This is a genomic window from Kitasatospora sp. NPDC005856 (assembly GCF_040629945.1).
Lineage (GTDB): Bacteria > Actinomycetota > Actinomycetes > Streptomycetales > Streptomycetaceae > Kitasatospora.
Genome location: NZ_JBEXWT010000065.1, coordinates 1 through 51,906 on the forward strand (window position 1 = coordinate 1; position 51,906 = coordinate 51,906).

41 protein-coding genes and 4 tRNA genes are annotated in these 51,906 nt (G+C 73.1%); 20 read left to right on the forward strand and 25 right to left on the reverse strand.

Features of this window, described 5'->3' with window-relative positions:
* Positions 1-174: 174 nt before the first annotated feature.
* The gene (gene pdhA, locus ABZ449_RS30205; RefSeq protein WP_360352528.1) at positions 175-1,314 is read right to left on the reverse strand and encodes a pyruvate dehydrogenase (acetyl-transferring) E1 component subunit alpha; all 1,140 of its coding nucleotides are present in this window, start codon (positions 1,312-1,314) and stop codon (positions 175-177) included.
* 164 nt (positions 1,315-1,478) lie between these two features.
* On the opposite strand from pdhA, the gene ABZ449_RS30210 reads away from it, so the two are divergent.
* Positions 1,479-1,925 (forward strand): Lrp/AsnC family transcriptional regulator, encoded by a 447-nt coding sequence (locus ABZ449_RS30210; protein WP_360352530.1) that lies wholly within the window; start codon positions 1,479-1,481, stop codon positions 1,923-1,925.
* Between the two features lie 123 nt (positions 1,926-2,048).
* On the opposite strand, the gene ABZ449_RS30215 is transcribed toward ABZ449_RS30210, so the two are convergent.
* A complete protein-coding gene (locus ABZ449_RS30215) occupies positions 2,049-2,633 on the reverse strand; it encodes a TetR/AcrR family transcriptional regulator (RefSeq protein WP_360352532.1) in 585 nt (194 codons plus the stop codon).
* A gap of 159 nt (positions 2,634-2,792) precedes the next feature.
* On the opposite strand from ABZ449_RS30215, the gene ABZ449_RS30220 reads away from it, so the two are divergent.
* From ABZ449_RS30220 to ABZ449_RS30230, 3 genes are all read left to right on the forward strand, one after another.
* The gene (locus ABZ449_RS30220) at positions 2,793-4,031 is read left to right on the forward strand and encodes a glycosyltransferase family 39 protein (RefSeq protein WP_360352534.1); all 1,239 of its coding nucleotides are present in this window, start codon (positions 2,793-2,795) and stop codon (positions 4,029-4,031) included.
* A 161-nt stretch (positions 4,032-4,192) separates the two neighbouring features.
* On the forward strand, positions 4,193-5,893 hold the full coding sequence (gene paaN / locus ABZ449_RS30225) for a phenylacetic acid degradation protein PaaN (protein WP_360352536.1): 1,701 nt from the start codon (positions 4,193-4,195) through the stop codon (positions 5,891-5,893).
* Positions 5,894-6,051: 158 nt separating this feature from the next.
* A complete protein-coding gene (locus ABZ449_RS30230; RefSeq protein WP_360352538.1) occupies positions 6,052-7,542 on the forward strand; it encodes an FAD-dependent oxidoreductase in 1,491 nt (496 codons plus the stop codon).
* A 115-nt stretch (positions 7,543-7,657) separates the two neighbouring features.
* Here the strand turns inward: ABZ449_RS30230 and ABZ449_RS30235 are convergent, their stop codons facing one another.
* Positions 7,658-8,224, reverse strand: coding sequence for a CGNR zinc finger domain-containing protein (locus tag ABZ449_RS30235; RefSeq protein WP_360352540.1), 567 nt, complete (start codon positions 8,222-8,224; stop codon positions 7,658-7,660).
* Positions 8,225-8,480: 256 nt separating this feature from the next.
* Between ABZ449_RS30235 and ABZ449_RS30240 the strand changes: the two genes are divergently transcribed.
* From ABZ449_RS30240 to ABZ449_RS30260, 5 genes are all read left to right on the forward strand, one after another.
* On the forward strand, positions 8,481-10,637 hold the full coding sequence (locus ABZ449_RS30240) for a protease pro-enzyme activation domain-containing protein (RefSeq protein ID WP_360352542.1): 2,157 nt from the start codon (positions 8,481-8,483) through the stop codon (positions 10,635-10,637).
* A gap of 348 nt (positions 10,638-10,985) precedes the next feature.
* Positions 10,986-11,993: an XRE family transcriptional regulator gene (locus ABZ449_RS30245; protein ID WP_360352544.1), complete on the forward strand. Its 1,008-nt coding sequence runs from the start codon at positions 10,986-10,988 to the stop codon at positions 11,991-11,993.
* A gap of 188 nt (positions 11,994-12,181) precedes the next feature.
* Positions 12,182-12,652, forward strand: a complete 471-nt coding sequence (locus tag ABZ449_RS30250) for a VOC family protein (RefSeq protein WP_360352546.1) — start codon at positions 12,182-12,184, stop codon at positions 12,650-12,652.
* A 21-nt stretch (positions 12,653-12,673) separates the two neighbouring features.
* Positions 12,674-13,582, forward strand: coding sequence for a pyridoxamine 5'-phosphate oxidase family protein (locus tag ABZ449_RS30255; RefSeq protein WP_360352548.1), 909 nt, complete (start codon positions 12,674-12,676; stop codon positions 13,580-13,582).
* 213 nt (positions 13,583-13,795) lie between these two features.
* Positions 13,796-15,118: a peptidoglycan-binding protein gene (locus ABZ449_RS30260; protein ID WP_360352550.1), complete on the forward strand. Its 1,323-nt coding sequence runs from the start codon at positions 13,796-13,798 to the stop codon at positions 15,116-15,118.
* 40 nt (positions 15,119-15,158) lie between these two features.
* Here ABZ449_RS30260 and ABZ449_RS30265 read toward each other — a convergent pair whose 3' ends face one another.
* From ABZ449_RS30265 to ABZ449_RS30285, 5 genes are all read right to left on the reverse strand, one after another.
* The gene (locus tag ABZ449_RS30265) at positions 15,159-15,911 is read right to left on the reverse strand and encodes a TrmH family RNA methyltransferase (protein WP_360352552.1); all 753 of its coding nucleotides are present in this window, start codon (positions 15,909-15,911) and stop codon (positions 15,159-15,161) included.
* 5 nt (positions 15,912-15,916) lie between these two features.
* The gene (locus ABZ449_RS30270; protein ID WP_360352554.1) at positions 15,917-18,073 is read right to left on the reverse strand and encodes an FUSC family protein; all 2,157 of its coding nucleotides are present in this window, start codon (positions 18,071-18,073) and stop codon (positions 15,917-15,919) included.
* Between the two features lie 9 nt (positions 18,074-18,082).
* Positions 18,083-19,249, reverse strand: a complete 1,167-nt coding sequence (locus ABZ449_RS30275) for an HTTM domain-containing protein (RefSeq protein WP_360352594.1) — start codon at positions 19,247-19,249, stop codon at positions 18,083-18,085.
* Positions 19,250-19,368: 119 nt separating this feature from the next.
* A complete protein-coding gene (locus tag ABZ449_RS30280) occupies positions 19,369-20,031 on the reverse strand; it encodes a DUF5819 family protein (RefSeq protein WP_360352556.1) in 663 nt (220 codons plus the stop codon).
* A gap of 99 nt (positions 20,032-20,130) precedes the next feature.
* Positions 20,131-21,351 (reverse strand): rhodanese-like domain-containing protein, encoded by a 1,221-nt coding sequence (locus ABZ449_RS30285; RefSeq protein ID WP_360352558.1) that lies wholly within the window; start codon positions 21,349-21,351, stop codon positions 20,131-20,133.
* Between the two features lie 274 nt (positions 21,352-21,625).
* On the opposite strand from ABZ449_RS30285, the gene ABZ449_RS30290 reads away from it, so the two are divergent.
* Positions 21,626-24,442, forward strand: coding sequence for a SpoIIE family protein phosphatase (locus tag ABZ449_RS30290; protein ID WP_360352560.1), 2,817 nt, complete (start codon positions 21,626-21,628; stop codon positions 24,440-24,442).
* A gap of 82 nt (positions 24,443-24,524) precedes the next feature.
* On the opposite strand, the gene ABZ449_RS30295 is transcribed toward ABZ449_RS30290, so the two are convergent.
* A complete protein-coding gene (locus tag ABZ449_RS30295; RefSeq protein ID WP_360352562.1) occupies positions 24,525-25,238 on the reverse strand; it encodes a hypothetical protein in 714 nt (237 codons plus the stop codon).
* A gap of 254 nt (positions 25,239-25,492) precedes the next feature.
* On the reverse strand, positions 25,493-27,259 hold the full coding sequence (locus tag ABZ449_RS30300; protein WP_360352595.1) for a phosphatidylglycerol lysyltransferase domain-containing protein: 1,767 nt from the start codon (positions 27,257-27,259) through the stop codon (positions 25,493-25,495).
* A gap of 397 nt (positions 27,260-27,656) precedes the next feature.
* Between ABZ449_RS30300 and ABZ449_RS30305 the strand changes: the two genes are divergently transcribed.
* Positions 27,657-28,310 (forward strand): response regulator transcription factor, encoded by a 654-nt coding sequence (locus ABZ449_RS30305; protein WP_360352597.1) that lies wholly within the window; start codon positions 27,657-27,659, stop codon positions 28,308-28,310.
* Complete coding sequence (locus ABZ449_RS30310) at positions 28,307-29,452, forward strand: histidine kinase (RefSeq protein WP_360352564.1); 1,146 nt, start codon at positions 28,307-28,309, stop codon at positions 29,450-29,452. The genes ABZ449_RS30305 and ABZ449_RS30310 overlap by 4 nt, the downstream gene beginning before the upstream one ends.
* An 89-nt stretch (positions 29,453-29,541) precedes the next feature.
* Here the strand turns inward: ABZ449_RS30310 and ABZ449_RS30315 are convergent.
* Positions 29,542-29,625: transfer RNA gene (locus ABZ449_RS30315), tRNA-Leu, on the reverse strand.
* A gap of 422 nt (positions 29,626-30,047) precedes the next feature.
* On the opposite strand from ABZ449_RS30315, the gene ABZ449_RS30320 reads away from it, so the two are divergent.
* The 6 genes from ABZ449_RS30320 (at position 30,048) to pknB (ending at position 38,536) form a co-directional block, all read left to right on the forward strand.
* Positions 30,048-30,914, forward strand: a complete 867-nt coding sequence (locus ABZ449_RS30320) for a DUF3662 and FHA domain-containing protein (protein ID WP_360352565.1) — start codon at positions 30,048-30,050, stop codon at positions 30,912-30,914.
* A gap of 46 nt (positions 30,915-30,960) precedes the next feature.
* Complete coding sequence (locus tag ABZ449_RS30325) at positions 30,961-31,515, forward strand: FHA domain-containing protein (RefSeq protein WP_360352567.1); 555 nt, start codon at positions 30,961-30,963, stop codon at positions 31,513-31,515.
* 53 nt (positions 31,516-31,568) lie between these two features.
* Positions 31,569-33,179, forward strand: coding sequence for a protein phosphatase 2C domain-containing protein (locus ABZ449_RS30330; RefSeq protein WP_360352569.1), 1,611 nt, complete (start codon positions 31,569-31,571; stop codon positions 33,177-33,179).
* A gap of 157 nt (positions 33,180-33,336) precedes the next feature.
* Positions 33,337-34,713: an FtsW/RodA/SpoVE family cell cycle protein gene (locus tag ABZ449_RS30335; RefSeq protein WP_360352599.1), complete on the forward strand. Its 1,377-nt coding sequence runs from the start codon at positions 33,337-33,339 to the stop codon at positions 34,711-34,713.
* Positions 34,710-36,167, forward strand: a complete 1,458-nt coding sequence (locus tag ABZ449_RS30340; protein ID WP_360352571.1) for a penicillin-binding transpeptidase domain-containing protein — start codon at positions 34,710-34,712, stop codon at positions 36,165-36,167. The genes ABZ449_RS30335 and ABZ449_RS30340 overlap by 4 nt, the downstream gene beginning before the upstream one ends.
* Positions 36,168-36,427: 260 nt before the next feature.
* Entirely contained in the window at positions 36,428-38,536 is a 2,109-nt protein-coding gene (gene pknB, locus ABZ449_RS30345; protein WP_360352573.1) for a Stk1 family PASTA domain-containing Ser/Thr kinase, read from the forward strand.
* Between the two features lie 154 nt (positions 38,537-38,690).
* Here the strand turns inward: pknB and ABZ449_RS30350 are convergent, their stop codons facing one another.
* From ABZ449_RS30350 to ABZ449_RS30370, 5 genes are all read right to left on the reverse strand, one after another.
* Positions 38,691-39,545 carry a class E sortase gene (locus ABZ449_RS30350; RefSeq protein WP_360352574.1) on the reverse strand — a complete coding sequence of 285 codons (855 nt, stop codon included), beginning with the start codon at positions 39,543-39,545 and terminating at the stop codon, positions 38,691-38,693.
* Positions 39,546-39,582: 37 nt separating this feature from the next.
* Positions 39,583-40,668: a class E sortase gene (locus ABZ449_RS30355; protein WP_360352576.1), complete on the reverse strand. Its 1,086-nt coding sequence runs from the start codon at positions 40,666-40,668 to the stop codon at positions 39,583-39,585.
* Between the two features lie 5 nt (positions 40,669-40,673).
* The gene (locus ABZ449_RS30360) at positions 40,674-41,336 is read right to left on the reverse strand and encodes an aminodeoxychorismate/anthranilate synthase component II (protein ID WP_360352578.1); all 663 of its coding nucleotides are present in this window, start codon (positions 41,334-41,336) and stop codon (positions 40,674-40,676) included.
* Between the two features lie 55 nt (positions 41,337-41,391).
* Positions 41,392-41,574 (reverse strand): hypothetical protein, encoded by a 183-nt coding sequence (locus ABZ449_RS30365; RefSeq protein ID WP_360352580.1) that lies wholly within the window; start codon positions 41,572-41,574, stop codon positions 41,392-41,394.
* 68 nt (positions 41,575-41,642) lie between these two features.
* Positions 41,643-42,401, reverse strand: a complete 759-nt coding sequence (locus ABZ449_RS30370) for a DUF881 domain-containing protein (RefSeq protein WP_360352601.1) — start codon at positions 42,399-42,401, stop codon at positions 41,643-41,645.
* 173 nt (positions 42,402-42,574) lie between these two features.
* Here ABZ449_RS30370 and crgA point away from each other — a divergent pair, with 173 nt between their 5' ends.
* Entirely contained in the window at positions 42,575-42,823 is a 249-nt protein-coding gene (gene crgA, locus ABZ449_RS30375; RefSeq protein WP_360352582.1) for a cell division protein CrgA, read from the forward strand.
* Positions 42,824-43,159: 336 nt separating this feature from the next.
* On the opposite strand, the gene ABZ449_RS30380 is transcribed toward crgA, so the two are convergent.
* A complete protein-coding gene (locus tag ABZ449_RS30380; RefSeq protein WP_360352584.1) occupies positions 43,160-44,053 on the reverse strand; it encodes a rhomboid family intramembrane serine protease in 894 nt (297 codons plus the stop codon).
* A gap of 287 nt (positions 44,054-44,340) precedes the next feature.
* On the opposite strand from ABZ449_RS30380, the gene ABZ449_RS30385 reads away from it, so the two are divergent.
* Positions 44,341-45,078: a DUF5324 family protein gene (locus ABZ449_RS30385; protein WP_360352586.1), complete on the forward strand. Its 738-nt coding sequence runs from the start codon at positions 44,341-44,343 to the stop codon at positions 45,076-45,078.
* 73 nt (positions 45,079-45,151) lie between these two features.
* Here the strand turns inward: ABZ449_RS30385 and ABZ449_RS30390 are convergent.
* The 8 genes from ABZ449_RS30390 to gyrA form a co-directional block, all read right to left on the reverse strand.
* Positions 45,152-45,224 (reverse strand) — tRNA-Ala (locus tag ABZ449_RS30390).
* A 184-nt stretch (positions 45,225-45,408) separates the two neighbouring features.
* Positions 45,409-45,537 carry a DLW-39 family protein gene (locus tag ABZ449_RS30395; protein ID WP_014137031.1) on the reverse strand — a complete coding sequence of 43 codons (129 nt, stop codon included), beginning with the start codon at positions 45,535-45,537 and terminating at the stop codon, positions 45,409-45,411.
* A 282-nt stretch (positions 45,538-45,819) separates the two neighbouring features.
* Positions 45,820-46,170: a DUF6191 domain-containing protein gene (locus tag ABZ449_RS30400; protein WP_360352588.1), complete on the reverse strand. Its 351-nt coding sequence runs from the start codon at positions 46,168-46,170 to the stop codon at positions 45,820-45,822.
* A gap of 149 nt (positions 46,171-46,319) precedes the next feature.
* Positions 46,320-46,393 (reverse strand) — tRNA-Ile (locus tag ABZ449_RS30405).
* A 105-nt stretch (positions 46,394-46,498) separates the two neighbouring features.
* Positions 46,499-46,572: transfer RNA gene (locus ABZ449_RS30410), tRNA-Ile, on the reverse strand.
* A 16-nt stretch (positions 46,573-46,588) separates the two neighbouring features.
* A complete protein-coding gene (locus ABZ449_RS30415; RefSeq protein ID WP_360352590.1) occupies positions 46,589-47,983 on the reverse strand; it encodes a cyclopropane-fatty-acyl-phospholipid synthase family protein in 1,395 nt (464 codons plus the stop codon).
* A 260-nt stretch (positions 47,984-48,243) separates the two neighbouring features.
* Entirely contained in the window at positions 48,244-48,987 is a 744-nt protein-coding gene (locus tag ABZ449_RS30420; RefSeq protein WP_360352592.1) for a DUF3566 domain-containing protein, read from the reverse strand.
* 151 nt (positions 48,988-49,138) lie between these two features.
* Positions 49,139-51,676, reverse strand: a complete 2,538-nt coding sequence (gene gyrA / locus ABZ449_RS30425; protein ID WP_360352603.1) for a DNA gyrase subunit A — start codon at positions 51,674-51,676, stop codon at positions 49,139-49,141.
* Positions 51,677-51,906: the final 230 nt, after the last annotated feature.

Consider the following 51,906-nt stretch of genomic DNA (forward strand, 5'->3'; position numbering starts at 1 on the left):
CACCGCCGAGCGCGCCGACGTCCTCGCCGAGCACGTGCACCGTCGGGTCCTCGCGCATCGCGTCCCGCAGCGCGGAGTTGAGCGCCTGCGCCATGCTGGCGGTGCGCACCGGAGTGCTGGAGGTGTGCCGCGCAGCGGCTCCGCCAAGGGTGGGGGTGGGTGACGGGTGGGACATCAGTGCTGCACCTCGGCCTCGGCGGCCAGCTCGGCGGACAACTGGGCGGCCTGCTCCCGCAGTTGGGGGGTCGGCTCGGCGTAGACGTGGGCGAACAGGGCCATCGGGTCGAGCTCGGGGTCGGCGTGGAACTGGGCCCGCATCCGGGCCGCCAGCGCCTCCGCCTCGTCGGCCGCCTCCCGCTCCAGCCGGTCGTCCAGCACCCCGAGCCCGCGCAGCGCGCGCTCCATCAGCAGGATCGGGTCGTGCTCGCGCCAGGCGGCGACCTCGGGCTCGGTGCGGTAGCGGGTGGCGTCGTCGGCGTTGGTGTGGGCGTCGATCCGGTAGGTCAGCGCCTCGACCAGCGTCGGGCCGCCGCCGGCCCGGGCCCGCTCGACCGCCTCGGTCAGCACCGCGTGCACGGCGGGCGCGTCGTTGCCGTCCACCAGCCGGCCCGCCATGCCGTAGCCGACGGCCTTGTGGGCCAGGCTCGGCGCGGCGGACTGGGCGCTGAGCGGGACGGAGATCGCGTAGCCGTTGTTCTGCACCAGGAAGACCACGGGGGCGCCCAGCACGGCCGCGAAGTTCAACGCCTCGTGGAAGTCGCCCTCGCTGGTGCCGCCGTCGCCGAGCATCGCCAGGGCGACCACCGGCTCGCCGCGCAGCCGGGCGGCGTGCGCCAGTCCGACGGCGTGCGGGGCCTGGGTGGCGAGCGGGGTGCAGAGCGGGGCGGTACGCGTCGCCCGCGGGTCGTAGCCGGTGTGGGCGCTGCCGCGCAGCAGGGTCAGCGCCTCCAGCGGGTCGACCCCGCGGGAGACCACCGCAAGGGTGTCGCGGTAGCTGGGGAAGAGCCAGTCCTGCTCGCCGAGCGCCAGCGCGGCGGCGACCTGGCAGGCCTCCTGGCCGGTGGACGCCGGGTAGACGGCGAGCCGGCCCTGTTTGGTCAGGGTGGTGGCCTGCTGGTTGTAGCGCCGGCCCACCACCAGGCGGCGGTAGAGCTCGCGCAGCAGGGCCGGATCGTGCTTCTCCAGCGCCGGAGTGCCGAGCGCCCGGACGGGGGACGGGTCCGGGAGGAGCGGCGCCGGGTCGGTGCGGGGGGCGGTGGCCCCGGGCAGCCAACCGGGCACGCTCGTGTGGTGTCTGTGGTCGAGAACGGTCATCTCGGGGCACCTCCAGGGGTGGCGGGGGCTCCCTACCGATTGTTCGGTCGTCTGTTCATCTTGACCAGAAGCGTGACAAGGTGGTGGACATTCGGCCTGTTCGGCGGTCGACTGGTGGCAGTGCGTCCAATCGGTGGGGGTGGGGGGTCATGTCGGCTGAACAGATGTCCAGACTCGACCGGGTCGACCGGGCGATCCTGCGACTGCTGCAGCAGGACGGTCGCGCCTCCATCCGCTCGGTGGCCGAGCGGGTGCACGTGTCCCGGGCCAACGCGTACGCCCGGATCTCCAGGATGGTCGAGGACGGCGTCATTCGCGGCTTCACCGCCAGGGTGGACCACGAACGGGCCGGTCAGGCCGCGTCCGCGTACGTCACCCTGAAGATCGTCCAGAACTCCTGGCGGACGGTGCGCGAGCAGCTGCTGGAGCTGCCCGGAGTGGCGCACATCGCGCTGGTCGGCGGGGACTTCGACGTCCTGCTGCTGGTGCACACCGCCGACAACCAGGCCCTGCGGGAGCTGGTGCTGGGCAGCATCCAGTCCATCCCCCAGGTGCTCGGCACCCGCACCATGCTGGTCTTCGAGGAGACCGACCAGGTGCCGCCGCTCTGACCAGCCGGTCGGCCGGTCAGCACAGACGGTCAGCACAGGACGGTCAGCACAGGCCGGTCGGTCAGTCGGGCAGAGCCGGCCGGTCGGTAGCCACAGGCCGGTCGGTCAGCGCGGGCCGGCCGCTCAGCGCGCCCGCAGCCCGTCGAAGGCCAGGTGGACCACCGCGTCCGCGACCCCGTCCGCGGCCTTGAGCCCCGGCCGGTACCACTCCACGATCGAGTTGATCATCCCGAACAGCAGCCGGGTGGCCAGCCGCGGCTCCACGTCCGCGCGCAGCGCGCCGTCCGCGACCGCCGCCCGCAGCAGCTCGGCCACCTGGTGGTCGAAGTCCCGCCGGCGCTCCAGCGCCCACAGCTCGGTGGCCGTGTTGCCCCGCACCCGCAGCAGCAGCGTCACGTACGGCAGCTCGTCCAGCAGCACCTCGGCGGTGCGCCGCACCACGTGCTCCAGCCGCTCCACCGCCGGGCCCTCGACCGCGGCCGGCTCGGCCAGGATCGCGAACAGCCCGTCCAGCGCCCGCCCGACCGCCAGTCGCAGCAGCTCCTCCTTGCCGCGCACGTGGTGGTAGATGGAGGACTTGGAGATCCCGGCCGCCCGGGACAGGTCCTCCATGGAGGTGCCGTCGTAGCCGCGCTCGTTGAACACGTCGACGGTCACCGCGAGCAGTGACTCCACGGTGTAGGCGGTGCGCGTGGTGTGATCGGCCATCCTCCGAGTATCCCCGGCCGCCTCCCGCGTTACGCGATCGGGTCCGACTGGTCCACACCAACCGGCAGGGGCAGGCCCTAGACTCTCCGGACGATCCGTCCACGTCCAGAGCACTGGGGTCCACGGCTGATGAACGCAATACCGGCAGTCGCCTCCGACATGCCAGAACAGCGCAGCGGGGAGCCGGCGGACACCGCACGCAGCTGGCAGGAGCGCGGCCGCGCCCTGGTGATCCGCTTCGGACCGGCCGTGTGGTGCTACGCGGTGCTGAAGCTGGTCGGTTTCACCGTCTTCATGAAGCTGCTCTCGTTCGCCGGGGACTACGCCAAGAAGCCGGCCCGCTTCGGCGGCGGCGCCAACCCCTGGGACGTGCTGGCCACCTGGGACGGCTGGTGGTACCAGCAGGTGGCGCAGTTCGGCTACCACCCGGCGCTCGTCCCGATCCCCAACGGCACGCTCGGCTACACCATCGAGCAGAACTCGGCCGCCTTCTTCCCGCTCTACCCGGGCCTGATGCGGATGGTCTCGGAGGTGACCGGCCTCGGCCTGTACGGCGCCGGGATGCTGGTCTCCGTGGTGTCCTCGCTGTTCGCCGCGGCCGGCATCTACGCCGTGGTGGAGAAGCTCACCGGCGACGCGCGCTCGGGCGTGATCGCGGCCGGCCTGTGGGCGATCGTCCCGGGTTCGGGCGCCGAGTGGGCCGTCTACTCGGACTCGCTGTTCGTCGCGCTGGCCGCCTGGGCCTGCTACTGCGTGATGACCAAGCAGTGGATCGCGGCCGGGGCGATCGCCCTGGTCGCCGGGCTCAACCGGCCCACCGCCGCGGCCCTGATCGGCGCCGTCGGCCTGGCCGCGATCGTCGAGCTGTACCGCCGGGAGAGCGGCGTCCTGCGCCCGCTGACCGCGATGGTGCTGGCCCCGGTCGGCCTGCTCGGCTACGTCGGCTGGGTGGGCTGGCGGACCGGCGAGTGGGGCGGCTACTTCCGGATCCAGCGCGACGCCTGGATGCACTACTTCGACTGGGGCCAGGGCACCTGGCACGCGATCCGCGGGGTGATGCTGGGCCGCAGCGACTACCCGTACGGCTTCCCGGCACCGGACCTCCTCGCCACCCTGATCGTGTTCAGCCTGCCGGTGCTGATCGTGCTGCTGTTCCGGCTGCGCCCGCCGCTGGTGCTGACCGCCTACACCCTGGCCACGATCGTCTCGGTGCTCGGCAGCCTCGGCATCTTCGGCAACGTCTCGCGCTACCTGATGCCCGTGTTCCCGCTGTTCATCGCGCTGGCGGTGGCGATGCGCAAGCTGAGCCTGCCGGTGCTGGCCACCGTCCTGGGCACCGGAGCCGTCGCCTCCGGCTGGTACGCCGGGTACCTCATCTTCGAGCTCGGCGTGCCGTAGACCGGAACCACCCGATGCCACCGGGGGGCGCGTCCACGACGGACGCGCCCCCCGTGCTTTTCCCCGGATTCCCCCACTGCACCCCCTTGAGCCGACCGATCGTTCGGTTACTCTGTGACGTGTCCCGTCCTGCTTTTCGAGGCCCTCCGAGGAGCGCACAGATGTCCGCAGCGGTCACCCACCCCCTCGTCAGCGAGCTGGTCGAGCGCCACCAGGCCACCCTGGACGCCGCGCTCGCCGCCGCCGCCGAGCGCGACTACTGGTCGCCCTACCCCGAGTTCCCGAAGGCGTACGGCGAGAGCGGCCCGGCGGACGGCAAGGCCGCCTTCGACGCCCTGCTCGGCAAGCCCTTCACCCTCGACGGCCACCCCACCGACGGCGACCAGGTCGGCGGCGAGGCCTCCCCGTACGGCGTCGAGCTGGGCATCACCTACCCGCACGCCGCCCCGGACGCGCTGATCGCCGCGCTCACCGCCGCCCGCCCCGGCTGGGCCGCCGCCACCCCGCTGGAGCGCGCCGCCGTCTGCCTGGAGATCCTGCACCGGATCAACGCCCGCTCCCACGAGTTCGCCCAGGCCGTCATGCACACCACCGGCCAGGCCTACGGCATGGCCTTCCAGGCCGGCGGCCCGCACGCCCAGGACCGCGGCCTGGAGGCCGTCGCCTACGCCTACGCCGAGCAGACCCGGCTGCCGCGGCAGGCCGGCTGGACCAAGCCGCAGGGCAAGCGCGACCCGCTGGTGATGACCAAGGAGTTCACCGTCGTCCCGCGCGGCCTCGCGCTGCTGATCGGCTGCAACACCTTCCCCACCTGGAACGGCTACCCGGGCCTGTTCGCCTCGCTGGCCACCGGCAACCCGGTGCTGGTCAAGCCGCACCCGCGGGCCGTGCTGCCGCTGGCGCTGACCGTGCGGATCGCCCGCGAGGTGCTCGCCGAGGCCGGCTTCGACCCCAACCTGGTCTGCCTGGCCGCCGAGCACGAGGGCGGCACCGTCGCCCAGGCGCTCGCCGTCCGCCCGGAGATCAAGCTGATCGACTACACCGGCTCCACCGCCTTCGGCGACTGGCTGGAGGAGCACGCCAAGCAGGCGCAGGTGTACACCGAGAAGGCCGGCGTCAACGCGGTGGTGATCGACTCCACCGACGACTACAAGGGCATGCTGGGCAACCTCGCCTTCGCGCTCTCGCTCTACAGCGGCCAGATGTGCACCACCCCGCAGAACGTGCTGATCCCGCGCGGCGGCATCACCACCGACCAGGGCGACAAGTCCTACGACCAGGTGGTCACCGACCTGGCCGGCGCCATCGAGGGCCTGCTGTCCGACGACACCCGCGCCGCGGCGATCCTCGGCGCCGTGGTCAACCCCGGAGTGCTGCAGCGCTCGGCCGCCGCGGCCGGCGGCGAGTACGGCGAACTCGCCCTCGCCCCGCGCACGGTGACCTCGCCGGACTTCCCCGGCGCGACCGTCCGAACCCCCGCACTGGTCAAGCTCGACGCCGACAAGCCGGACGACCGCGCCGTCTTCCGCAGCGAGTGCTTCGGCCCGGTCTCCTTCGCCGTCGCCGTCGAGTCCAGCGCCGCCGCGGTCGAGTTGCTGCGCACCACGGTCCGCGAGAAGGGCGCCATGACCGCCTCCGGCTACACCACCTCGCCCGAGGTGGAGGCACTGCTGGTCGAGGCCGCGCTGGACTCCGGCGTCTCGCTCTCGCTCAACCTCACCGGCGGGGTCTACCCCAACCAGACCGCCGCCTTCTCCGACCTCCACGGCACCGGCGCCAACCCGGCCGCCAACTCCGCCTACTGCGACGGCGCTTTCGTCGCCAACCGGTTCCGCACCGTGGAGATCCGCCGGCACGCCTGAGCCGTCCGATCCCCGCCCGGAGACGGGCCCGAGGCCCCGGCGGTCACCCACCGCCGGGGCCCGGCGGTTCACAGCCCCGACGGCGCCCGCGATGATGGAGGCTGGGAGAACGCCGGGAACGGCGTCCGACCGCCCTCCGAGGAACGGGAGCTGCATCCATGGCCGTGAAGCCGACGACCGAAACCGACGTCCTGATCGTCGGTGCCGGACCGACCGGACTGCTGCTGGCAGGCGACCTCGCCGCCGCCGGAGTCGGCGTCACCGTGCTGGAGAAGCGGGCCGCCGAGTCCAACCTCACCCGGGCCTTCGCCGTGCACGCCCGCAGCCTGGAACTGCTGGACGCCCGGGGCCTGGCCGAGGAGCTGATCGCCACCGGCCGTCCGCTCTCCGAGCTGAGGATGTTCGACCGCTTCGGCGTCGACCTCGCCTCGCTGCCCACCCGCTTCCCGTTCGTCCTGATCACCCCGCAGTACAACGTCGAGCGGCTGCTGCTGGAGCGCGCGGAGCAGGCCGGTGCGACCGTGCTGCGCGGCGCCGAGGTCACCGGGCTGCGGCAGGACGCCGAGGGCGTCACGCTGGAGACCCGGGACGGGCGGAGCCACCGCGCCGCGTACGCCGTCGCCACCGACGGCGCCCACTCCACCGTCCGCGACCTGCTGGGCATCCCGTTCCCCGGGGAGTCGGTGGTCGACTCGGTGGTGCTGGCCGACGTCCGGCTCGACCGCGAGCCCGCCCAGGCGATCACCGTCGGCGCCAACCAGGCCGGCTTCGCCTTCATCGCCCCGTTCGGCGACGGCTGGTTCCGGATCATCGCCTGGGATCGCGAGGAGCGGTACCCCGACGGCACCACCCCCACCACCGAGCAGCTCACCGCCCTCACCCGGGCCATCCTCGGCGAGGACTACGGCCTGCACGAGGTGCGCTGGAGCTCCACCTTCCACAGCGACGAGCGCCAGGCCCCCAACTACCGCTCCGGCCGGGTCTTCCTGGCCGGCGACGCCGCGCACTGCCACTCCCCGGCCGGCGGCCAGGGCATGAACACCGGCCTCCAGGACGCCGCCAACCTGTCCTGGAAGCTCGCCGCCGCGCTCCGGGGCCACGCCACCGACGCCCTGCTGGACACCTACCAGACCGAGCGGCACCCGGTCGGGAAGACGGTCCTGCGCACCTCCGGCGCGCTGATCCGGCTGGCGCTCGCCGAGTCCGCCCCCACCCGCGCCCTGCGCGGGGCGCTCACCGCGCTGGGCAGCCACCTCGACCCGGTCACCGAGCGCGGCGCCAGGCTGGTCTCCGGCATCGGCATCTCCTACCCCGCTCCCAAGGACGCCCACCCGCAGACCGGCAAGCGCGTCCCGGACCTGCGGCTGACCGCCCTGAGCAAGCCCGTCGAGGGCGCCCCGGCCGCTCCCGAGCGGCTCTACGAGGCGCTGCGCGCCGGGAAGTTCGTCCTGGTCAGCAATGACGAGCTGGCCGCCGCCGAGCCCTGGGCCGACCGCATGGTCTCCGCCGCCCCCGCCGACCCGCACGGCAAGCTGCGCGACACCGTCCTGCTGATCCGTCCGGACGGCTACGTCGCCTGGGCGGCCGTCGACCCCGGCCAGGGAGAGCTCCGCGCCGCCCTCGCCGACTGGCTCGGCACCCCGGCCTGACACCCCACCGGGCGGGCGCCCGACCCACCGCGCGCCCGCCCGCACACCCCGGCCCGCCGCTCCGTCACCGCCCAGCCCGCGCAGCGGCCCCTCCCACCGCCGGTCGGCCCGGGGCTCAGCCCCGGGCCTTCACATAGTGCCGCGCCGCCTTCGCCCGGTTCCCGCACACCGCCATCCGGCACCAGCGCCGGCGGCCGTTCTGCGAGGTGTCGAAGAAGTACAGGATGCACGCCTCGTGCGCGCACTGCTTGATCCGCTGGGCCCCCCGCTCCAGCAGGTCCAGGAAGTCGTCCGCCGCCAGCCAGGAGGCGAGCCACTCGGGCCGGTCCACCTCGACGTGCTCGGTCGGCCCCTGCCGGCCGAGCTCGCGGCGCAGCCGCCCGTGCCGCAGCACACCGTTCAGCCGGGCCACCGCCTCGGCGCCCAACTCGCCCTGCCCGCACAGTTCCCGGACGGCTCCGGCGATCACCTCACGGGTCTCCCGCAGGGCGGACAGCCCCGGCTCCGAGGCCCGGCAGCGGTCCGCGAGGCCGGCCGACGACAGCCATATCCCGTAGCCGTCCGGTTCGGCGAGCAGGTCGTTGACGGGCGTTCCGGCCCAGCGGGTGTTGAGCAGGTCGAGCGCGAGCGGCTCGCCGATCAGCGGTCGCGGGTCCCTCGGATCCGGCTGCACGTCAGTCATCGCCCTCCCTCTGCTCGGCCCGATTCTACGGCCGCCCCCTCAGCCCGAACCGGTCTGGACCGGTGCCGGAACCGCGGCCATTCACCGTATGGAACCACCGGGTTTCCCACTCTCCACACTTGACTGTTTTTTAGCAACGAATTGCCAGGCCATGAGCCACTTCGCACACGAGTTCTGTCATGTTCGAGCCAGCGTTCTCGACCCCCTGAACGCCTGGCCCCTTGCCGGCCCCCACAGCCGGCCAGAGGAGGATCCGTTGCGTCCCCGCTCCCTTGCCCTCGCCGCGGCGATAGCCGTGCTGCCGCTGACCGCCGTCTCGCTCGGTGTCTCCACCGCGCAGGCCGCCACGCCCAACGCCACGCCGCGCGTCGCCCTGCCGAACACCGTGAACCCCGCGGTGGCCCACTCGGAGAAGAAGGGTGACGTCCCGGCCGAGCAGCAGATCGCGGTGTCCGTCAGCCTGAAGCTGCGTGACTCCGACGCGCTGGACCGCTTCCTCGCCGCCGTCGCCACCCCGGGCACCCCGGAGTTCGGCACGTACCTGACGCCGGAGCAGTTCACCGCGCGGTTCGGCCCGACCCAGGCCGCCGTGGACCAGGTCAGGACGTACCTGACCCAGCAGGGCCTGACCGTCACCGAGGTGAGCGCCAACCGCCAGAGCGTCAGCGCCCACGGCACCGCCGCGCAGATCTCGCAGGCCTTCGGCACCCACGAGAGCGCGTACGTCGACCCGCAGATGCAGCGCTCGTTCTTCGCCAACGACGCCGCCGCCTCGATCCCGTCCGACCTGGCCGCCGTGGTCCAGGGCGTCAGCGGCCTGGACGACCACCCGGTCCGCAAGACCCACCTGGTCAAGCCGGGCTCGCTCAGCCCGAACGCCGCCACCGCGACCCCGAGCGGCACCTCCCCGGCCCAGTACACCGGCGCCTACAACCTGAACAGGACCGGCGCGGACGGCACCGGCGTCACCGTCGCCCTCTGGGAGTTCGACGGCTACAGCAAGACCAACCTGACCACCTACGACTCGCAGTACGGCCTGACCGGCCCGGCCGTCTCCACCGTCTCGGTGGACGGCGCCAACTACGACTCGAAGCCCGGCGAGGGCCAGGGCGAGGTCGAGCTGGACAGCGAGATCGTGCGCGGCGCGGCGCCCAAGGCCACCCAACTGATCTACGAGGCCCCCAACAGCGACCAGGGCGAGATCGACATGGCCAACAAGATCGTGGCCGACAACAAGGCCTCGGTCATCTCGATCTCCTGGGGCTCCTGCGAGCCGGACACCACCCCGGCCTCGATGACCGCGGTCGACAACGCCTTCAAGCAGGCCGCCGCCCAGGGCATCTCGATCTTCTCCGCCTCCGGTGACGACGGCTCCCGCGACTGCACCCGCTCCACCAGCGGCTCCACCGTCAAGGCGGTCGACTTCCCGGCCTCCAGCCCGCACCAGACCGGCGTCGGCGGCACCAACCTCAAGGTCTCCAGCAGCAACACCTACTCCTCGGAGAGCGCCTGGAGCACCGCCGGCGGCGGCGTCTCCACCGTCTTCGCCAAGCCGAGCTGGCAGACCGGCACCGGCGTCAGCGGCACCATGCGCACCGTCCCGGACGTCTCCTCCAACGCCGACCCGGCCAGCGGCTTCGCGATCTACACGGCCGGCGGCTGGCAGGTCTACGGCGGCACCAGCGCGGCCGCGCCGCTCTGGTCGGGCTACGCCGCCCAGTTCAACCAGAAGGCCAAGGCCGCCGGGCAGCCGGTCCTCGGCGAGGCGAGCCCGCGGCTGTACGCGGTCGCGAACAGCGGCAGCTACGGCAGCACCTTCCACGACGTGACCACCGGCTCCAACCAGGACTTCCCCGCGAAGGCCGGCTACGACCAGGTCACCGGCTGGGGCTCCCCGGTCGCCGACGCGCTGACCACCGCCCTGCTGGGCGGCGGCACCACCCCGCCGTCCGGCGGCTGCACCGCCGCCCAGCTCGTCACCAACGGCGGCTTCGAGACCGGCACCGCCTCCCCGTGGACCGCCTCCAGCGGCGTGGTCGACAACAGCTCCTCCCAGGCGGCCCACTCGGGCAGCTGGAAGGCCTGGATGAACGGCTACGGCTCGGCCCACACCGACACCGTGTCGCAGACCGTCTCGATCCCGGCCGGCTGCGCCTCCGCCAAGCTGACCTTCTGGCTGCACATCGACACCGCGGAGACCGGCACCACCGCGTACGACAAGCTGACCGTCCAGGCCAACAGCACCACGCTGGCGACCTACTCCAACGTGAACGCCGCCGCCGGGTACGTGCAGCGCACCCTGGACCTGACCTCCTTCGCCGGCCAGACCGTGACCATCAAGTTCACCGGCACCGAGGACTCGTCCCAGCAGACCAGCTTCGTGATCGACGACGTCGCCCTGAACGTCGGCTGATCACCGGCCCGGCCGGGCACCGGCCCGGCTGATCACCATCCGGACTGATCACCAGCCGGCCGCACCACCGAACCCCCGCCGGGGCGGAGCCGTCAGGGCCCGCCCCGGCGGTGTCCGTACGGGCCCGCCCACCACGGTGGGCGGGCCCGGAACCGCGACCGGTGTTTCCGGACTGTTTCAAGATCGATAACCCTTCGGTTCACCTGCCGTGACCACTGTCATACGCACGACTGATGACGTAGCCTCTCGACCGTGCATAGGGTTCCCCCAAGCTCGGTGAAGCCGCTGGCGGCGCGCCCCGGCGCCGACCCGGTCCCACCGAACTCACCTGGTGGGGAGGGTCACCGCATGGCCGCACAACAGCCTCAGGACGCCGCGCGTCTGCGGCTGGTCGGGTCGCACACGGAGCGCCCCGGACCGGCTCCCGCCACCGTCCCCGCCCCGTCGCCCGGCCGGCTCGCCCCCGTCGGCGGCTTCGCGGACACCCTGCACCTGGCCATCGAGGCCAGCGGCCTCAGCCTGGACCGCATCCGCGCCGCCCTCGCCGCCCGCGGGGTCAGGGTCAGCGTCACCACCCTGAGTTACTGGCGGCGCGGCCGCAGCCAGCCCGAGCGGGCCAGCTCGCTGCGCGCCGTCCACCTGCTGGAGGAGCTGCTCGGCCTGCCGCACAGCGCGCTCTCCTCGCTGCTCGGCCCGCCGCGCCCGCGCGGCCGCTGGGCCGCCGCGGCCACCACCAGCCACCTCGGGCTGGAGGACGTCTGGCCGGGCGAGCAGGAGATCGCCAACATCTTCGCCGAGCTGGACGCCCCGCCGGCCGGCGAGCTGGAGCGGCTGAGCATCCACGACTCCTACTACGTGGACGCCGAGCGGCGCGGCAACCTGCTGCGGATGCGCCAGGTGGTGCGCGCCACGGTCGGCGGCGTCGGCCGCTGCCTGGTGGTGCACATGGCCGACGAGGAGGCGGCCGGCTGCCCCGAGATCACCTCGGTGCGGCACGGCCGGCTGGGCCGGGTGCGCCGCCGCCCCGAGGCCGGGCTGATCGTCGGCGAGCTGATGCTGGACCGCCCGCTCGGCCTCGGCGACAGCACGGTCTTCGAGTACGAGGTGGAGATCCCGCCCGGCGGCCCGACCATGGAGTACAGCCGCCGCTTCGCCTCCCCGGTGCGCGAGTACGTGCTCCAGGTGCACTTCGACCCGGCGGCCGTCCCGGCGCACTGCGAGCGCTACGACCGCGAGCCGGGCGCCGACGTCGACCACCGCCGCGAGCAGCTGTGGATCGGCGCCTCGGCGAGCGCCCACGTCCTGGCCCCGGACCAGCAGCCGGGCCACATCGGCATCCGCTGGGAGTGGGCCTGACCCTTCCCCTGCCCAGCCCCGTCGGGACCATCAGGCCCCGGCGGGGCTCTCGCGTTCCCGCCCCCGGAAAAACCTAACCCCTCCCACGCCTTGAACCGGTTGACGGTGCATCACCTAACTTCTACTCTCGTGAGTACCGGTTAGGCAGCAGCCTCGTCGGACGCCGACCCCTCCGGGAGTGACCAGGCATGTCCACCACCACCCAGCTCCGCACCCTGCAGACCGGCCACGTGGGACTGAACGTCACCGACCTGGCCCGCTCGCTCGACTTCTACCGCACCGTCTTCGGCCTGGAGGTCACCGCCGAAGGCACCGACCCCGAGCGCCGCTACGCCCTGCTCGGCCGGGACGGCCGCCTGGTGGTGACGCTCTGGCAGCAGAGCGAGGGCACCTTCGCCACCACCGGCCCGGGCCTGCACCACCTCTCCTTCGAGGTCGAGAGCCTCGAGGAGGTCCGCGCCACCGAGCGGCTGCTGCGCGAGCTCGGCGCCGGGTTCGCCTACGACGGCGTCGTCCCGCACAGCGAGGGCTCGGCCTCCGGCGGCATCTTCTTCACCGACCCGGACGGCATCCGGCTGGAGGTCTACACCCGCGGCGGCGTGGACGGGACCGAGGCCGCCGCCCCTCACACCGACGCCCCGACCTGCGGCTTCTTCTAGAACACCGCCGGGGAGCCGACCATGACCACCAGCACGCCGTACCACCCCGGCGAACGGACCGCCCAGGCCCGGGCCGGCCGGACGGACCGCGCCGACCACGCCGGCCGGTCGATCCGCAGCACCGTCCCGGCGGTCGCCGCCCGCTTCCTGACCGAACGCCGGATGCTGGTCATCGGCGCCGAGGACCGGAACGGCCGGGTCTGGGCCACCCAGCTGGCCGGCCCGGCCGGCTTCCTCTCCGCCCCGGACGAACGCACCCTGGCCGTCGCCGCCCTCCCGGCCGGGGACGACCCGCTGGCCGGGGCACTGGAGCGCCCGGCCCGGGTCGGCACCATCGCCCTGGACCCGGCCGGCCGGCGCCGGATGCGGCTCAACGGCCGCTCCGTCCCGGACGGCCGCGGCGGGCTGCTGGTGCACGCCGAGGAGGTGGTCGCCAACTGCCCGAAGTACATCCAGCGCCGCACCCCGACGGACCGACCGGCCGCCGGCCCGCCCCGCGCGGTCGCCACCGGCCCGGTGCTGACCACCGCGCAGCGCCTGGCGGTGGCCACCGCGGACACCTTCTTCATCGCCACCACCGGCCCGGACGGCAGCGTGGACGCCTCCCACCGCGGCGGCTTCCCCGGCTTCCTGGAGCCGGTGGCGCCGGACCGGCTGCGCTGGCCGGAGTACGCGGGCAACAGCATGTTCCTGACGCTCGGGAACCTGGAGCTGGACCCGCGCGCCGGCCTGCTGCTGCCGGACTGGGAGACCGGCGGGGCGCTGCTGGTGACCGGCGAGGCCCGCACCGACTGGTCCGAGGAGGCCCGGCGGGGCGTCCCGGGTGCCGAACGGACCGTCGAACTGACCGTCACCGGCGTCGTCGAGCTGGTCGACGCCACCCCGCTCGGCTGGACCGACCCGGAGTACTCGCCCGCCCTTCCCCGCTGACGGCGCCCCGCGCCTCGTCCTTCCTACCCGCTCCCGCCCACCCGCGCCACGCCCGGAGTCCGAACGGGTCTCACTCGTTCGGACCATCCCACCGTGACGCATTCCGTCCGCTTTGGGACCTTGGTCCCGGTAACACGCGGAATCGGGCCGGGAAGGCCACTCCTGTCCCGCCGTCAGGCGGCGACCCGGAAGACCGCAGGAAAGAGGCGGAGCATGACCCTGACCGACCCCCTGTCCCCGCTCATCGAGTTCGACGACGTCGAACCGGCGGAGGACTGCATATGCGGGGGCTGCAGCGCCCGCCGACGCGCCCGGCGGCACGCCGCGCCGGTCCACGAGGGCGGCCACGCCGCCGCCCGCAGCGTCCGCCGCCGGGCCGCCGTCCTGATGGCCGCCGTGGGCACCGCGATAGGCGGCGGGACGGCCGCCGCCACCGCGGCCCCCGCCCCCACCCCGGGCGGCAACAGCTCCACCCGGTCGCAGACCCCCCAGGGCGAGGTCAGCGGCCTCCACGGCCGGAACTCCGGCGCCCGCTCCTTCGCCGCCCCGCAGACCGCCGCGGCGCCGGTCACCCGGGCCCAGATCATCCAGCGCGCCCAGACCTGGGTCGACCAGGGCGTGCCGTACAGCATGAGCCGCTACTGGTCGGACGGCTACCGCCAGGACTGCTCCGGCTTCGTCTCGATGGCCTGGGGCCTGGGCAGCAGCCAGACCACCTGGACCCTGCCCGACTTCGCGGAGCGGATCGCCAAGAACGACCTCCAGCCCGGCGACGTCCTGATCTACAACAACCCGGCCAACCCGCAGGCCGGGTCGCACGTGACGATCTTCGGCGGCTGGACCGACTCCTCCCGCACCAAGTACGTCGCCTACGAGCAGACCGGCCCTTCCACCCGGAAGCGCTCGACCCCGTACGCGTACTGGAACAACTCCGGCGGCTACGTCCCGTACCGCTACACCGGGCTCTCCGCCGGCAGCAACGACGGCGGCGGCACCTCCGCGACCGCCTTCCCCGGCACCACCAGGTTCGGCCCCGGGGCCGACAACGCGTACGTCACCAGGCTCGGCCAGATGCTGGTGCAGCGCGGCGGCGCCGCGTTCTACTCCGAGGGCCCCGGACCGCGCTGGGGCGAAGCCGACCGCAAGGCCACCCAGGCCTTCCAGCAGGCCCAGGGCTGGCGCGGCAGCGAGGCCGACGGCATCCCCGGCAAGGACACCTGGGACTACCTGGTCAACGGCAAGGGCCGCAACATCGACGGCGGCAACCGGCTGCCGCCCCCGCCGCCCGCCGGCGACGGCTCCGCCTTCCCCGGCGCGCGGTACTTCGGCCCCGGCCAGAACAACGACCACGTCCGCCGGCTCGGCGAACAGCTGGTCCGCAAGGGCTTCGGCGGCTCGTACGGCGTCGGCCCCGGCACCCGCTGGACGGAGAGCGACCGCCGGGCCGTCCAGGCCTTCCAGCAGGCCCAGGGCTGGCGCGGCAGCGAGGCCGACGGCTACCCGGGCCCCGACACCTGGCGCCGGCTCTTCTCCTGACGGCCCGCCCGAGGCGCGGCGCCCACCCGGGCACCGCGCCTCAGCGCTTCCCCGACATCCAGTGGAAGAGGCCCATCCCCACGCTGGTCGCCAGGTTGAAGCTGGACACCCCGGGCTGCATCGGCACCGCCACCAGGTGATCCGCGCGCGCCTTGAGCTCCGGCGACACCCCGTGCCGCTCGGTGCCGAAGACCAGCAGCGCCTCGTCCGGGAACGGCACGTCCCGGATGTCCGCCCCCTCCGGGTCCAGCACGTACAGGGGCCCGTCCGGCAGTTCCTCCGGGCCCAACCGCTCGACCGCGGTCGCGAAGTGCAGTCCCGCACTGCCCCGCAGCACGTTCGGGTGCCACGGGTCCAGGTCCCCGGTCGTCACCACCCCGGTGGCGCCGAACCCCGCCGCCAGCCGGATCACCGCCCCGACGTTCCCCAGGTTGCGCGGATTCTCCAGCACCACCACCGGCGCCCGCCGCGGCCGACGGGCCAGCACGGCCCGGTTCGCCGCCACCCCGGGCCGCCCCGCCAGCGCGGCCACCCCGGTCGGGTGCAACCGCGGCACCAGCCCGCGCAGCGCCTCCTCCGGCACCTCCACCGCGAGCCCCTCCAGCGCCGGCACGACATCCGGCGCCAACTCACCGGCCAAGGCCAGCAGGGCCCCCCGGTCGGCGGTCAGCACCCGCCGCACCTCACCGCCGAACCGCAGCGCGTGCTTCAGCGCGTGGAACCCGTCCAGCAGCACCGCCCCCGGCTCCCGCTCGGCCACCCGCCACGCCCGCACCAGCCCGTCCTCGTCCATGCCGTTCACTCTGCCACCCGCTCCGCGACCGGCCCCCCACCCTCCCGGGAGACCCCCTCCCCGGAGGACCCCCGCAAGGCCCGCTCCAGATCCCGCAGAGCCTGCCCCACCAACCGGGTCCCCGCCCGCACCACATCCCGCTGCACCCCCGCCGGCGCCCCCGCCAACCCCTCCTCCAACCACACCTGCGCGTCCCGCACCGCCCCGAACTCCACCGCCCGCCCCGTCAGCATCGCCGCCGCCGCGAGCGCCGTCGCCAGCCGCAGCTCCTCCGCGTACGCCTTCGTCCCCGGCACCGGTTCCGCGTCCCCCGCCGGCAGATGGGCCTCCAGCAGCACCGCCGCCCGCCCGAGGGCCCCCACCGCCGCCCGGGCCCGGTCGATCTGGCGCCGGCTCACCCCGGCCAGTCCGGACTCGTGCCGCCCCGGTTCGGCGTCGGCCCGCTGCATCGCCTGGAGCAGCTCGGAGCGCGCCTCCCGCGAGTCCAGCAGCGCGCTCCGCACCACCCGCCCGCGCGACGCCGCCGGCTCCTCGTAGCAGGCGATCACCGCCCCCGCGTACCGTCCGGCGGCCGCCAGCCACTCGGCGAGCCGTTCGCCGAGCCGGGCGGTCTGCCAGGTCGGGAACAGCGCGTACGTGACGAGCGCGATCGATCCGCCGAGCAGGGTGAGCCCGACCCGTTCGACGGCCGTCACCAGCGGGTTCCCCTCCTGCAGCCCCAGCAGGAACACCACGTACGTGGAGATCCCGACCGTGGTGAGCGCGTACCCGGTGCGGAACGCCAGGTACGACCCGCCGATGCAGACCACCGCCAGCGCGGCCAGCACCCACTCCCCGGGATGGACCAGCTGCACCACCAGCGTCGAGACGGCGACCCCGACCACCGTTCCGGCCAGCCGGGCGACGCCCCGGCTGTAGGTCTGGGCGAAGTCCGGCCGCATCACCATCGCGGCGGTCATCGGCGCCCAGTACCCGTGGTGGAACCCGGCGAGCCGGGCCAGCAGGTAGGCGACGGTGACCACGCCGGTCAGCCGGACGGCGTGCTGGAAGATCGCCGAGCGCGGCTGCAGCTGCCGCCGGACGGCCCGCGCCGCGACCGGCAGCATCCGGGCGATGGTCGGCTTGTGCAGCGCCCCGCCGGCCCCGATCACGGGCGTGGTGATGGTGTCCTCGTCGTTGCGGTCCAGGGTGTCCGCGGCCTTCCGCAGCAGCCCGCCGAGACGCCGGGCGGAGCGCCGGGCCGCCCCCTGGAGCCGCGGCCCCTCGTCCGAGCCGACCAGGGTGAGCGAGGGCGCGGAGCGGGGGAGCCGGACGGGGTCGCCGCTGCGGATCGCCCGGGCGAGGGCGTCCATGACCTCGGCGGCGGCGGCCAGCACCTCCCGGGCCCGGTCCCGTCCCGGCCCTTCCTCGGGGGCGCCCACCTTGGGGTCGGCGAGTGCGGCGAGGGTGGGCCGGATGCGTTCGGCGATGCCGCGCAGTCCGCGCAGCTCCGGCGGCCGGTGCCGGTCCTGCCAGGGGGTGAGGGCGGCGGCGTGGCGGGCCGTCATGAACGGTTCCGGGTCCACGTGCGCGGTCGGGTCCTGCCGCAACCGCCGGGCGTAGTCGGCGAGTTCGGCGTAGGTGTCGGCGAGGGCCTCGCGCTGGGCGCTCCAGCTGCCGATCGGCCAGACGGTGATGACGGTGGCCTGGACGACTCCGCCGAACGCGGCGACGAGCCCGTGGCCGAGCGCGGTGGCCGCGCTGACCGGGAGCTGGACGACGATCAGCATCACCGAGACGGTGTTGGTGGCGACCACCCCGGCGGTGGGCCCGATCGCCCAGGCCAGCCCGGCACCGAAGGCCCAGACCGCGAGCAGCACCGGGAACAGCCCGGTGACGCCGGCGGCCAGGTAGCCGAGGAAGGTGCTGATGCCGAGTCCGGCCCCGGCCGCGACGGCGAGGCTGGCCCGGGGCCGGAAGCTGCGCTGGAAGGTGGCCGAGCCGGCGATGAACGCGCCCATCGCGGCCGAGGTGGCGAGCGCGGCCCCGCCGAGCGCGAGGGTCGGGAAGAGCACCAGCGCCACCGCGACGGCCCCGCGCAGCGCCCGCTTGGGGTCGGTGAGCGCCCGGTCCAGGGTGAGCCCGGTCCGCGCGGTGTCACGAAGTGCGGCGAACCAGGACATAGCGACATCCTAGGGGCCCGGCCTCCGCCGGATCCGACTCAGCCGCGCCGCCGCCCACAGCAGTGCTCCGGTCGGCAGGAACACCGCGTCCGCCGCGATCATCGCGAGCGAGAAGACCGGCAGCCCGAGCACCACCGCGATCCCCACGTGCTCCAGCACCATGACGGCCAGCAGGCCGTTCTTGACCCGCCGGTTGAGCAGCGTGAACGGGAACGCCACCTGGAGGACCACGGTGCCGTACGAGATCAGGAAGACCGGCAGCAGCGCCGAGCCGACCAGCGCGGACAGCCCCGGCCAGGGGGTGAAGTAGTCCAGGTGCAGCGGGTAGTACAGCGCGGTGCCGTCCTGCCAGCGCGAGCCCTGCACCTTGTACCAGCCGGCCGTGGCGTAGATCAGCACCACCTCGACGGCGATCACCAGCATCGCGCAGTTGTGCACCATGTTCGCCAGCGCGTCGAGCACCGCCCGGGGCTCGCCGTCCGGCCGCAGCCGGCCGAGCGTCCACCAGGTTCCGGCCACCGCCCAGAGCCCCCAGAACAACGGCGACCAACCGAGGTACGGGAAGGCCCGGTCCGTCCAGGTCAGGCCGTCCCCGGCGAAGCCGCCGAACTGACAGGCCGCCAGGACGGCCCCGAGCACCGCCCAGAGCACCACCCCGGCCCGTCCCGGCCCCCGCCGGCGGGAGTCCAGCGACCAGACCTCGGCGCAGCGGGTGAAGACCAGGTAGACCGCCATCAGGTGGACGACGTTGTCGCCGCCGTCGCCGAGGAAGACGTCGCGGTTCTGCAGGGAGAGCACGGTGACCAGGAACAGCACCGTGCTCGCCCTGGTCCGCCAGCCCAGCAGCACGGCGAGGGCCGCCAGCACCGCCAGGTGGTAGACCAGCTCGAACCAGAGCCGTCCGCCGAACCAGGGCAGCACGGTGAACGCCCCGTTGTCGGTCAGCAGCCGCTCGGCCAGATCCGCCGACCAGGGGGAGCGGTCGCCGTACAGCACCCGCCGGTGGGGCCACTCGCGCAGCAGGTGGGCCAGCCAGACCAGCCCGAAGCCGATCCGCACCACCGCCGCCTGGTGGCGGCCGAGCGCCCGCCCGGTGAAGGCCTCCATCGCCCGCCCGAGCGGGACCCGCGGCGCCCGCGGCGCCCGCGGCGCCCGCGGCGCCGGCCCACCCTCCACCGGCCACCCGGCCCCGGCCTGCCGCGGCACACCGTCGGGCGGCACCGGCCCGTCCGACGGCGCCGACCCCTCCGACGGCACCGCCCCGTCCGGCCGACCGACCCGCACCGTCGCCTCGTTCATCCGAGCAGCCCCCGGTAGTCCTCGTCCGTCACCGGCCACCACGGCAGCTCCCGCACCCGGGGCGCCGGCGGCGCGGCCTCACCGCTCCAGGACGGCGGCGGGACGGTGGCCGCGGTCGACCGGAACTGGATCTCCACGACCCGTCCGCCGTCCGCCTCCCGGCCGATCCGCTGCAGGGCGATCCGCTTGAGGTACTGCTCGGCGAGCCTGCCGCGCGGGGAGGCCGGGGTCTCGTCCTGCGGGTTGTGCGAGCCGTCGTAGAAGTCCCAGGCCCGGCGCAGCAGGTTCTGCTCGACGTGGCTGGGCGCCGGGTTGCCCCGTATCGCGGCGATGTCCTGGGCGGTCAGTCCGATCCAGTCGTGGGTGCGGGTGGCCCCGTCGGGCGCGACGGTACGGACCCGCGCGTCCACGCTCACGTTCTGCTGGAGCGGGTTGGGCGCGAACAGCTTCCAGTTCTGCTCGAACTCCGGGTACACCACGCCGTCGAGCTCGTCCCGGTACTGCCGGGACACCGAGTTGGCGGGCGCGACGTGCAGGAACACCGCGGCGAGGAACAGCCCGGTGCCACCGGCCAGCACCGCCCCGGCGAAGCCGAGGACCAGCTGCGCGGGTCTGGACCAGGCCCGCCCGGCAGCCGGCCGGTCCGTCGTCTCGGTCATGGCCTCCCCCGACCCGGTCGGCGGGCGCCACCGACCCGGTGCCGGCGCGCTCGCGCGCGCCCATCCTGCCGCACGGCACGGGCGGCGGGTGCCGGACCGTCAGAGGACGAACGCCTCCTGGCCGGTGCTGCTCACCATCGGACGGCCCGCGCCCTGCCAGGCGTGCATCCCGCCGTCCACGTTCACCGCGTCCCGGCCCTGCTGCACCAGGTACTGGACGACCTGCGCGGAGCGGCCGCCGACCCGGCAGAGCACGTACAGCGTCTCCTCCGGCAGCTCGCCGAGGCGGGCGATCACCTCGCCGATCGGGATGTGCAGCGCGCCGTCCACGTGGCCGGCGTCCCACTCGTCCTGCTCGCGCACGTCCAGCAGGGCGGCGTCGGCGGGCACGGCGGCGGCTTCGGCGGAGGGGATCTGCGGGAACATCGTGTGGCTCTCCTGGGATTCGGTGGGGTGCGTGTCATTGTCGCCCACCGGCGCCGTGGCGTGGCCGCCGGAGGACGGGTCGTCGGCCGGTGCCGGGCCGCCGAGCAGCCGCTGCAGCTCGGCCTGCCGTTCGGCGGCCTTGGCCAGCAGCTCCTCGGCGAGCTGTTCCAGCAGCCGGTCCGGGTCCTGCGGGGCCAGGGCGAGCAGCTGGCCCATCGGGGTCTGCTCCAGCCGGACCTGCTCGGCGGCGGTCCCGGCGATCTTGGCGGTCAGCCAGTCCAGCCGGCGGCGCAGCCAGTCCGCGCGGTCGGGGGCGTCGACGGCGGGCGCGGCCTCCGGCGCGGTGGACCACTCGGCGGCCAGGGCCCCCAGAGCGGTCGCGTCCCCGTACGCGTAGGCCTCGTTGACCCGGGCCAGGAAGGCGGCCCGGCGCTGCTGCTCGGCCTGGTCGGTGGTCAGGTCGGGGTGGGCGCGGCGGACCAGCTCGCGGTAGATCCGCTGGGCCTCCTTGCCGGGCCGCACCCGCTCCGGCGCGGCGGGCGGCGGCGGGGCCGCGTCCCCGTCCTGGCCGGACTGCTCCCGCACCGAGTCGAACAGCGCGTCCAGGTCCGGCAGCTCCTCGACCTGCCGGCGCGCCTCGGCGGCCCGGCGCAGGTCCTCCGGCCGGCCGGTGCGGGCCGCGACGGCCTCGGCGACCAAGGCGTCCAGCTCGTCCAGGCGGGCGTACAACGGGCCGAGCAGCTGGTGGTGGATCAGCGCGAAGTTGTCGATCTCGACCCGCAGCGTCTGCACGTCCACGTCCATGCTGAGCCAGGCCAGCTCGGCGGCGGCGACCCGCTCCTCCAGTGCCTGCTGCTCCGGGTCCGTCCAGCGGGCGGGGCTCTGCGCGCTCACTTCTCGCCTCTGTCTCGTCCGGCCGGCTGCGTCCTGAGGACCACCCGTACGGGCGGTCCGGCCTGCCACCCTACCGCCGTGGTCGCGGGCCCCGTCCGGGTGAACCGGGGGTACGGACCGGCGTGCGGCGCGCGACACGCAACCGATCCTGAGGAATCTCCCCGTTTCGGTGTCGAGCCCGGCCCGGTCCGTGCTTCGCTGGTATCCGCACAGCGTGCCTCCGGAGCGACGGCCGCCCCCGGGCGCGGCGGCCAGGCGGGAGCAGAGCGAATCCATGGTGGCCGAGTCCAACTCCACACCGCGGCCGGCGGGCGACGGAACCGCGCCGGGTGACCACCCGACGGGTGTGGCCGCCCTCGTCCGGCTCGTCCCCGTCCTGGTCGACCGGTCCGGCCGGATCGCGCGGTGGGGCCGGGCCGCCGAGGAGCTGTTCGGCCACCGCGCCGACGTCGCCCACGACCGCCCGGCCTCCGGCCTGTTGCCCGCCCTGGAGTCCCGGGTGCACGAACGCTGCTCCGTCCGCCGGGCCTGCGACGCGTTCGACACCCTCGCCGAGCGGACCGCCGACGGCCGCCCCTGGACCGGCCGGCTGACCGTCACCGACCGCGAGGAGCACCAGCGCGACGTGCTCTGGTGGGCCTACCCGCTGCCCGGTCCGGCCGGCGGACTGCTGGCGCTGGCCGCCGACGCACGCCCGCTGCGCGCCACCGGGCCGCGGCTCGCGCTCGGCGAGCGGCTGCTCCCCTTCGCCGCCGCTCCCGGCGCCCGGGGCGGCTTCCACGCCCTCACCGCGGCGCTCACCCCGGCCGGCCGGCCGGTGCCCGAACCGCTGGCCCGGCTGCTTGCCGCCGGCCACCGCGACGCGCTGCTGGCCGCACTGGAGCGGGGCGGGCTGCCCGCCCTGCGGCTGGACCCGGCCACCGTGCTGCCGGTGCTGCCCGCCGACGCCCAGACCGGTACGGCGCACGCCGCCGCCGGGCTCGGCCGCCGCTACCCGACTCCCCAGCAGCGCGCCGCCCGGGTCGGCCCGCCGCCGCAGCCCGAGCACGGCGCGCCCGGCCGTCGGCCGCCCGGCCCGCTGCCCGTCCAGCGCGAGGCCGCCGAGCGTCCCGTCGCCCAGTCCGCCGTCCCCTCCGCCGTCCAGTCCGCCCTCGTCCCCGACGTCCGGCCGGTGGCCGCCGTCGGCGGCGCCGCGGCGGGCGGCGGCCCCTCCGTCCCGCCCCCCGCCTCCGGCCGGGAGACGCCCCCGTCCACCGCAGGAGCCTCCGCCATCGAGCACACCACCGTCGAGTCCGCCGTCGAGCCGTCCACCGACGGCCCCCCGCCGCAACGCACCGACCAGGACCCGCCCGCCACCGTCCCGGTCCCCGCCCCCGCCCCCGGGGAGGGCCCGCCCGGCGGGCGGCTCGGCACCTTCCTCACCAACGGGCAGGCCGGCGAGCAGCTGGCCCTGCTGAACGAGGTCGGCGGCAAGGTCGGCACCACGCTGGACCTCGGCTTCACCGCCCACGAGCTGTGCCAGGTGCTGGTCCCCCGGATCGCCGACTTCGCCTGCGTGGACCTGGTGGACGGGCTGATCTCGGACTCCGAGCTGCCGGCCGCCCGCCCGGACGACGACACCATGCTGCGCCGGGTCGCCCTGGTCTACAACGAGACCGGCGGTGCCTGGGACCACGTGCTCTCCGAGGGCTCGCTGGTCAGCATGCCCCGCCGCACCCCGCCCGGGATGGCCCTGCAGCTGAACCAGCCGGTGCTGGTCCCGGTGGTCAGCTCGGACGTCGCGGTCGACTACGCGATCGCGCTCGGCGGCGCCCAGCTGGCCCCGGTGGTCACCGGCCGCTCGATGCTGGTCGTCCCGCTCTCCGCCCGCGGCACCGTGCTGGGCATCCTCAAGCTGCTGCGGCTGCCGGACCGCGCCCCCTTCGACGAGGGCGACGCCGCCACCTTCAAGGAGCTGGCCGCCCGCGCCGCGCTGTCGCTGGACAACGCCCGGCTGCACCGCGCCGAGTCGCGGGTCGCCACCACCCTGCAGCGCTCGATGATCCCGACCCGCCCGCCGCAGATCCCCGGCGTGCAGATCGCCCACCGCTACCTGCCCGGCGACCCCAAGGCCGAGGTCGGCGGCGACTGGTTCGACGCGATCCAGCTGCCCGGCAGCCGGGTCGCCCTGGTGGTCGGCGACGTGATGGGCCACGGCCTGCACTCGGCGGCCGCGATGGGCCGCTTCCGCACCGCCATGCAGACCCTCGCCGCCCTGGACCTGCCGCCCGGCCAGCTGCTGCGCCACCTGGACAACCTGGCCCACAAGCTCGGCGACGACCACCTCGCGACCTGCCTGTACGCGGTCTACGACCCGATCAACCGGACCTGCGAGCTGGCCAGCGCCGGCCACGTCCCGCCCGTCCTGGTGCACCCGGACGGCACCGGCGAGCTGCTGGAGATCCCGGCCGGCGCGCCGATCGGCGTCGGCGGGGTGCCGTTCGTCGCCAAGACCATCGACGTCTCGGACGGCTCGATGCTGGTGCTCTGCACCGACGGCCTGGTCGAGGTCCGGGGCGGGGACATAGGAGCCGGCCTGGCCGCGCTCTGCGGCAACCTGATCGACCCCCAGCAGAGCCCCGAGCAGGCCTGCGACGAGGTGCTGCGGAGGCTGCACTCGGACGACCGCAAGGACGACGTCGCCCTGCTGGTGGCCCGCTTCGACGGGGTCGCCCCGTCCGAGGTGGCCACCTGGGACCTCACCGTGGACCACCGCGAGGTCCGCCGGGCCCGCTCGCTGGTGCGCGAACAGCTGGCCGGCTGGCACCTGGAGGCGCTCAGCGACACCACCGAACTGCTGGTCAGCGAGCTGGTGACGAACGCCGTCCGGGTCGCCCGGGACACCGTGAAGCTCCAGCTGATCCGGGTGGACAAACTGCTGGTCGAGGTCAGCGACGACAACCACAACCTGCCCTCGCTGGAGCCGGCCGAGCAGCTCGGCGAGACCGGCCGCGGCCTCACCCTGGTCACCAAGCTGGCCGAACGCTGGGGCACCGCCCGCAAGGCGGTGGGCAAGGTCGTCTGGTTCGAGCTCCCGCTCCCGCACGCCTGACCGGCCGCGCCGACGGCAGCCGGACGCCGAACGGCCGCGTACGGGAGCCCGTACGCGGCCGCTGGAGCGTCATCTGCTCCCGTCAGGGGATGACGGCCCCCGCCGAGCGGCGCCGCCGGGCCTCCACCGCGACCTCCCGCGAGGCGGCCGCGGCCACCGAGGCGGCGGCGCCGACCCCGGCCAGCACCCTCGGCCAGAAGTCCCCGAAGACCTCGACCGAAACGGCGATCAGCAGCGCGGTGATCACCGCGACCACGTGCTCCAGGCCGGCCAGGTTCGGCAGCACGACCGCCTCGCCGATCATCACCGCCACCACCAGTCCGCCGGTGAACCAGGCCCGGCAGCGGAACGCGATGCAGATCGCCAGCGCCACCACCGCGGCCGAGGGCCCGGTGTCCCGCACGTAGGCGACCCACTTCGGGAAGCCGAACAGGTGGTGCGGCCCGATCGCCACGCCGACCCGGGCGAACAGCGTGCCCGCCAGGGTGCAGGTGTAGGCGACCACCAGGGTCATCCGCCGGCCGAGCACGATCTCGGCGATCGCGAAGACCACGAACACCTGGGCCAGCGCCCCCCAGACCGGAAGGTCCAGCGCCGGCACGTACAGGGAGAGCGGGGTCCGCAGCAGCGAGACATCCAGCGGCAGCGCCGCCCGCACCACCCCGATGTTGTTGACGAAACGCTCGCCGCCCGGCAGGTGCTGGACGATGCTGAACAGCAGGATCAGAAACGTCGCCAGTGTGGCCAGCGGAACAGCGGCGAACTTCTTTCGCACCACCGCGTTCCGGACCGTCACGAACAGCGTTCCCCACTCGGCGACAGCGGCCGATCCGGCGATTGCCAGCGGCCCCTTTCGCACGCCCCCCGCGTGGGTCCTGTTAATCACAGCTTTCTCCGAATCCCCGAACTCTCGACTACTCCAACATTAGAAGCCGCTTGACAAAGCCACATCGGCACGGATGGGGAGCCGGGTCATCCTCTGGGGGGAGGCGATCCCCCCATCAGCCCCCCATTTCGACCGACCGGCCCCCTCCGCCCCCCGACGGAGGGCTACCCCTTCCCCTCCCGGGCCGCCACCGGGACCCGGGGCGCCGCCACGGCGGCCCGGGCGTGCCGGCGTCGGAACAGGGCGGGCAGGCTCGGCGCGACGATGAATCCCTCGGCGCGCGCGCTCGCGATGCCGATCCGCGGAATCTCGCTGCTCTTCTCGAAGAGCAGGTAACGCGGTTCCCAGATCGGCCGGTACTTGGCATTCGCGCGGTACAGCGACTCGATCTGCCACCAGCGCGAGAAGAATCCCAGGGTCGAACGCCACAGCCGCAGCACCGGACCGGCGCCGAGGCGCGAACCGCGCTCGAAAACCGAGCGGAACATCGCGAAGTTCAGCGACACCCGCTTCAGCCCGACCTCCTCGGCGCGCTGCAGCAGCTCGATCACCATGAACTCCATCAGGCCGTTCTCGGTGTCCCGGGCCCGGCGCATCAGGTCCAGCGAGAGCCCGTCCGGGCCCCAGGGCACGAAGCTGAGCAACGCCTTGAGCTCGCCGTCGCCGTCGTGGCACTCCAGCATCACGCAGCGGCCGTCGCCCGGGTCGCCGAGCCGGCCGAGGGCCATCGAGAAACCGCGCTCGGTCGCGCCGTCGCGCCACTCGTCGGCCTTGGCCACCAGCTCGGCCATCTCCGTCTCCGAGATGTCCTCGTGGCGGCGGATCCGCACCGTGTACCCGGCCCGCTTGACCCGGTTGTAGGCCTGCCGGACCACCCGCATCGCGCGGCCGTCCAGCGAGAACTCGTCCAGCTCGACGATCGCCTCGTCACCCAGCTCCAGCGCGTCCAGCCCGTGCCGGGCGTAGATCACCCCGGCCTCCTCGGAGGCGCCCATCACGGCCGGCGCCCAGGCGTGCTCGCGGGCCTCGGACAGCCAGGCGTCGATCGCGCCCGGCCAGGCCTCCGGGTCGCCGATCGGGTCGCCCGAGGCGAGCGAGACGCCGCCGATCACCCGGTAGGTGACGGCCGCCTTGCCGCTGGGGGAGAAGATCACCGCCTTGTCCCGGCGCAGCGCGAAGTAGCCGAGCGAGTCCCGCTCGCCCTGCTTGTCCAGCAGGCCGCGCAGCTTCGCCTCGTCCTCGGCGGTGAGCAGCTCCTTGCCGCGCGGGCTGCGGAAGGCCACGTACAGCACCAGCAGGAAGAGCACCGCGCCCATCGCGTTGATCGCGGCGTTCACCCAGGTCGGCGCGGCGATCACCGAGCGCAGGTGCTCGGACGGGGTGATCGTGATCATCCGGCCGACCGAGTAGCGGAACAGGTCCCAGAAGCCGGCACCGGACAGCTCGTTGGTCAGCCAGACCAGCAGCGCGCCGACCACGCCGCCGAACGCCAGCCCGCCGACGAAGGTGGCCGCCGCGGTCTTCGGGTTGGAGCTGTCGCCCTTGGACGTGAACTCCCTCCGCCCGATCAGCAGCGTCAGCACGAACAGACAGGTCAGGACGGTGGAGACGTAGTTGAGCGGGTGGGTGTCGAACCGCTCGTCCGGCACCAGCATGGCCGCCAGGTACAACAGCGCGAACATCCCGCCGAGCGCCGTGTTGAAGATCCACGCGGCCCGCTTGCGCCGCCGCATCGCGATCGCGAGGAACACCGACAGCACCGCGCTGGCCAGGCCGGCGGTCATCAGGTACGGGGTGAAGTACTCGCCCTCGTTGTGCTCGTAGACCTGGTCACGGAAGGGCACCAGGAGCACCGTCGCCACGTTCAGCAGCGCGATCAGTCGCAGGTACCAGACGGAGGCCGCGGCGGCCCTCGGACGCCAGCGGTCCAGCGCGCCGTCGGGCCGGGGCCCGTGGGACGTGGCGGACGGCTCCGACTTCACAGTGGACGACACAGCTCAATTCCAAACGATCAGATGGTGGGGCGCATCCGCGAACGGCCCGACGCCGGGCGCCCGCTCGGGCCCGACGGACTGACCGGCGACCTCACCCGGCCGACCGCACGAATGGAAGAAGCGGCCGGAAAAGGTCAGCCAACTCCATGTTTCCCCACCGAAGCTGAGAATTGCGTGAACCGGGTAGCGGATTCCCACCCCCGCCGAACGGCGGGGGTGAGCACCGCCCGAGCGTTCGGCACCCCCCTGCGGCAACCCCTACTCTCAAAACAACCACGCGGACCGCCCGCCCGGCCGCCCGAACCGAGGAGGCACCATCACCACCACCCGCGTGCTGATCGTCGACGACGAGATCCTGGTCCGCTCCGGCCTGGGCCTGATCGTCGGGTCCGCCGACGACCTGGAGGTGGTCGGCGACTGCTCCGGCGGTCAGGCCGAGGAGCACGTCCGGCGGCTGCGCCCGCACGTGGTGCTGCTCGACATCCGGATGCCCGACCTCGACGGCATCTCGGTGCTGCGCCGCCTGCGCGCCCTGCCCGACCCGCCCGCCGTGGCGATGCTCACCACCTTCGACACCGACGAGTACATCGGCACCGCGCTGCGGGCCGGCGCGGCCGGCTTCCTGCTCAAGGACACCGCTCCCGATCAGCTGGTGCACGCCGTCCGGGTGCTCGCGGCCGGCGGCAACATCCTCTCCCCGACCGTCACCCGCACCGTGATCGGCGGCTACGTGGACGGCGGCGGCCCGGACGCCGAGGCCACCGCGCTCGCCCGCACCCTCACCGGCCGCGAGCTCGACGTGCTCGCGCTGCTCGGCGAGGGCCTGTCCAACGCCGAGATCGCCGACCGGCTCTTCCTCGGCACCGGCACGGTCAAGGACCACATCAGCGCGATCCTCGGCAAGCTCGGCGCCGCCAACCGGGTCCAGGCCGCCGTCCTGGCCCACCGGGCCGGTCTGGTCCGGCCCAAGCCCGGCGACGGGGCATGACGGCCGCCGACCACCTGCCCTCCAGACGGCTGCCGGCCTGGTGCACCGCCCCCTGGCTGATGCTGCTGCTGCCCGTCCTCTACTCCCTGCTGGACGCCGCCCTGGTGGCCCGGGAGGCCGCCTGGTGGCAGGTGGCGCTGTCCACGCTGGCCGCCGTCGCCCTGTTCTGGCGCCGCCGCTTCCCGGTGACCGTGCTGCTGCTCACCATGCCGGGCAGCTTCGTGGACGAGATCTGGCTGGCCCCGATCACGGCCGTCTACTCGGTGGCCGCCGAGCGTCCCCGCCCCCGGGTCGTGATCCCCTGCGGCGTCCTGTTCGTCCTGGTCGAGTTCTTCCACTGGCCGCTGCCCGAGGACCTCATCGACCTCAGCCGCGCCACCGCGCTGGACGCCATCCAGGCCGTGATGCTGGCCGCCGGCCCGGCCGCCACCGGTCTGCTCGCCCGCACCCGGCGGGAGCTGGCCGCCCGGCTGGACGAACTGACCCGCGGCCAGGAGCGGGAGAGCAGGCTGCTGGCCGAGCGGGTGCTGATCAGCGAGCGCGGCCGGCTGGCCCGGGAGATGCACGACGTGGTCTCGCACCAGGTCAGCCTGATCAGCATCCAGGCCGGAGCGCTCCAGGTGAGCAGCGCCGACCCGGCGGCCGTGACCGCCGCCCGCACCATCCGCGAACTGTCCGTGCGGACCCTGGACGAGCTGCGCCAGATGGTCGGGGTGCTGCGCGGCACCGGCGGGCTGCCGGACGCCCCGCTGGCCCCGCAGCCCCGGCTGGCCGACCTGCCCCGGCTGATCGAGGAGAGCGGCCTGGCCGCCGACTCCGAGCTGCTCCCCGGCGACCGCCCGTGGCCGGAGGCGGTGGAGCGGGCCGCCTACCGAACCGTCCAGGAGGCGCTCACCAACATCACCAAGTACGCCCCGGAGGCGGCGGTGCACGTGCGGGTCCGGGCGAAGGGCCGCCGGCTGCGGGTCGAGGTCCGCAACGAGGCCCCGTCGGTGCGCCCGGCCGAGACGCTGCCGGGCGGCGGCCACGGCCTGGTCGGCCTGCGCGAGCGCGCCCAGCTGCTGGGCGGCACCCTCACCGCCGGGCCGACCCCGGACGGCGGCTTCGAGGTCCGCGCCGAACTCCCGGCCAGCCGCGACTGATCCGCCCCGGAAACGGCACCGGTGGCCGCCGGGCCCGGAACGGACGACAAAAAAGCCCCGCAGATCCGTAGATCTGCGGGGCTTCGCTGTGCGCGAGGGGGGAGTTGAACCCCCACGCCCTTTCGGGCACTGGAACCTGAATCCAGCGCGTCTGCCTATTCCGCCACCCGCGCATGGGTGTTGTCCTCGTTGCCGACCGATCTTCCGGGGCGCTCGGTACCATCGGTACTTCGCACTTCCTTGGACCGGCCTCCCTTTCGGGCGGCCCTTCCGACGTGGAAAACATTAGCACGACCTGGGGGACTGCTCCGAATCCGTTGTCCGGGGACCCCGGCGACACCCGAACCGATGCCCGACGAACGCCCGTACGACTGCCGGAAGGTTGCTCCGACGGGCACACCTGGCGTGCCGTACCCGAAATGCGTCACCCTGTGTGTCCGAGCCCACCCCCGGGCACCACACGGTCCGGGAACCGTACGGAAGGGCCCGGCGTGGATACGATCAGTACGGAAGTACCGCAAGTAGGAGGCGCGACCGGGTCCCGGGCGGGATCCGGCCGGCAGGCAGGCGAACGAACCCTGGAAGGGGGTGCCCCATGGGAGTGCTGAAGAAGTTCGAGCAGCGGCTCGAGGGTCTCGTCAACGGCACCTTCGCCAAGGTGTTCAAGTCCGAGGTCCAGCCCGTGGAGATCGCCGGGGCGCTGCAGCGCGAGTGCGACAACAACGCGAGCATCTGGAACCGCGACCGCACCGTCGTGCCGAACGACTTCATCGTCGAGCTGAGCCCGCACGACCACGAGCGGCTCAGTCCCTACTCCGGGCAGCTCGGCACCGAGCTGGCCGGCATGGTCCGCGAGTACGCGGAGGCCCAGCGGTACACCTTCATGGGCCCGCTCCAGGTGAACCTGGAGAAGGCCGACGACCTGGACACCGGGCTGTACCGGGTGCGCAGCCGCACCCTCGCCGCCGAGGAGCCCCCGCAGCAGCAGTACGCGCCGCCGCAGCCCGGCTACGACCGTCCGCCGGCCGCTCCGGCCCCCGGCGCCCCGTGGCAGCAGCCCGGCGCCGGACAGTACAACGCGCCCCCGCCGCCGGCCGCGCCCCCCGCGATGCCCCCCGGTCCGCCCGCACCCGCCGGCGGCAACGTCCGGGCGTTCCCCGGCGCGGGCCACGGCGGCGCCGGGATGCGCCGCTGGGTCGAGGTGAACGGCGCCCGGCATCAGATCACCGGCTCGGCCTGCGTGCTCGGCCGCTCGACCGAGGCGGACGTGCGGATCGACGACCCCGGGGTCTCCCGCAAGCACGCCGAGATCCGGCCCGGCACCCCTTCGATGGTGCTCGACCTGGGGTCCACCAACGGCATCGTGGTGGACGGACAGCACACCCAGCGCGCTACGCTCCGCGACGGCTCCCGAATCGTCGTGGGCTCCACCACCATCGTCTACCGGCAGGTCGAAGGGTAGTGTCCGAATTGTTCGCGCGCCTCGCTCACCGACTGGCGGGACGGTCATGTCAGAACTGACCCTCACGGTCATGCGTCTGGGCTTCCTGGCCGTGCTGTGGCTGTTCGTCATCGTCGCGATCCAGGTGATCCGCAGCGACCTGTTCGGCACCAAGGTGAACCCCCGCTCCTCCCGTCGCGGCACCAACGCGGCGACCGCCGGCGGCGCGGCCACCGCGACCGCCGCCCCCGCCGCGCGTGCCGCGGCGCCGACCCAGGCCGGCCCGGCGGCGGGCCAGACCCAGGGCGGCGGGGGCCGCCGTCGCGGCGGCCCGACCCAGCTCGTCGTGGTGCAGGGCTCGCTGGCCGGCACCACGGTGGCGCTCCAGGGCCAGACCATCACGCTCGGCCGCGCGCACGACTCCACCATCGTGCTGGACGACGACTACGCGTCCTCCCGGCATGCCAGGATCTATCCGGATCAGACTGGGCAGTGGACGGTCGAGGATCTAGGCTCCACCAACGGCACCTATCTGGACCGGCAGCGCCTGACCGCGCCCACCCCGCTCCAGCCGGGCATGCCGATCCGTATCGGCAGGACCGTCATCGAACTGCGGAAGTAGTAGCGCATGAGGGACAGCATCCCGTCCATGACCCAGAGGGGGGCACAGGTCGCATGACCCTGGTGCTGCGCTTCGCCGCCGGCTCCCACAAGGGACTGATCCGGGAGGGGAACGAGGACTCCGGCTACGCCGGGCCGCGGCTGCTGGCCGTGGCCGACGGCATGGGCGGTGCCGCGGCCGGCGAGGTCGCGTCCTCCGAGGTGCTCGGCTCGATCGTCCGGCTGGACGAGGACGTGCCGGGCGCCGACCTGCTGACCCTGCTGGGCGACGCCGTCCAGGGCGCCAACGACCGGCTCCGTCAGATGGTCGAGGAGGACCCGCAGCTGGAGGGCATGGGCTGCACCCTGACCGCCATGCTGTGGACGGGCCAGCGGATGGGCCTGGTGCACGTCGGCGACTCCCGCGCCTACCTGCTGCGCGACGGCTCCCTGGTGCAGATCACCCAGGACCACACCTGGGTGCAGCGCCTGGTCGACGAGGGCCGGATCACGCCCGAGGAGGCCGAGACCCACCCGCAGCGCTCGCTGCTGATGCGGGCGCTGGACGGCCGCGGCCAGGTCGAGCCCGACCTGTCGATCCGCGAGGTCCGGGCCGGCGACCGCTACATGATCTGCTCCGACGGCCTCTCCGGCCCGGTCAGCCACCAGACCCTCCAGGACACCCTGGGCAGCTACTACTCGCCCGAGCAGACCGTGCAGGAGCTGATCCAGCTCGCGCTGCGCGGCGGCGGTCCGGACAACATCACCTGCATCGTGGCGGACGTCATCGACGTCGGCGCCACGGACACCATGAGCGGCCAGTTCAACGACGTCCCGGTGGTCGTCGGCGCGGTCGCCGACGCCCCGCCGTCCTCGGCCGCCGCCGACCGCTCGATCGCGGACACCCCGGCCGGCCGCGCCGCCGGCCTCGGCCGCGGCCCGCAGGGCGCCTTCGGCCCCGCCGAGGGCTACCAGGCGGGCTACGGCGCCGAACAGGGCGGCTTCGGCCCCGCCGAGGGGTACGAGGGCGGCTACGGCTCCGGCGAGCCCTCGGTGTACGGCACCGAGGACTTCGACGAGGACCGGCCCGCCAAGCGCAAGCGCAAGGGACTGACCGTCTCGCTGGCCGTCCTGGTCACGCTCGGCCTGCTCGGCGGCGCCGGCTGGTTCGGCTACCGCTGGACCCAGGACCAGTACTACGTCGGCACCCAGGACGACCACGTCGCGATCTACCAGGGCATCAACCAGAACCTGGCCGGTCTGAGCCTGTCGTCAGTGCACTCCTCGTACAGCAAGATCCAGCTGAAGTGGCTGCCCGAGGACCAGCAGGTCCACGTGAAGAAGACCATCTCGGTCGGCAGCATGAAGGACGCCCAGTCGACGGTCAACGAGCTCGACGGCTGGGTCCAGCTCTGCCAGCGGGCCGCGAAGGCCACCGCCCCGGCCGCACCGCCGGCCACCCAGGCGGTGCAGGCCGCGTACCCGGCCACCACGCCCACCCCGACCGAGAAGAACCGCGGCCCGGCCGCGGCGAACCCCTCCACCGCGCCCTCGGCCACGCCGACCGCTCCGGCGGCACCCGCCCCGGCGCCGGGCACCACCCCTCCGGTGGCCGGCGCGCAGGGCGACCAGGCTCCGCTGACCGACGAGGAACTCAGCCGGGCCAACTCCTGCCCGAAGCAGTGACGTCCGTGATCCGACACAGGTCCGCCCCGCGCGGGCTGGCCGGCCGTCAGGGAGCGGTCACCACGTGAGCAGCTACGACCTGAGCGAAGAAACCACCCGGTCCGGCCGGCGCCGGGCGGCCGAACGCGCCGTCCCCCGCCGCCGGGGCAACACCACGATCTCCCCGCAGGAGGCGCCCAACCGGCGCAACACCGAGCTGGCCATGCTGGCCTTCGCGGTGCTGCTGCCGGTCCTCGCGTACGCCAACGTCGGCCTCGCGATGGACGGCAAGCTGCCCGCCGGCATGCTCGGCTACGGGTTCGGCATGGGTGCCCTGGCCATGGTCGCGCACCTGCTGGTGCGCCGCTTCGCGCCGTACGCGGACCCGCTGATGCTGCCGATCGCCACCCTGCTGAACGGGCTCGGGGTGGTGATGATCTGGCGGCTGGACAAGGCGGGCAAGCTGCTCCGGGGCAACTACCCGGCGGCCGAGAACCAGCTGATGTGGTCGGCCCTCGGGATCGCCGGCTTCATCGCGGTGATGGTGCTGCTGAAGGACCACCGGGTGCTCCAGCGCTACACCTACATCTCGATGGTGGTGGCCCTGGTCCTGCTCGCCGCGCCGGCCTTCTTCCCGTCCCGGGACGAGGACTTCGGCGCCAAGATCTGGATCCGGCTGGGCAGCTTCTCCATCCAGCCCGGCGAGTTCGCCAAGATCGTCCTGACGGTGTTCTTCGCCGGCTACCTGATGGTCAAGCGGGACGCCCTGGCGCTGGCCAGCCGCCGGTTCATGGGCCTGTACCTGCCGCGCGGGCGCGACCTCGGTCCGATCATCGTGATCTGGCTGCTCAGCCTGTTGATCCTGATCTTCGAGAACGACCTGGGCACGTCCTTCCTGTTCTTCGGCCTGTTCGTGGTGATGCTCTACGTCGCCACCGAGCGGACCAGCTGGATCCTGTTCGGCCTGCTGATGTCGGTCGGCGGCGCGGTCGCGGTCGCCTCGACCGCCAACCACGTGAAGATCCGCATCAACGCGTGGCTCGACCCGATGGCCGTCTTCGGCCCGAACCCGCCGAAGGGCGCCACCGAGCAGATCGGCCAGTCCCTGATGGCGCTCGGCTCCGGCGGGGTCACCGGCTCGGGCCTCGGCCAGGGCCGCTCCTGGCTGATCGGCTTCGCGGCCAAGAGCGACTTCATCCTGGGCTCCTTCGGCGAGGAGCTCGGACTGACCGGCCTGATGGCGATCTTCCTGCTCTACGCGCTGCTGGTGCAGCGCGGCCTGCGCACCGCGATCGCCGCCCGCGACCCGTTCGGCAAGCTGTTCGCCGTCGGCCTGTCCTCGGCGATGGCGCTCCAGGTCTTCGTCGTGGCCGGCGGTGTCACCGGGCTGATCCCGCTGACCGGTATGACCATGCCGTTCCTCGCCCAGGGCGGTTCGTCCGTGGTCGCCAACTGGGCGCTGGTCGCGATCCTGCTGAAGATCAGCGACAGCGCGCGCCGCCCCGGGGCCGAACCGGCCCCGACCACCGAGGGCCAGGGAGGACCCGCCCGATGAACAAGCCGATCCGCCGGGTCTCGATCTTCTGCCTCGTGCTGATCCTGGCCCTGATGGTGCGCACCAACTGGGTGCAGGGCGTCCAGGCCGAGTCCTGGGCGACCGACAAGAACAACAAGCGCCAGCTGTACGACCGGTACGCCCACCCGCGCGGCAACATCATCGTCAGCGGCCAGCCGGTCACGAAGTCCGACTTCGTCAACGGCCTGCGCTACAAGTACAAGCGCTCCTGGGTCGACGGCCCGATGTACGCCCCGGTGACCGGCTACTCCTCCCAGGCCTACGGCTCCAACCAGCTGGAGAACCTGGAGGACGGCATCCTCTCCGGCACCGACGACCGGCTGTTCTTCCGCAACACCCTGGACATGCTGACCGGCGAGCAGAAGCGCGGCGGCGACGTCGTCACCACCATCAACGCCAAGGTCCAGAAGGCGGCCTTCGACGCCATGGGCAACAAGAAGGGCGCGGTGGTCGCCCTCGACCCGAAGACCGGCGCGATCCTGGGGCTGGTCTCCACCCCGTCCTACGACCCCGGCACCTTCGCCGGCGGCGAGGCGGCCGACACCAAGGCCTGGACGGACCTCAACGCGGACCCGAACAAGCCGATGCTCAACCGGGCGCTGAAGGAGACCTATCCGCCCGGCTCGACCTTCAAGCTGGTCACCGCGACCGCCGCGTTCGAGAACGGCCGCTACCAGAGCATCGACGACGCCACGGACACGCCCGAGCCGTACATCCTGCCGAACACGAGCACCCAGCTGAAGAACGAGAGCCCGAACGAGCGCTGCGAGAACGCCACCGTCAAGTCCGGGATGGACCAGTCCTGCAACACGGTCTTCGCCAAGATGGGCGCGGACCTGGGCAAGGAGCGGATGCGGGCGCAGGCCGAGAAGTTCGGCTTCAACAGCACGATCGACACCCCGGTCCGGTCCGAGAAGAGCGTCTTCCCGGACAGCGCGAGCCTGGACGGCACCGCCCAGGACTCGATCGGCCAGCACGACACCCGCGCCACCCCGCTCCAGATGGCCATGGTCTCCGCCGCGATCGCCAACAACGGCAGCCTGATGCAGCCGTACCTGGTCGACCAGGAGCGCTCGGCCACCCTGACCACCGTCTCCAAGCACACCGAGAAGCAGTTCTCCCAGGCGATGAGCCCGGCCACCGCGCAGAAGATGCAGGACCTGATGGTCTCGGTGGTCGAGAACGGCACCGGCACCAACGCCAAGATCCCCGGCCTCCAGGTCGGCGGCAAGACCGGCACCGCGCAGCACGGCGAGGACAACGCCGGACTGCCCTTCGCCTGGTTCACCTCCTGGGCGAAGACCCCGGACGGCCAGTCGGTCGCGGTCGCGGTGGTGGTCGAGGACGGTTCCCAGAACCGCGACGGCATCAGCGGCGGCCGGCTCGCGGCCCCGATCGCCAAGGCGGTGATGCAGGCCGCACTCGGCAAGTAGGAGCGGGGATCCGGGGTGAGGGAAGCGTCACGATCGGCCGTCCCGTCCGGATACCGGTCTGATATCGGCCGACGGCTGACTCCGGTCCAGTGCGGTGCGACCGGTAGCGTATCCGCAAGCAGCGGGTGTGCCCGTTGCCGCCCGCGAGGCACCGCACGGCCCGGCCGGAGAACCGGTCGCGGACCGCGCGGCGTCACCCAGAGCGTGCGGGGACACCTACGTCACAACCTCACCGGCGGGTGAGGGAGAGGGTCGGAACTATGGAAGAGCCTCGTCGCCTCGGCGGCAGGTACGAGCTCGGCGGCGTCCTCGGACGCGGCGGCATGGCCGAGGTGTACCTCGCCCATGACACCCGACTCGGCCGCTCCGTCGCAGTGAAGACGCTCCGGGCCGACATGGCCAGGGATCCGTCGTTCCAGGCCCGCTTCCGCCGCGAGGCGCAGTCGGCGGCGTCCCTGAACCACCCCGCGATCGTCGCCGTGTACGACACCGGCGAGGACTACATCGACGGCATCTCCATCCCGTACATCGTGATGGAGTACGTCGAGGGGTCCACGCTGCGCGAGCTGCTGCACTCCGGCCGCCGGCTGCTGCCCGAGCGCGCCCTGGAGATGACCATCGGCATCCTCCAGGCCCTGGAGTACTCGCACCGGGCCGGCATCGTGCACCGCGACATCAAGCCGGCCAACGTGATGCTGACCCGGCAGGGCAACGTCAAGGTCATGGACTTCGGCATCGCCCGTGCGATGGGTGACGCCGGTATGACCATGACGCAGACCTCGGCCGTCATCGGCACCGCCCAGTACCTCTCCCCCGAGCAGGCCAAGGGCGAGCAGGTCGACGCCCGCTCCGACCTCTACTCCACCGGCTGCCTGCTCTACGAGCTGCTGACCGTCCGCCCGCCGTTCGTCGGCGACTCGCCGGTCGCGGTGGCCTACCAGCACGTCCGGGAGGAGCCGCAGCCGCCGTCCGTCTTCGACCCCGAGGTGCGCCCCGAGATCGACGCGATCGTCCTGAAGGCGCTCGCCAAGGACCGGGACTACCGCTACCAGACCGCCGACGAGATGCGCGACGACATCGAGCGCTTCCTCGACGGCCTGCCGGTGGCCGCCGCCCAGCAGGCCGCGTACGGCATGGGCGCGGCCGGGTACGGCTACGACCAGAACGGCTACCCGCAGCAGCACGACCCGTACGGCCAGACCAACGTGCTGCCGCAGCAGCCGGGCGGCGGTCCGACCACCGTCCTGCCGCAGGCCTCCGGGCAGCCCGGTTACGGGCAGCAGGGCGGCTACCAGGACGACGGCTACGGCCAGAGCTACGCGGGCGCCGCGGGCGGCGGCAACGACGGCTACGGCCGCGGAGGCCGGCGGGGCGAGGACGCGCCGAAGAAGAGCAACACCTCCTGGGTCGTGCTGGCGGTGGCCGCCGTGCTGGTCCTGGTCGGCACCTTCTTCGTCGCCCAGGCGATGTTCGGCGACAAGGGCACCAAGGAGGCCGCGAAGGTCACCGCCCCGAACCTGGTCGGCAAGACCCTGGCCGAGGCCAGGACGGCCGCCGCCGGGGCCGGCCCCAAGCTCGTGGTGACCGAGGGCGACAAGATCGCCTGCCCGGACACCAACGTCAAGAAGGACCAGGTCTGCACCCAGACCCCGACGGCGGGCACCCAGGTCGCGGAGACCTCCACCATCACGGTGCAGGTCTCCTCGGGCCCGGCCAAGGCGCAGATCCCCAGCGTGGTCGGCAAGCCCAAGGACCAGGCCGTCAAGGCGCTCGCCGACCTCGGCTTCACCAACGTCACCACCGAGTACAAGGACGACGACAACGCCGCGCAGGACACCGTCACCGCCCAGGACCCGGCGGCCAACGCGGCCGTCGACCCGAGCGCCGCGATCAAGCTGACCGTGTCGCAGGGCAAGGCCAAGGTGAACGTGCCGAACGTGGTCGGCGCCCAGAAGGAGGACGCGACGGCCACCCTCCAGGGCCTCGGCTTCCAGGTGGACGCCTCGAAGACCGCGCCGGCCCCCGACCCGAGCAAGGTCAACACCGTCTCCTTCCAGTCGATCCCGGCCAACACCAAGGCCCCGGCCAACTCCAAGATCGCGCTGACCGTCTTCAAGGCGCAGGACAAGCCCCAGGTCCCGCCGCTGCAGAACGTCAAGCTGAGCGACGTCGGGCCCCAGCTGCAGAAGCTCGGCCTGACCTACATCGTGGTCAGCGGCCCTTCGGACCCGAACGCGACGGTGCAGCAGACCAACCCGCCGGCCGGCACCGCGGTCGACCCGAACACCCAGATCCAGCTGTACACCAAGGCGGCCGAACCGCCCAAAGGGGGCGACCCCACCACCACACCCCCCAAAGGGGACCACTAGGCCTCCGATATTCCCCTGGTTCGACTGAGCCGGGGGACCAGCAGCACGGAGCACGCCCGAGGGCCCGCCGCAACGCTTGCGGCGGGCCCTCGGGCGTTTCCGTACCCGGCCCCGGAAGGTCCCCGGGAGGTCCCGAGGAGGCCTGTGAGGGGCCTCAGGAGCGCCGCAGCTCCGGCGGCGGGGTGCGCTTGGCGTCCATGTCGTCCACCCGCACCAGGCTGCCCCAGACGGCCATCCGGTAGCGCGAGGTGTACACCGGCGTGCAGGTGGTCAGCGTGATGTAGCGGCCGGGCCCGGCGTAGCCGGAGCGGGCCGGGACGGGCGCCACGATGCCGGTGTCGTACTTGGACGTCTCCGCCAGGGTGTTGTCGACCTTGTAGACGTACCACTTGTCCCGGGTCTCGACCACGACCGCGTCGCCCTGGCGGACGGCGTCCAGGTCGTGGAACTTGGCGCCGTGGCCGTCCCGGTGGGCGGCCAGCGCGAAGTTGCCCTGCTGGTCCCAGGGCATCGCGGCCTTGTACGGCTGCTCGTACACGCCGGCCACGCCGTCGTCCAGGACCTCGGTGGAGGTGCCCATCCGGATCAGCACCTGGAAGCCCCTGCCCATCGCCGGGACGTGCAGGAAGCCGACGTCGGCCCCGACCTCGAACTCCTTCGGCGCGGACGCGGGCCCGGCTCCGGGGGCACCGGGCCCACCGGGGGCGCCGGAGGCACCGGGGGCCGGGGCGGCACCGGGCACGGCCGAGGGACCGGGGACCGGGCCGGCGGCCCAGCTGCTGCGCAGCCGGTCGGCGGCCGCCGAGGCCGAGCGGTCCGCCTGCACGTTGGTCCACCACAGCGAGTAGGCCACGAACAGGCCGAGCACCAGGCCCAGAGTGATCAGCAGCTCACCGAAGACCCCCAGCGCGACCAGCGCCCGGCTCCGTCCCCGCCCGGCGCGCGGATCGGGCAGGGAGGAGGCCTCCCCCCGCTCCGGTTCGGCCGACTGCGCGCTCTCGTCCTGCATCTGCGGTGCTCCCCCTCCGGGCCGGACGGCCGGGCGGCTACCCGCCCGTGATCGCGGCCGGCTTGCCCTGGGCACGCGGCCGTTCCTCGATCATCTTGCCAAAGACGATGAGACGGAACTTGGAGGTGAACTCCGGGGTGCACGTGGTCAGCGTGATGTAGCGGCCGGGCCCCGTGTACCCGGCGCCGTTCGGCACCGGCTTGATCACGCTCACGTTGTTCGGGGAGGTCTCCGGGATGCCCCCGGTGACCTCGTAGGTGTAGTAGCCGGCGGCCGTCTCCACCACGATCTTGTCGCCCTTGCCGAGCTGGTTGATGTACCGGAACGGCTCGCCGTGGGTGTTGCGGTGGGCGGCCAGCGCGAAGTTGCCGGCCTTGTCGCCCGGCATGCCGGTGCCGGAGTAGTGGCCGACCAGGCCGTTGTCGAGCACCGCCGACTTGGAGGTGCCCTCGGCGATCGGGAACTTCAGCCCCAGCTTGGGCAGGTGGATGATGGCGAAGCCCTTGCCGGGCTCGAACACCTCGGGCTTGTTCGGGTCCGGCGCCGGCTGGCCCGGCTTGACGGGCGCGGCGGCGTTGAACTGCTGCTCCAGCTCGTTGCGGGCCCCGTCGGCGGCCTGGTCGGCCTGCACGTTGGTCCACCAGAGCTGGTACGCCACGAAGAGCAGCATCACCACGCCGAGCGTTATGCACAGCTCGCCGACGCCCCGGGCGGCCACCACCAGCGGGGACTCCTTGGGGCGCGCCCGCCCGGCGGCGCGGCCGCCCGCCCGGCGCCGGCCGTTGCCGGAGCGCAGCGAGGTGCGGCCCTGGGCGGCCCGGCGGCGCTCGGCCCGGCCGCCGGTGGGGGCCGGTTCGGCCGGCGCGCCGATGTCCGGGGGCAGCCGCAGCTGGAGGGTCTGGTCGGGCAGCCAGGGGTACTCGGGCCCGTCCACGATGGGTTCCCGGGCCTGCTCGTACACGCCCCAGGCGTCCTCGGGCGCGGTCTGCACCGGGTGCTGCCCGTAGGGCGCACCGCCGGTGCCGTCGTCCTGGCCCGGGTACCGGGGTCCGCCGTACTGCTGCACGGTGCCGTACGGGTCCGCCTCCGGCTGGAAGCGTCCCTCCGGACGCAGCGCGGTCACGCCGGTCAGCCTCGGCCGATCACCGGGGCGAGCCCGGCCGACCGGTCGACCGCCTGCGGGAAGCCGCACTCCGCGAGCCAGTTGGCGAGCATCCGGTGACCGCCCTCGGTGAGCACCGACTCGGGGTGGAACTGCACGCCCTCGACCGGCAGTTCACGGTGCCTCAGGCCCATGATCACGCCGCTCCCGGTGCGCGCGGTGACCACCAGCTCGGCCGGCACGGTGGCCGGCTCGACCGCGAGCGAGTGGTAGCGGGTCGCGGTCAGCGGCGAGGGCAGGCCCTCGAAGACCCCGCCGTCCTCGTGCTCGACCGGCGAGGTCTTGCCGTGCAGCAGCTCGGGCGCCCGGCCGACCACCGCGCCGTACGCGGCCGCGATCGACTGCAGGCCCAGGCAGACGCCGAACAGCGGCAGCCCGATCCGGGCGCAGTGGTGCACCATCTCGATGCAGACCCCGGCCTCCTCGGGGGCGCCGGGACCGGGGGAGAGCAGCACCCCGTCGAAGCCCTCCTCGCCGGAGCGGCGGACGGCGTGCTCGACGGTCACCTCGTCGTTGCGCACCACCTCGCAGGTGGCGCCGAGCTGGTACAGGTACTGGACCAGGTTGAAGACGAAGCTGTCGTAGTTGTCCACCACCAGGATGCGGGGCGGGGTCGTCCGGGTCGTCATGCGCGCGTGGTCTCCGTGGGGTGCGGTGCGGGAGGGGGGTGCGGGGCCCGCCGGCTCAGCCGGTCGCGGCACCGTCGCCGCCGCCGTCCACTGTGACGTCGCCGAAGGGGAGCAGCGGTTCCGCCCACGGGAAGACGTAGGTGAAGAGGAGGTAGACGATCCCCAGGACGAGGAGCAGCGAGACGACGGCCCGGACCAGGGTGTTCCCCGGGAGGTGACGCCAGATCCAGCCGTACATGGTGCTCCCTCGACGTAGCGGACTGGGTTAAAGAGTAGACCCGCCGTGCACGGCCGGGGGCCGGTCCGCTACTGCTGCCCGCCCGCCGACCGCAGCTCGGTGGTGCCGGAGTAGCCGGGCAGGTTCAGCTCGCCGCTCTCCTGGACCTTCCAGCCCAGCCCGTACGCCTGGACGTACTGGAGGTACTTGCGGATCGTCGGGTCCGCGTCGACGGCCGAACGCAGGGCGTCGGTCCGGCCCACCGCCTTGACGACGTACGGCGGGGAGTAGACCCGGCCCTGGAGCAGCAGGGTGTTGCCGACGCAGCGGACGGCGCTGGTGGAGATCAGGCGCTGGTCCATCACCTGCACGCCCTCGGCGCCGCCCCGCCACAGCGCGTTGACCACGGCCTGGATGTCCTGCTGGTGGATGACCAGGTCGTTGACGCCGGGCTCGGCCACCCCCGGGATGCGCGCGGTGGCGTTCGGCGGGGCGTCGTTGAGGGTGACGGTCAGGCCGCCGCCCTGGAGCGGCTCCAGTGCGGCGCCCGTGCGCAGGCCGTCCAGCTGTGCGAGGTCGGCGGGGTCGTGGCCCTGCTGCTCGGTGAGCTGCTGGGCGCGGGTCTGGAGGTCGGCGAGCTGGGACTGCGCCTGCTGGTTCTGCGCGCTGCGCTGGCGGATCACGTCGCCGAGGCTGAGCAGCGAGTTGTCGGTCCGCAGGTCGGTGCCGCGGGCGGTCTGCGCGCTGATGTAGAAGAGCAGACCGGCGAGCGCGAAGACGGCGCAGGTCAGGGCACGTCCGACAAATCGGGTGCCGGAGCGGCGGGTAGCGGCCGGCTCGGGGGGAATCGACAAATTAGTCACCGTACCCTTATCTCCTCAAGACCCGCCGAGCCACTACGCTAACGGACGCCGGTGGCATGTGGCGGAGCGGTCCCAGGACTTCCTCCACAGCCGACCGCGGCCGATTCCACCCGCTGCACCCCGCGCGGTCTCACAGCGCATCGACAGGAGAGCTCCTCGTGCCGAAGTCTCGACTCCGCAAGAAGTCCGACTACACCCCGCCGACGACGGCCTCGGTGAAGATCAGTTCGGGCCGCGGCTGGGTCGCGCCGCTGATGCTGGCCTTCTTCCTGGTCGGCCTGGTGTGGATCGTCACGTACTACGTGACCAGCGGCAGCTACCCGGTCGAGAGCTGGCGGAACTGGAACATCCTGGTCGGCTTCGGCTTCATCGCCGCGGGGTTCGGCGTCTCCACCCAGTGGAAGTGACGGCCCGCCCGTCCTGAGGCTCCGACCCGAGCCGTCTCCCGCCGTCCCGGATCGCTCGTCCCGGGACGGCGGTCAGGCATGCCCGGAGCCGTACGGGAATCCGGCCGTTTGTCCCCACATCGGACTGGCGTGCTTATCCACATGGTTATCCACACTGGGGAAAAGTCTCCCCAGCCTGTGGATAACTTTCCCGCGCGGGGCCGTACACAGCTGTGCACAACGCCTCCGGAACGAGAGAACCGCACAGCAGGACACGCGTAGAACAGCAGTCCACAACCGGACGGCCGCACAGCCTGTGCACAACCCCGCACCCACTGTGGACAAACGCGCGAACGGTCAGGACCCGTAGAGCGCCATCCCGGTCAGCAGCATCCCCGCCTCGACGGCCACCGCGCCCGCCACCGCCAGCGCCTGGACCAGCCCGCGGCGCTCGCGCGGGGCGTACATCAGGCCGGCCGCCGCCAAGGAGCCCAGCAGCAGGCCGCCGACGTGCGCCCGCCAGTCGATGCCCGGTCGGGAGAAGGTGACGATCAGGTTGAAGACCAGGAACGCCATCGCCGGGCCCAGCGGGCCCCTGTTCCGCAGTTGCAGCACGATCGTGGCGCCGATCAGCCCGAAGACCGCCCCGGAGGCGCCCACCGAGTTCATCCAGTCGCCGGCCACCAGGAAGGCGAAGGTGCTGCCGCCCAGGCCGGAGACCAGGTACAGGGCCAGGAAGCGCAGCCGGCCGAGCGCCTCCTCCAGCGGCGGGCCGAGCCAGAACAGCGCCAGCATGTTCATCCCCACGTGCCACCACTCCAGGTGCAGGAAGGTGGCGGTCAGCAGCCGGTACCACTGGTCCGGGCCGTCGGCGATGCCCGCCGGGCCGCCGAGGATGTCCCGCCCGGCGCTGAACAGCGACCAGGTCTGGCCCAGCCGCGGGGTGAGGACGTAGGCCGCCAGCACCCAGACCACGACGTTGAGGCCGATCAGCACCCGGGTGACCAGCCCGCCGTCGGCGGCCAGGGCCCCGCCGAACCGGGTGGTCGCCTGCCGCGACCCGGCGTGGCCGGCGCCCACGCACTCCGGGCACTGGAAGCCCACCGCGGCGGTCACCATGCACTGCGGGCAGATCGGCCGCCCGCAGCGGGTGCAGGAGACCCCGGTGGGGGTCCGCGGGTGCCGGTAGCAGCCGGGCGGGCCGGCCTCCGGGGACCGCTCGGCCGACGGGTGCGGCTCGTCCGGGAGCATCAGCGCTGTCCCCTTCCCGTACACGACCTCCGAAACCGCCAGCCTACTGCCGCACCCCGGCCCCCGGGCCCGCTCCCCCACACCCGCCCGTCCCGCCCGCCCGTCCCGCCCGCCCGTCCCGCCCGCCACCCCGCAGGGGCCCCGCGAACGGCCTACCCGGACCAGCCCGCCACCCCGCCCGCACCCCGCGAACGGCCCACTCCGACCTGCCTTCGGACAAATCAGGATGCATGATCAGCATTCAGGTGGATATGTGCATATAGGACGCCACCCAGGAGGAGAGACTCGTGAGCTTTTCGGATTCGGCCCGAGAGACGGCCACCAGGACCCGGGACACCGCCGCACAGTTCGCGGACGGCGCCAAGCAGCGCCTCGGCCCCGCCTTGGACGCCCTCGGCCCGAAGGCCGCGCTGGCCGCCCACAATCTCCGCATCCAGTACGACAGGCATCTCGCCCCGCAGATCGGCCATGCCTTCGCCAGCCTGCCGCCGGAGGCCCAGCAGAACGCCCTGAAGGCCCTCCACCGGGCCCAGGAGGCCGCTCTGGCGGCCCGCCTGTCCGCCACCCGGGCCGCCGACCAGGCGCGCGCCTCCGTGGCCCCCAGGGTCGCCCACGCGGTCGAGGAGGCCCGCGCCACCGTGGGCCCGGTCGCCCACGAGGCCCAGATCCGCGGCGCCGCCGCGCTGACCGCCCTCCAGGGCAACGTCAGTTCGGCCGAGATCAGCGAGCTGGCCGCCCGGAACGCCAGGAAGAAGGACTGCAGCCGCCTGGCCACGGGGCTGGCCGTGGCCGGCCTGCTGGCGATCGGCAGTGGCATCGTGGCCTGGCAGTGGTGGCGCCGGCACAGCAACCCGGAGTGGCTGGTCGAGCCCCCGGCCCCGCAGGAGTCCCGGCCGACCGGCGCGCACGCCACGTCCGCCCCGGTGAACGGCTCCGGCCCGGAGGCCCCCGCCGAGTCCGCGGACGGCGCCCCGGTGACCGAGGACGACGGCCCCACCGCCGAGGACGGCCCCGGGCCGCGCTGACCGCGCTGACCGCGCGGAAACGCCCGGACACCCGGAAGGCCCGGAAACGCCGATCGGCCACTACCGCGAATTGTGGAGCATAGGAGACTCGAACTCCTGACATCTGCCTTGCAAAGGCAGCGCTCTACCAACTGAGCTAATGCCCCTCGACGGCACCGCACGTGCCAACGGGCACTAGCGTACCGGTTTCCGGCGCGATTCCCAGCGCCGTCCCCCCGGAACGCTGCTGTTCCAGAGGGTCGGCCGGTCCGGTGCGTCGACCGGGCCGGCCGGCCCGGGAGGCGCCGACGGGCGCCTCCGGAATTCGTCGATCGTCAGATCGCCGGGGGTTCAGCGACCGGCCGGGACCGGGTCGGTGGCCTCGGTCCACAGGTCCTGCTCGGCGCGGTCCGCCTGGACCTGACGGTAGACAAAGAAGCCGCCGAGGGCGACCAGGGCGACCAGGAGAAGCTTCTTCACCGCGGGACCTCGTCCTTCTTGCGTTGGTGGACTCAAGAGCCGGATCCGGCCGGACTGACCGGGCCGACGAGTCCAGTTGTGTTTCGAGCGCGAACGGGCGGCCGGGTGCCAGACTGCCCTTGCGGCCGATGATACACACCGGTGTCCCAATCGTGACCAGCCACCGGCACGGCCAACCCGGCGGTCCGGTCCCAGGATTGACGCCGCACCTCCTGGCGGGCGGTCCGGCGCACCGGGACCCGTCCGGCGCGCCGGTGGATCAGGCCCGGCCCTCCGGGCCGTTCACCGCCCCGTCCGCGGGCCCTCCGCGGGCCCCTCCGCCGGGCGGTCCGGCACCACCACCACGGCCGTGCCGCCCGCCAGGTCCACCCTGGTCCGGGGCGGCGCCCCCTCGCCCTCCTCGTCGCGCAGCATCAGGGTGCTGCCGCGTTCGTCCAGCTCATGCTGCTTGCCCGCGGCGAACTGCGCGTGCAGCTGCTCGAAACCGGTGGCCGAGATCTGCCCCTCCCGGCCGGTCCCCCGCCAGGGCACCCAGCAGGCACGGCCCGCCCGCAGCGCCAGCTGGTCGAGCGCCGCCAGCACCACCAGGGCGCAGACCGGTCCGGGGATGCTCATCGCCCACAACCACGCCATGCCGCCACCAACCCTCCACCGTCCCTCCCCGGGGAACCGCGGGGACGGGCGGGGGGTTCCCGGCCCGGCGGCGGGAGAACGGCCGAGGACAGCAACGGGGGAGAACGCCGAAGGGCCCGGAGTGGATCACTCCGGGCCCTTCGTGGAGGTGGGCCTAACAGGACTTGAACCTGTGGCCTCTTCCTTATCAGGGAAGCGCTCTAACCGTCTGAGCTATAGGCCCTCACCGAACAGAGATCGTACCGGATTCCGGCCGCAGCACGGCCCCGCCCGATCCCGGGAACTGTCGAAGGGCCCGGAGTGGATCACTCCGGGCCCTTCGCGGTTGTGGGCCTAACAGGACTTGAACCTGTGGCCTCTTCCTTATCAGGGAAGCGCTCTAACCGTCTGAGCTATAGGCCCTTGCCGCACTGAAAGATTAGCGGACCGACGGCCGATCTCCCAAATCCGGCTCGGCCGTGGCTGCGGCGGCACCCCCCGCGACCAGCTCCGGCGCACCCGAGACCGGGCGCAGCAGCCACTCCTCGCGGGTCGGCGGCAGGCCCGCCGAGCCCTCGACGGTGCTGCGGACGGCGAGGACCTGGTTGATCCCGATCCGGTTCTGCTCGAAGGCGAGCGCGGAGGCCGCCATGTACAGCCGCCAGACCCGGGCCCGGCCGCGGCCGACCAGCCGGACCGCCTCCGTCCAGTGCGCCTCCAGGTTGGCCACCCACTCGCGCAGGGTCAGCCCGTAGTGCTCGCGCAGCGACTCGACGTCCCGGACCTCGAAGCCGGCCTCCTCCAGCCGCGCCACGGTGGAGCCGACGGGGGAGAGCTCGCCGTCCGGGAAGACGTAGCGGTCGATGAAGGGGCTGGTGCGGTGCTGCTCACCGGGGAGGTCGGGGCGGCGGGCGATCTGGTGGTTGAGCAGCCGGCCACCGGGCACCAGCAGCCGGTACAAGCCCTCGGCGTAGAGCCGGTACTGCTCGGAGCCGACGTGCTCGGCCATCCCGACACTGGAGATCGCGTCGAAGGGCCCGTCGGTGATCTCCCGGTAGTCCTGGAGCCGGACCTCGACCCGGTCGGACAGGCCGGCCTCCTCGACCCGGGCGCGGGCCAGCGCGACCTGCTCCCGGGAGATGGAGACGCCGACGGCGGTGACCCCGTAGTGCTCCGCCGCGTGCAGCAGCAGCGAGCCCCAGCCGCAGCCGACGTCCAGCAGGCGCATTCCGGGGCGCAGGCCGAGCTTGCGGCAGATGAGGTCGAGCTTGGCCTCCTGGGCGGCCTCCAGGCTCTTCGCCTCCGGCGTCCAGTAGGCGCACGAGTAGACCATCGAGGAGCCCAGCACGAGCCGGTAGAAGTCGTTCCCGACGTCGTAGTGGTGGCTGATGGCCGCGCGGTCCCGGCTGCGGCTGTGCAGTCGCCCCGAGGCCCTGCGGACCTCCTCGCGGGGCGGCTCGGGCTCGAGGCCGACCGCCCCGGCCCGCAGCGCGGCGGCGAGCACCCGGCGGCCCTTGGCGCCGAGCACGTCCCGCGGCCCGAAGGCCATGGTGCGGATCTCCGGCAGCTCGGCGAAGCGGGCGACGGCGGTGAGCGTCTCGTACAGGTCGGTGCCGGGGGCGAGTTCGAGGTCCCCCGAGACGTAGGCCCGGGCCAGGCCCAGCTCGTCCGGCTGCCAGATCAGCCGGCGCAGCGCCCGGCGGTTGCGCAGGACCACGGTGGGCGCGCCCGGAGGCCCGGCGACGCTGCCGTCCCAGGCCTGCACCCGCAGCGGCACCGGGACCCCCAACAGCCCTTCCAGGGCCTCCACCAGCTGACCTGCGAGCTTCCCCACCGCGCGCCTCCGTCCAGTCGTCCTGTGGAACCTCAGCTGACCCGGTCGGGCGGACCGGGGGCGGCCTGCGGCACTCCCAGGCGCGGGACGGGCGGCACCCAGCTAATCCCACCGCGGCCGCCCGGTTTCCGGGTGGCACGCCGCGGGCAGCCGACTGTCACCCGAAATGCCGACGGGCCCCACCGGCTGGAACAGCCGGTGGGGCCCGTACATTCCGCCCCCGGACGGAGAACTGACCGTGGGTCAGGATCCGGCCGGAATCAGTCCTCTTCGGCCAGGGTGAGCTCGACGCCGCCGGTGAAGCCGGCCGCCGCGTTGTAGATGAACGCGGAGAGCGTGGACAGGGCGGTCAGCAGGACGACGTCGACCACGGCGATCAGCGTGGTGAAGGTCATCACCTTGCCGAACCCGACGTAGTCCATCAGGTTCAGGCCACCGTTGCTGTCCGAACCGGTGACGTCCTTGAGGGTCTTGGTCAGCGAGTCGAAGACGCCGAGCGAGTCCAGCGTCATCCACAGCACGGCCGCGGCCACGATGATGATGATGCCGACGGCCAGCGACAGCAGGAAGCTGACCTTCATCACCGACCACGGGTCGACCTTGGTCACCCGCAGCCGGGCCTTGCGCGTCCGGCCGAGACCGGCGCCGCCGACCACGGGGGCCGGGGCCGCGGCGGGGCGACGCGCCGCCCCGCCGGTGGGGGTGCCGCCGGGCGGGGTGTGCCCCGCGGTCCGGGTGCCCCGGGCCGGGGTCGGCTGCCCCTTGGCGTACGTGGTCGGCTGAGAGAAGCCGCTTGATCCGGCGGCCTGGCCGCCGCTCGCCGAGGCGGGCTGCTGCCCGCCGTAGGTCGCACCGCTCTGGCCCGCTCCGCCGACCGGTGGCATCAGCGAGGTGGACGCGGCCGAGTGCTCGGTCGGCGGCTGCGGAACGCCGTACGACCCCCCGCCCTGCGCGCCCGGACGGCCGCCGGAGGTTCCTCCCGCAGCACCCGTGGCTCCACTCACCTGGTCCTCCCGCACTTCCCACCAGGACGGCGGTGCCGCCCTGCTTCGTCACTCGTCATCCAGCGCCCGGCGGGATTGCCCGGAACTGGTCGGCGTCCGGTGCCGCCGCGTCCGTTTCACTGGACGCGGCGGAACCGGTCTGCGGTTCGGGTCAGGCCTCGACGTCTCCGTCGACCGCCGTCTCCGCGCCCTCGGCCGTCTCGGTGGACTCGGTACCCGCCACCTCGTCCTCCGCCATCTCCTCGTCCTCGGCCTCCGCGTTGCGGGCCATGCCCACGACCGCATCGCGCTTTCCGAGGTTGATCAGTTGGACGCCCATGGTGTCACGTCCGGTTTCACGAACCTCGGAAACCCTCGTGCGGATCACCCCACCCGAGAGGGTGATCGCCATGATCTCGTCGGATTCGTCGACCACGAGCGCGCCGACGAGCGAACCCCGGCCCTCGACGATCTTCGCCGCCTTGGTGCCGTAGCCGCCGCGTCCCTGGACACGGTACTCGTCCACGGCGGTGCGCTTGGCGTACCCGCCGTCAGTGGCGGTGAAGACGTAGGTACCCGGACGGACGACGTTCATCGACAGCAGCTCGTCGTCCTCGCGGAACGCCATGCCCTTGACGCCGGAGGTGGCGCGGCCGGTGGAGCGCAGGGCGTCGTCGGTCGCGGTGAACCGGATCGACTGGGCCTTCTTGGAGACCAGCAGCAGGTCGTCCTCGGGGGAGACCAGCTCGGCGCCGATCAGCTCGTCGTCCCGGCCCTCCTCGTCCTGGCGCAGGTTGATCGCGATCAGGCCGCCGGAGCGCGGGGAGTCGTAGTCCTTCAGCGGGGACTTCTTCACCAGGCCGGCCCGGGTGGCGAGGACCAGGTACGGCTTGTCCTCGTACGTCCGGACGGCCATCACCTGGGCGATGTGCTCGTCCGGCTGGAACGCCAGCAGGTTGGCGACGTGCTGGCCGCGGGCGTCGCGCCCGGCGTCCGGCAGCTCGTAGCCCTTCGCGCGGTAGACCCGGCCCTTGTTGGTGAAGAACAGGATCCAGTTGTGGGTCGTCGTCACGAAGAAGTGGTCGACGATGTCGTCCTGCTTCAGCTGGGCACCGCGCACGCCCTTGCCGCCGCGCTTCTGCGAGCGGTAGAGGTCGGAGCGGGTCCGCTTGACGTAGCCGCCACGGGTGATGGTGACGACGATGTCCTCCTCGGCGATGAGGTCCTCGATGGAGAGGTCGCCGTCGGAGGGGATGAGGGTGGAGCGCCGCTCGTCGCCGTACTTCTCGACGATCGCGGTGAGCTCCTCGGAGATGATCTCCCGCTGGCGGGTCGGCGAGGCCAGGATCGCGTTGTACTCGTCGATCTTGCGCTGGAGCTCGTCGTGCTCGTCCATGATCCGCTGGCGCTCCAGGGCGGCCAGGCGGCGCAGCTGCATCTCCAGGATGGCGTTGGCCTGGAGCTCGTCGATGTCGAGCAGGCCCATCAGGCCGGTGCGGGCGGCGTCGGCGCTCGCCGAGGCCCGGATCAGCGCGATGACCTCGTCGATCAGGTCCAGGGCCTTGAGCAGGGCGCGCAGGATGTGGGCGCGTTCCTCCGCCTTGCGCAGGCGGAAGGTGGTGCGCCGGACGATGACCTCGACCTGGTGGTTGACCCAGTGCCGGATGAAGGCGTCCAGCGACAGGGTGCGCGGCACGCCGTCGACCAGGGCCAGCATGTTGGCACCGAAGTTGGTCTGCAGCTCGGTGTGCTTGTACAGGTTGTTCAGCACGACCTTGGCGACCGCGTCGCGCTTGAGCACGACCACTAGGCGGGTGCCGGTGCGGGAGGAGGACTCGTCGCGGACGTCGGCGATGCCGGCGATCTTGCCGTCCTTCACCAGGTCGGCGATCTTCAGCGCGAGGTTGTCCGGGTTGACCTGGTACGGCAGCTCGGTGATCACCAGGCACTGGCGGCCCTGGATCTCCTCGACCTCGACCACGGCGCGCATGGTGACCGAGCCGCGGCCGGTGCGGTAGTAGTCGTCGATCCCGCGGCGGCCGACGATCAGCGCGCCGGTCGGGAAGTCCGGGCCCTTGATCCGCTCGACCAGGGCGTCCAGCAGTTCCTCGGCCGAGGCCTCCGGGTTCTCCAGGTACCAGAGCGCGCCGGAGGCGACCTCGCGGAGGTTGTGCGGCGGGATGTTGGTGGCCATGCCGACCGCGATGCCGGTGGCACCGTTGACCAGCAGGTTGGGGAAGCGGGCCGGGAGGACGGTCGGCTCCTGCGAGCGGCCGTCGTAGTTGGCCGCGAAGTCGACGGTCTCCTCGTCGATGTCGCGCATCATCTCCATGGCCAGCGGCATCATCTTGCACTCGGTGTAGCGCATGGCCGCCGCCGGGTCGTTGCCCGGGGAACCGAAGTTGCCGTTGCCGTCCACCAGCGGCATCCGCATCGACCACGGCTGGGCCAGGCGGACCACGGTGTCGTAGATCGAGGTGTCACCGTGCGGGTGGTAGTTGCCCATGACGTCGCCGACGACGCGGGCGCACTTGTAGTAGCCCTTCTCGGGGCGGTACCCGCCGTCGTACATCGCGTAGAGCACGCGGCGGTGCACCGGCTTGAGGCCGTCGCGGACCTCGGGCAGCGCACGACTGACGATCACGCTCATCGCGTAGTCGAGGTACGAGCGCTGCATCTCGGTCTCGAGCTCGACCGGCTCGATCCGCATCGTCACCTGGGCGGTGGCCTCGGCGGCTTCGGGCGTCTCGGGCTGTTCGCCTTCGGGACGGTTGTCGTCGACCACTGGTGGTCAGTTTCCTTTCACGCGGACTGGAACGTGCGGGGCCTGGGGTGCAGGCGTCACACGTCCAGGAAGCGGACGTCCTTGGCGTTGCGCTGGATGAAGGAGCGGCGGGCCTCGACGTCCTCGCCCATCAGCACGGAGAACAGCTCGTCGGC

Excerpts from the sequence above, each read along its gene's own strand:
- paaN (WP_360352536.1), top strand. The coding sequence starts at position 4,193 with ATGTCCGCAGCGGTCACCCACCCCCTCGTCAGCGAGCTGGTCGAGCGC.
- ABZ449_RS30360 (WP_360352578.1), bottom strand. The coding sequence starts at position 41,336 with ATGACGACCCGGACGACCCCGCCCCGCATCCTGGTGGTGGACAACTAC.
- ABZ449_RS30250 (WP_360352546.1), top strand. The coding sequence starts at position 12,182 with ATGTCCACCACCACCCAGCTCCGCACCCTGCAGACCGGCCACGTGGGA.
- gyrA (WP_360352603.1), bottom strand. The coding sequence starts at position 51,676 with ATGCGGATCGAGCCGGTCGAGCTCGAGACCGAGATGCAGCGCTCGTAC.
- ABZ449_RS30260 (WP_360352550.1), top strand. The coding sequence starts at position 13,796 with ATGACCCTGACCGACCCCCTGTCCCCGCTCATCGAGTTCGACGACGTC.
- ABZ449_RS30400 (WP_360352588.1), bottom strand. The coding sequence starts at position 46,170 with ATGGCGTGGTTGTGGGCGATGAGCATCCCCGGACCGGTCTGCGCCCTG.
- pdhA (WP_360352528.1), bottom strand. The coding sequence starts at position 1,314 with ATGACCGTTCTCGACCACAGACACCACACGAGCGTGCCCGGTTGGCTG.
- ABZ449_RS30265 (WP_360352552.1), bottom strand. The coding sequence starts at position 15,911 with ATGGACGAGGACGGGCTGGTGCGGGCGTGGCGGGTGGCCGAGCGGGAG.
- pknB (WP_360352573.1), top strand. The coding sequence starts at position 36,428 with ATGGAAGAGCCTCGTCGCCTCGGCGGCAGGTACGAGCTCGGCGGCGTC.
- ABZ449_RS30235 (WP_360352540.1), bottom strand. The coding sequence starts at position 8,224 with ATGACTGACGTGCAGCCGGATCCGAGGGACCCGCGACCGCTGATCGGC.
- ABZ449_RS30350 (WP_360352574.1), bottom strand. The coding sequence starts at position 39,545 with ATGCAGGACGAGAGCGCGCAGTCGGCCGAACCGGAGCGGGGGGAGGCC.
- ABZ449_RS30280 (WP_360352556.1), bottom strand. The coding sequence starts at position 20,031 with ATGACCGAGACGACGGACCGGCCGGCTGCCGGGCGGGCCTGGTCCAGA.
- ABZ449_RS30290 (WP_360352560.1), top strand. The coding sequence starts at position 21,626 with ATGGTGGCCGAGTCCAACTCCACACCGCGGCCGGCGGGCGACGGAACC.
- ABZ449_RS30230 (WP_360352538.1), top strand. The coding sequence starts at position 6,052 with ATGGCCGTGAAGCCGACGACCGAAACCGACGTCCTGATCGTCGGTGCC.
- ABZ449_RS30310 (WP_360352564.1), top strand. The coding sequence starts at position 28,307 with ATGACGGCCGCCGACCACCTGCCCTCCAGACGGCTGCCGGCCTGGTGC.
- ABZ449_RS30255 (WP_360352548.1), top strand. The coding sequence starts at position 12,674 with ATGACCACCAGCACGCCGTACCACCCCGGCGAACGGACCGCCCAGGCC.
- ABZ449_RS30210 (WP_360352530.1), top strand. The coding sequence starts at position 1,479 with ATGTCCAGACTCGACCGGGTCGACCGGGCGATCCTGCGACTGCTGCAG.
- ABZ449_RS30325 (WP_360352567.1), top strand. The coding sequence starts at position 30,961 with ATGTCAGAACTGACCCTCACGGTCATGCGTCTGGGCTTCCTGGCCGTG.
- ABZ449_RS30380 (WP_360352584.1), bottom strand. The coding sequence starts at position 44,053 with ATGCTCCCGGACGAGCCGCACCCGTCGGCCGAGCGGTCCCCGGAGGCC.
- ABZ449_RS30365 (WP_360352580.1), bottom strand. The coding sequence starts at position 41,574 with ATGTACGGCTGGATCTGGCGTCACCTCCCGGGGAACACCCTGGTCCGG.
- ABZ449_RS30245 (WP_360352544.1), top strand. The coding sequence starts at position 10,986 with ATGGCCGCACAACAGCCTCAGGACGCCGCGCGTCTGCGGCTGGTCGGG.
- ABZ449_RS30330 (WP_360352569.1), top strand. The coding sequence starts at position 31,569 with ATGACCCTGGTGCTGCGCTTCGCCGCCGGCTCCCACAAGGGACTGATC.
- ABZ449_RS30220 (WP_360352534.1), top strand. The coding sequence starts at position 2,793 with ATGCCAGAACAGCGCAGCGGGGAGCCGGCGGACACCGCACGCAGCTGG.
- ABZ449_RS30320 (WP_360352565.1), top strand. The coding sequence starts at position 30,048 with ATGGGAGTGCTGAAGAAGTTCGAGCAGCGGCTCGAGGGTCTCGTCAAC.
- ABZ449_RS30270 (WP_360352554.1), bottom strand. The coding sequence starts at position 18,073 with ATGTCCTGGTTCGCCGCACTTCGTGACACCGCGCGGACCGGGCTCACC.
- ABZ449_RS30215 (WP_360352532.1), bottom strand. The coding sequence starts at position 2,633 with ATGGCCGATCACACCACGCGCACCGCCTACACCGTGGAGTCACTGCTC.
- ABZ449_RS30340 (WP_360352571.1), top strand. The coding sequence starts at position 34,710 with ATGAACAAGCCGATCCGCCGGGTCTCGATCTTCTGCCTCGTGCTGATC.